Raw genomic sequence first — 44755 nt, 5'->3', positions numbered from 1 at the left:
AGTTCTCAAGGAACGGACGCTTCCTTTGTACTCACCCTCTCGGGCTTTCCTCCGGGCGCTTCCCTTCGGTGTTTCCGACTCTATCAGATCTTTTTCCGATCCGATTTCCTCGGTGCTTTCCAGGTTCCCGCTCTCGCGTTTCCCTTTCCGGCGGTTCCGACTCTACCAGATCTTTTCTCGACCTGACTCCCAGTCAGCGGGGCTTATCTTTGCGGCTGTTGGGCCGTTCCGACGTCTCAAACCTTAGCGGATCCTCTCGGCGATTCCCAATCGGGCCCTTCGGGCGCCGGATCAAGATCGACGAGCCCATTCGAAATTGAATTCGGGCGCGCCGAAAACAGTCCCGGACGGGAGATCATGCTGGTGGTTTGGTGCCGCTGGTGCGGCGGATGTGTCGTCGAGGAACCCTTACGGCTCCGCGGCAACCCGGAGAACATTACGGATCCGGCAGGTGGCTGTCAAGCGTCCCGGCCAGGGGTTCTCACAGCGTTCTCAGTCGAGGTCGCTGAGCCGTCCGCCGGCGTCCGGCTGGGCGTGTTCCACGCGGCGAAGGAGCCTGATCAGGATCTCGCCGAGGGCCGTGCGCTCGGCCGGGGACAGGTCCTGGAGGAGGTCGCCCTCGAAGACCGTGGCCAGCCGCATGACCTCGAGCCACTTCTCGCGGCCCTCGGACGTCAGCTCCACGATGACGCGGACGCGGTTGGCCTCGTCGCGCTCCCGGGTGACCAGCCCCTCGGCGACCATCCGGTCGATGCGGTGGGTCATCGCGGCGGGAGTGAGGCCGAGACGCTTGGCGAGGTCGCTCGGGCCCAGACGATAGGGAGCGCCGGACAGGACGAGGGCCTTCAGCACCTCCCAGTCGGCGTTGCTGATGCCGAGCGCCGCGGTCTGCCGGCCGTAGGCCACGTTCATCCGGCGGTTCAGCCGGGACAGCGCCGAGACGATCTGCTCGACCTGGGGGTCGAGGTCCTGGAACTCGCGCTGGTAGGCGGCGATCTGCTCTTCGAGCTCGGGCTCGGTGCCGATGCCGTCGATGCCGCCGGGGGTGTCGCCCATGTCCGCAGTATGGCACGGGACTGCTTGGCATTGAAGTCCTTTGGGATGTACTGTTTAGCTTCGAACTTTAGCTTCGAAGTCTTCAGTTCTAACTACTGACCACTTCAAGCAACCTCCCGTCCACTACTTGCTACCTGCTTCAGAGAGGGTGAACGTGACCAGGGCGATGGGCGCAGCGATGCGCCGGATCCACGTGGGCAACGCACTCAGCGCGTTCGGGCTCGGCTTCACCGTTCCCTACCTGTACGTCTATGTGGCGCAGGTGCGGGGTCTGGGAGCCATGACGGCGGGGATCGTCCTCGCCGTCTTCGCCGTGGCCGCGCTGATCGTGCTGCCGTTCGCCGGCCGGGCGATCGCGCGGCGCGGCCCGCTGCCGGTCCTGCTCGCCGCCCTGGTGACGGCCGCGCTCGGCGCGCTGAGCCTGGGGCTGGCGGGCGGAGCCGGAGCCGTACTGCTGTCGGCGGCTGCGCTCGGCGCGGGGCAGGCCGTGATGCAGCCGGCGCTGGCGACGATGATCGTGGACTGCTCGACGGCGGAGACGCGGTCGCGGGCGTTCGCGATGCAGTTCTTCCTGCAGAACCTCGGGCTGGGCGTGGGCGGTCTCATCGGGGGGCACCTCGTCGACACCACCCGGGTCTCCTCCTTCACTCTGCTCTTCGCGATCGAGGCGGCGGTGTTCCTGCTGCTGGTCGTACTGATGGCGACGGTGCGGATACCGCGCTCCCCGCGGATCGCCGACGATCCGGCAGAGGCGGGAAAGACGGCGGGGACCGGCTGGCGGCAGCTCGTCGGGAACCGGGCGATGGTGCAGCTGTGCGGGCTGGGCTTCGTGCTGTTCTTCGCGTGCTACGGGCAGTTCGAGTCGGGCCTGAGCGCGTACGGCGTGGAGGCCGCCGGCATCGACACCTCGACGCTCGGGACGGCACTGGCCGCGAACACGCTGATGATCGTGGTGGCGCAGTTCGCCGTGCTGAAGTTCGTGGAGCGCCGTCGCCGGTCGCGGGTGATCGCGGCCGTGGGGCTGATCTGGGCCGTGGCGTGGGCCGCGGCGGCGTACGCGGGGCTCGGGCAGGGCAGCCGGGCGATGGCCACGGCCGCGTTCGTCTCGACGTACGCCCTGTTCGGGCTCGGTGAGGCGATGCTGTCGCCGACGGTCGCGCCGCTGGTGGCGGACCTCGCTCCGGAGGGGATGGCAGGACAGTACAACTCGGCCTTCGCCCTGGTGAAGCAGCTCGCGCTGGCGCTCGGCCCGGCCGCGGGCGGCCCGCTGGCGGCCTCGCTGCCGGGGCCGTACGTCGTGACGTTCCTGGTGTTCTCGCTCCTGATCACCGTCCTGGCGCTGCGGCTGGGCCGTGGGCTCAGTGCGGCGCAGGACCATCCGTGGGCCGCGCGGAGCCGCGTGGTCGCCCGGGGCGGGGTGGCCGCGGAGCCGGTGGGCGCCGAGGCGTGAGCCGTCGGCCGTCCGCCGGGGTACGGATCCCCGCACCCCGGCGGGCGGTCCGGGTCAGCGCGGGTCCCGTCGGCCCGCCGGCCCCGGCAGGGTGAACTCGCACCAGACCGCCTTGCCGCCGCCCGGGGTTCTGCGCGCGCCCCAGCTGGTGGCGATGGTGGCGATGATGGCGATGCCGCGGCCCGACTCGTCGCTCGGGTCGGCGCGGCGGCGCCGGGGAAGGTGGTCGTCGCCGTCCGTGACTTCGACGATGAGCCGGCGGTCGGTGCGCCTGAGCCGCAGCCGCGTGGGCGGGGTGCCGTGCTGGAGCGAGTTGGCGACCAGTTCGCTGGCGGCGAGGACGCCGAGGTCGTGCAGCTCGGGCGGGAAGCGCCAGCTGGCGAGGACGCCCGAGGCGAACGCACGCGCGCGTGGGGCCGCTTCCACTCCGCCGAGCAGTTCCAGTGCCGCGTTGCGGAACAGTTCGCCGTCCGGGCCGGTGCGGGCGGGGTGCTGGAGGACGAGGACGGCCACGTCGTCGTCGTGGTCGGCCTGGACACCGGCCGAGCGGACCAGCCGGTCGCAGACCACCTGCGGGGAGCCGGTGGCGCCGGCCAGCGCGCGTTCCAGCGCCGCGATCCCCTCGTCGAGGTCCTGGTCGCGGCGTTCCACCAGGCCGTCGGTGTAGAGGACCGCGGTGGAGCCGGGGCCCAGCGGGACCGAACCGGAGGCGTGCACCCATCCGCCGGTGCCGAGCGGTGGGCCGGTGGGTTCGTCGGCGCGCAGCACGGTGCCGTTCTCGTCGCGGACCAGGATCGGCAGGTGCCCGGCGGAGGCGTACACCAGGCGGCCCTCGTTGGGGTCGTGGACGGCGTAGACGCAGGTGGCGATCTGGTTGGCGTCGATGTCCGCGGCGAGGCCGTCCAGGAGTTGCAGGACCTCGTGCGGGGGCAGGTCCATGCGGGCGTAGGCGCGGACGGCTGTGCGCAGTTGCCCCATGACCGCGGCCGCGCGCACCCCTCTGCCCATCACGTCGCCGATGACCAGTGCCGTGCGGCCGCCGCCGAGGGTGATGACGTCGTACCAGTCACCGCCGACCGCGGCCTCAGTGCCGCCCGGCTGGTAGGTGGCGGCGATGCGCAGGTCGTCGGGCTGCTCCAGCACCTGGGGCAGGAGCGAGCGCTGGAGGGTGACGGCGGTCTCGCGCTGCCGGCGCTCGCTGGCGCGCAGGCGTTCGGCGGCGTCGGCGTGGTCCGTGACGTCGGTGGCGAAGACCAGGACTCCGCGGCCGTCGCGGTCGTCGCCCTTCGGTTCGGCGACCGGGGTGCACGTGAACGTGTACGAGCGGCCGTCGGGTGCCTTGCGGGACTTCAGGGTGCGGGGCCTGCCGCTGCGCAGCACCTGGTCCAGGAGCGGGAGCAGGCCCAGTTCACGCAGCTCGGGCAGGGCCTCGCAGGCGGGCCCGCCGAGCGGGCGTACGCCGAAGGCCGCCGCGTAGGCGTCGTTGACGTAGGCGATGCGGTGGTCGGGGCCGTGGACGAGGGCGACGAGGGCCGGGACGCGGTCGAGGACCTCACGTGCGGGGAGTTCGTCGACGGCGGGCACCGGCGCTGTCTCGTCGGTCAGTTGTTCGGCGCGGGCCGCGGGTACGGTGCCGTCCGCCCGCCGGTCCGCGACGGTCGCGAGATCGGGCCGCGCCGCCGCGCGGCGCTGCGTTCCGGTGATGCCGGGGAGCCGGGCGCTCCAGCGCGTGAAGTTCACGAATCCTTGCCTCGTGTCGTCGTCTCAGGCCGGCTCCGGGCCCGGGCCGGGGGTCAGGGGCCGCGCGGCGGTGACCGCACATTCTTACCGTCCCCGGAGTGCGGGGCAGCGGGAATGCGTCATCCGTGCCGGGCGGGCGGCTGCCCGTCCTCGGCCGCGGGCCGGTTGGGCGGTGTGGCCGACCGCGCCGGCATCCGTGGGACGCCGGGGCGTGCGGCGGAGTTCCCCGGTCCGGTCAGGACGACCCTTTCGGGTTGATGTTCGGGTCGAGAGGATGCTTTCCACCGGCAGCGAGTTCGAACTCTGCCCGGGGATGTTCGAGTGAACCCAGGGAGACGATCTCCCGTTTGAAGAGTCCCGCCAGCATCCATTCGGCGAGCACCCGGGTCTTGCGGTTGACGGTGGGCACCCGGCTGAGGTGGTAGGCGCGGTGCATGAACCAGGCGGGGTAGCCCTTCAGCTTGCGCCCGTAGACCTGCGCGACGCCCTTGTGCAGCCCGAGCGAGGCGACCGAGCCGGCGTACTTGTGCGCGTACGTCTCCAGGGGTTCGCCGCGCAGCGCGTGGCCGATGTTGTCGCCGAGGACCCGGGCCTGGCGGACCGCGTGCTGGGCGTTGGGAGCGGTCAGGCCGCCCGGCTCGCCGGAGGTGACGTCGGGTACGGCGGCGGCGTCGCCCGCGGCCCAGGCGTGTTCGACGCCCTCGACGGTCAGCTGGGCGGTGCACTTCAGGCGCCCGCGCTCGTTCAGCGGCAGGTCGCTGGCGGCGAGGATCGGATGCGGTTTGACGCCCGCGGTCCACACGACCGTACGGGTCGGGAAGCGCTGCCCGTCACTGAGGACGGCGACGCGGTCGGCGCACGACTCGAGGCGGGTGCGCAGGAGGACCTGGATGTTGCGGCGGCGCAGTTCGGTGACCGTGTAGCGGCCCATCTCCTCGCCGACCTCGGGCAGGATGCGGTCCGAGGCCTCGACGAGGATCCACTTCATGTCCTCGGGCTTGACGTTGTGGTAGTAGCGGGCGGCGTAGCGGGCCATGTCCTCCAGTTCGCCGAGCGCCTCCACGCCCGCGTACCCGCCGCCGACGAAGACGAAGGTGAGGGCGGCGTCGCGGATCGCGGGGTCGCGGGTGGAGGAGGCGATGTCCATCTGCTCGAGGACGTGGTTGCGCAGCCCGATGGCCTCCTCGACGGTCTTGAATCCGATGCCGTAGTCGAGCAGTCCCGGGATGGGCAGGGTGCGCGAGACGGAGCCCGGGGCGAGGACGAGTTCGTCGTACGCCAGCTTCTCGGTGCCCCCGGTCTCCTCCGTGGCGAGGGTGGTGAGGGTCGTGGTGCGGTGCGCGTGGTCGACGGAGGTGGCCTCGCCGACGATGATGCGGCACCGGTCGAGGACGCGGCGCAGCGGTACGACGACGTGCCGGGGGGAGATCGCGCCGGCCGCGGCCTCGGGCAGGAACGGCTGATACGTCATATAGGGATCCGGCGTGACCACCGTGATCTCCGCCTCGCCCCGGCTGAGCTCCTGTTTCAACCGCCGCTGCAGGCGCAGGGCCGTGTACATCCCGACGTAGCCGCCGCCGACAACGAGAATGCGCGCACGTTCCTTCACCATCCCATGACGCACCCGACTCTCTCGTTTGTCCACAGCCCCGGCGAATTGTGTGACCGTCGGCCGACGGCGCGGGGTTGGCCGAAACAGCGGTGTGCGAGGGAAGCACGCAGGTCAGTAGGTGTACGCCGGGGGACGGAAGGGGGCGCAATACGGGCGTATGGGGCTCGTACTCCGATCGGGGGGCGCTCCGTGCGGAACCTGCCCCTTCTGAATTGACTCCCTCTCAACTATGTTCGTGTGTCGACGGGGTGTGGGGGATGTGATCCGGGCGAGCCCGCCGAGTGGCACCTGATCTCGGGGGCAGGCCCGATCGTGCGTGATCCCGTTCCGCGCGCTCCGGAATCAGGGACGGGGAGTCTCCGGGGGGAGACGTCATTACCGGGGGATCACTTATGCACATTCAGGGCACTCATTGGTCCACCGCGTCAGCCATGGCGCCCGGTGGCGGCGCGATGGGCACCGCGGCGGGCAACGCGCGCGGGGACGAGCCCCGGCCGGGCCGGACGGCGCCGCTGCGCGTGGACGCACAGCGCAACCTCGAACACGTGCTCCGGGCGGCCCGCGAGGTCTTCGGCGAGCTGGGGTACGGCGCGCCGATGGAGGACGTGGCGCGGCGCGCGCGGGTCGGCGTCGGCACGGTGTACCGGCGTTTCCCGAGCAAGGACGTCCTGGTGCGGCGGATAGCCGAGGAGGAGACCTCCCGGCTCGCCGACCAGGCGCGGGCCGCGCTCGGCCAGGAGGACGAGCCGTGGTCGGCGCTCTCCCGCTTCCTGCGGACGTCGGTGGCCTCCGGTGCCGGGCGGCTGCTGCCGCCGCAGGTGCTGCGGGTCTCGGTCACCGAGGACCGGGCCGACCCCCGGGTGCCGCAGCAGCGCGTCCAGCCGGGCTCCGGGGAGCTCAGGCTCGTGCCCGACGCGGCGGGGCCCGCGTCCGGCGCGGCGGAGGACGACGCGGGGGCGGCGGCGCTCCTTGAGGTCGTGGGCCGGCTGGTGGAGCGGGCGCGCGCGGCGGGCGAACTGCGGCCGGACGTCTCGGTGTCGGACGTACTGCTGGTCATCGCGACGGCGGCGCCCGCGCTGCCGGACGCGGCACAGCAGGCCGCCGCCTCCGCCCGGCTGCTGGACATCCTGCTGGACGGGCTGCGTTCGCGGCCCGTGTGAGCCGTACCCCCCGTGTGAGCCGTGCCCGGCGGGCCTTCCCGAACGGGTGAGGACGGCACCGAAACGCGACGGAGCCCCACGGACGAGTGGAGGATTCCCGCGGCCGGGGCCGGGTGGCGGTCGGTGTGGCAGTCTGGCCCGGTGTTCGGGACGGTCTGGCCGACAACGGGGGCGTTTGCGCGATGAGCGTTGACGGGCGGGGTGACGGCGACGGCGGGTCGCGGGCGGACGGGCCGGATGCTCCGCAGGTGCCGGCCCAGGGCGGTCCGCCAGGAGCTGCGCGCGGCACCGGGCGGGCCGAGGGTGGTTCCCGGGCCCAGGGAGGCGTACCGGCCCAGGGCGGTTCTCCGGCGCGGGACTCAACCGCGCAGGGCGGTGTACCGGCACAGGGCTCGACTGCGCGGGGCTCGACGGCGCGGGGCGGCGTACCGGCGCAGCGCGAACGGTCCGGGAAGAGCACGGTGCCGCCCGCGCCGGGGCCCCTGTCCTCGGCGGACCTGCCGCCGTCCGACGCCGAGCTGATCGGGCGGGTGCGCGCGGGCGAGGACAGCGCGTACGAGGAGCTGTACCGGCGCCACGCCGATGCCGTACGCCGGTACGCGCGCACGTGCTGCCGGGACGCCCACACCGCCGACGACCTGACCGCCGAGGTGTTCGCCCGGGTCCTCCAGGCGGTGCGCGGCGGATCCGGTCCCGAGCACGCCGTACGCGCCTATCTGCTCACCACCGTCCGGCGGGTCGCCGCGCAGTGGACCAGCACCGCCCGGCGCGAGCAACTGGTCGACGACTTCGCGGTGTTCGCCGCCCGGGCCGCGCGGGTCGCGGAGCTGTCGGACGACACCGCCGGCTCCTTCGGAACGGGCCTGGCTCTCGGCGCCGATGTGCGCGCGATGCACGAGGCCGAGCAGTCGTTGGCCATGCGGGCCTTCCGCTCGCTGCCCGAGCGGTGGCAGGCCGTGCTGTGGCACACGGAGGTCGAGGACGAGTCGCCGAGCGCGGTCGCCACGCTCTTCGGGCTGGACGCCAACGGCACCCGGGTGCTGGCCAGCCGGGCCCGGGAGGGGCTGCGGCAGGCCTACCTCCAGGCCCACGTCAGTGCCTCCCTCACCGCCGACGAGGCGTGCGCCCGGTACGCCGACCGGCTCGGCGGCTACGCCCGCGGCAAGCTGCGCACCCGTGCCGAGCGGGGGCTGCGCAAGCACCTGGAGGAGTGCGCCAGGTGCCGGCTGGCCGCCGCCCAGATCGCCGAGGTCGCCGGCGGCATCCCGGCCGTGGTCCCGGTGGCCGTCATCGGCTGGTTCGGCGCCGCCGGGTACGCCAAGGCGCTCGGCATCGTCGCCGGTGGCGCGGGCGCGGCGGGCGTCGCGGGTGCCGCGGCCGGGGGCTCCTCCGGTGGCGGGGGCGCGGTGGCCTCCGAGGGGCTGGGCGCGTCGGTGAAGGCGGGGATCGCGGCCGGTGTGGTCGCCGTCGCCGCCGCGGCGGTCGCGCTCGCGCTGGTCGGCCAGGAGGCCCCGGTCGGCAAGCCGGAGGCGCGGCCCGCCCCGTCCGCCCCGGTCGTGGAGGCCCCCCAGCCGTCGGCGCCGACGCCTTCTCCTCCGCCCGCGCAGGCCCCGGCGCCCGAGCCGCCGAGGCCTGCCCCGAAGCCGACGCCGCCACCGAGACCGAGGCCGACGCCCAGCGCCGTGAATCCTCCGGCGCTTCCCGCCGCGGCAGCACCGACCCCCACGGCGCCCGCCGGACCGGCGCCCAGGCCGTCACCGGCGCCCACCCCGACCAAAGAGCCCGCGCCCACCCCCACACCGGCTCCCCCTCTCGAGCCCGAGCCCGTCGTCTACCCGTGGAACGAGCTGAAGTACGACCTCACCGGAGACGGCACCCGCCCCGAGATGCGGATCGGCGCGAGCAGTTGGGTGTGGCAGCGCCACGGCCTGTCGGTCGCCGGCCGGCGGTACGCGCACGGGGTGACCGTGCACGGCAGGTCGTCCGTCACCGTCGACCTCAACCGCGAGTGCTCCGCCTACGACGCCGTGGTCGGTGTCGACGACCTGACGGCCCGGCTCGGCCGGGTCTCCTTCTCGGTGTACGCCGACGGGGTCCCCTTGTGGCACTCGGGGACGATCGCGGGTGGTGACCCGGCCCTCGCCGTCCATGTGAGCCTCGCCGGCCACCGGACCGTACGGCTGGTCGTCGAGCCGCACAGCGCCTTCGACACCGTGGCCCTCTCGGACTGGGCCGAGTCCCGGTTCACCTGCCGGTAGGACTCGGCCGGCCGCCGGAGGCCAGCGCGCCCCGCTGCGGGGCGATGCCCGCCGGCACCGCGCGGGCACGCGCGGGCGTGCCGGTCCAGCAGGTGCCGCGGCGGGACAGCAGGCGCCGCAGCCACAGCTCCAGGGACACCAGCTCCGCCAGGCCGTCCAGCGGCAGCGGTTCGCCCTGCGAGGCCGCACGCAGGGCCTTGCGGACCACCCGGGCCTCGACCAGGCCGGCCTCGGCGAGCAGGGGGGTGGCGAACAGGTCCACCAGATCGTTGACGGCCACGCGCAGGCCGGTGCGGGACGCCGCCGCGGCCGAGGCGTGCGAGGGAGCGCCCCAGCCGGGGGGCAGGTCGCCCACTCCGGCGCCCTGGAGCACCGTGCGCAGGATCGCCGCGCGGGCACCCGGCTGCACCCGCAGGGCCTCCGGCAGGGCCCGGCAGGCACGGACGACCTGGTTGTCGAGGAAGGGCGTGTGCAGCCGCTGGGAGCGGACCTCGGCCGCCTGCTCCAGCACCCGCAGGTCCGCCGCGTGCCGGGCGAGTGCGGCACGCGCGCGGTAGTCGCCCGGCCGCTGCCCGGGACCCACTCCGGAACGGTGGGTCGCGCCTTGCAGGCGAACCGATACTTCAGCCAGTGCCTCTCCGGTCAGCCACCGGGCCGCGGGCCCGGGTCTGGCCCAGGTGAGCGCGGCCAGGGAGGCCCCGACGGTGCCCGCGGGCTCGTCGAAGCGGCGGTGCAGCAGCCGTTCGGCGAGCAGGTCGAGCCCCGCGCGGTAGGGCGTGCGCGACAGCCGTCGCGCCGCGCCGTACACGCGCGCGGGGACCATGACAGAGCCGTCGGCCTTGGCGAGCGCGGCGACGGGCCGGACCAGATGGCGGCGCTTGCGGTCCATCAGCAGGTCGGCCAGGCGCGCGGGGTGGGCGTCCAGGACCTGCCGGGCGCCGTGGCCGGTGAAGTGGTCCGCGCTGCCCGCCGCGAGCCGTGCGCGGTGCCGTGCCGCCGCGACCAGGGACGGGCCGGGTTCGTCGGTGAGGGGGCCGTCCAGGTCGGCGTAGGGCAGCACGTCCTCGGCTCCGGTCACCACCACGTGGTGCAGGCGGGGGTTGGCCGCGAGGGTCCCGGCGCGTTCCAGTTCGGCCTCGCGTCCGGTGGCCGTCAGGTCGTTGAAGGTGACGGCGAGCAGACGCTCACCGGCTCCCGTGCCGTGGCCCAGGAGGGTGCCGGGCCGGCCCGGCAGCCCGGCGGCCAGCAGCGCGAGCGTGCCCGAGGCCGGTCCGCCCGACAGGTCGGCCCCGATGCCCGGAACCGGCATCCCGCGGGCCGCGCGGCGCTCGGCGGGGCCCATGCCGGGCACCGGGCCGGGATCGACGTCGGGTACGTGCCGCGGCGCGGACAGCCGGGCGCGGACGGCTTCCACCAGCGCGTCGCGCACCGCGCCGACCGCGCTGTCCGGGTCGGCCGGCGGCGCGGCCACCGCGAGCGAGGCGACCGGTTCGTAGCCCGCGACCTCACGCGCCCCCGCACGCAGGATCAGCGCGTGGCCCGGCGGAATGCGCCGTACGCCCTCGTAGGGCGTGGAGTCGTCCAGCGCGGCCGGTACGTCGGGGGCGGCCAGCAGGGCGGCCAGGTGCCCGAAGTCGAGGTTGGCCTCGACGAGGTCGGCCAGCGGCAGCGCGGCCGTCGCGTACGCCGTGCCGCCGGCCCACGGAGTGTGGAACACCGGGCGGGCGCCGGCGAGGTCACCGCAGACGGTGACGCGGCGGTCCACCTGCACGACGGCGGTGTAGCTTCCCGGCCAGGCCGTCAGATGCCTGAGCGCGCCTCCGCGCGCGGCGAACAGACCGAGCCGCAGTTGTTCGTCGGAGGCCCCGCAGATGCCGAGCACCGCGATCCTCGTCCGGTCGTCGGCCTGCACCACGCGGATCTCGTCCGGGCGCCAGTCGCCGACCGCCCACAGCGGGTCGGGGTCGCCCCACAGGAGCTGGGAGCCCACCGGGTGCAGGGTCCGGCCGTCGTGGCCGGTGGCGCCCGCGGAGCCGATCCCGATGGCGCCCGCGGCGGTGCTGCTCCATCCCACCAACCACCGCATCGAAGCCTCCACCGCCTGTGGGCAACCAGTGCACCGCAACGAACCGGTTCACCATGCTGCCACGAAGGAGGCGCGCCGGAGGGGAGGCGGAGCCGCCTTCGGTGGGGTGTACGCGCCCCCGTGCGCCTGCCCCGGTGGTGGCGAACGCCCGTACCGTGCAAGGTCGCTGCGACTCGAATGCGCCCCCTGATGCGCTCCCCGCAACACCCTTCGCGCCCTCAACTTGCATGGTGAGCGCGGTAATTCGGCAATGGCACACAGGGTCGATTTTCGGCCAATTCCGCACCATGGGGACACGTGTGCGCACGCTCCGTACTCGCACTGCGCGTCACGCGGACAACACGCAGTCCGGGAGGCGGAGTTCGCCCCCCGGACCGTTCCGCCACCCGCGGGGATGAAGGCAGCGGTGTCCCCCAGCCCACTGGATCCAGTACAGCGGGCCGACCCACGCAAGACCATGGAACCGCTCCCCCGGTGGCCGGAGTAGAGCGCACGCACGGGCGCACGGCCACACAGCAGGTGCACGCCGCAACCCTGCGTGCAGGGCCCGCACTTGAGTGCGGGCCACAATCCCGCCATCCGGAAGAATGCCCCTTAACGCTTGGGATGCGGCGAACTACGCTGGGTTTACGAATGCCGCGTGGTTATGCCAGCGCGACAGCCGTCTGTGTCGAGGGGTGGCGCATGTCCAGGGAGCAACGCGGGCCGAACGAAAAGCTCGGCGCCGTTCTCGCCCTCGCGGGAATCAGCAACGCAGGCCTCGCGCGGCGCGTCAACGACCTCGGCGCCCAGCGCGGGTTGACGCTGCGCTACGACAAGACCTCGGTGGCACGCTGGGTTTCGAAGGGGATGGTGCCGCAGGGTGCGGCGCCGCACCTCATCGCGGCCGCCATCGGGCAGAAGCTCGGCCGCCCGGTGCCGCTGCACGAGATCGGCCTGGCGGACGCGGACCCCGCACCCGAGGTGGGCCTCGCCTTCCCCAGGGACGTGGGCCAGGCGGTGAAGTCGGCGACGGAGCTGTACCGGCTCGACCTCGCCGGCCGCCGGGCCGGCTCCGGCGGCATCTGGCAGTCGCTCGCCGGATCGTTCGCGGTGAGCGCGTACGCGACGCCCGCCTCGCGCTGGCTGATAACCCCGGCCGACAGTTCGGTGGCGCGCGAGGCGGGCCCTGCGGAGGCCTCCGGCGCACCGGTCAAAGTCGGCCACAGCGATGTGCAAAAGCTGCGGGAGGCCGCCGAGGACGCCAGGCGCTGGGACTCCAAGTACGGAGGCGGCGACTGGCGTTCGTCGATGGTGCCCGAGTGCCTGCGCGTGGAGGCCGCGCCCCTGCTGCTCGCCTCGTACTCCGACGAGGTCGGCAGGGCACTGTTCGGCGCCTCGGCCGAACTGACCCGGCTCGCGGGCTGGATGGCCTTCGACACCGGCCAGCAGGAGGCCGCCCAGCGCTACTACATCCAGGCGCTGCGCCTGGCCCGCGCCGCCGCCGACGTACCCCTCGGGGGCTACGTCCTGGCCTCCATGTCCCTCCAGGCGACCTACCGCGGCTTCGGCGACGAGGGCGTCGACCTCGCCCAGGCCGCCCTGGAGCGCAACCGGGGCCTGGCCACCGCCCGCACCATGAGCTTCTTCCGGCTCGTCGAGGCACGCGCCCACGCGCGCGCGGGTGATGCCCAGGCGGCCGGCGCCGCCCTCAAGGCGGCCGAGGGCTGGCTGGAGCGGTCCCGCGACGGGGACAACGACCCGTCCTGGCTCGGCTTCTACGGCTACGACCGGTTCGCCGCCGATGCCGCCGAGTGCTACCGGGACCTGAAGGCGCCCCGCCAGGTCCGCCGCTTCACCGAGCAGGCGCTGTCGAAGCCGACTGAGGAGTTCGTCCGCTCCCACGGCCTCAGACTGGTCGTCTCGGCCGTCGCCGAACTGGAGTCCGGCAACCTGGACGCGGCCTGCGAGCAGGGCGTGCGGGCCGTTGAGGTCGCCGGGCGGATCTCCTCCGCGCGCACCACGGAGTACGTCAAGGACCTCCTGCACCGGCTGGAGCCCTACAGCGACGAGCCGCGCGTGGTCGAGCTGCGCGAGCGGGCCCGCCCGCTGCTGATGACCACCGCCTGAACCTGCCCGCTCCCCGCGCGGCAGGACACCCCGGCCGTGCGGTACCACCGCCTCGAGGGCATTGTCAGTGGCGCAGTGCACTATCGAGGCGGGAGGTGGAGCAGGTGCGGCCGGACATCGCTTACGACTGCGACGTGCTGGTGATCGGAGGTGGCATCGTCGGCCTGTCGACGGCGTACGCGATCACGCGCGCCGCGCCGGGCACCCGCGTGACCGTGCTGGAGAAGGAGCAGGGCCCGGCCCGGCACCAGACGGGACGCAACAGCGGGGTGATCCACAGCGGGATCTACTACCGGCCGGGCTCGCTGAAGGCACGGTACGCGGCGGGGGGCGCCGCCGAGATGGTCAAGTTCTGCGCGGAGTACGGCATCGCGCACGAGGTGACCGGGAAGCTGATCGTGGCGACGGGACGGGACGAGCTGCCCCGGCTGCACGCGCTGGTGCAGCGCGGCCGCAAGAACGGCATTCCGGTGCGCGAGCTGGGCCCCGCGCAGATCGAGGAGTACGAGCCGGAGGTCCGCGGACTGGCCGCGATCCACGTGGGGACGACGGGGATCTGCGACTTCACGGCGGTGGCCCGGCAGCTTGCGCGGGCCTCCGGCGCGCGGATCCGGTACGGGGCCCGGGTGGTGCGGGTGGACCGCCGGCCGGAACTCGGGGTCGCCGTCCTGACCGGGCGCGGTGACATCGTCCGCGCGCGCGTGCTGGTCAACTGCGCGGGGCTGTACTGCGACGAGGTGGCGCGGATGACCGGGGACGACCCGGAGGTGCGGATCGTGCCGTTCCGCGGGGAGTACTACGAGCTGGCGCGGCCGGAGCTGGTGCGGGGGCTGGTGTATCCGGTGCCCGATCCGGCGTTCCCGTTCCTCGGGGTGCATCTCACCCGCGGGGTCGACGGCGGTGTGCACGTCGGGCCCAACGCGGTGCCGGCGCTGGCCCGCGAGGGCTACGGATGGGGGACCGTACGGCCGCGGGAGCTGGCGGGGACGCTGAGCTGGCCCGGGTCGTGGCGGATCGCCCGCCGCCACTGGCGGTACGGGGCCGGGGAGCTGCGGCGGTCGGTGTCGAGGGCCGCCTTCACCCGGGCGGTGCGCCGGCTGGTGCCCGCGGTGCGGGAGGACGACCTGGTGACGGCCCCGGCCGGGGTGCGGGCGCAGGCCGTCCTGCGCGACGGCACGCTGGTGGACGACTTCCTGATCAGGGAGGGCGCCCGGGCGGTGCACGTGCTCAACGCGCCCAGTCCCGCGGCGACCGCCTCGCTGCCGATCGGGCGCGAGGTGGCGAGGCGGGCCCTGGCCGTGCTGACGGCGGCATGAAGGGCGCGCCGGGCCCCGTCGGCCTTGAGGACCGCTTCGTGCCGGGCCCCCGTAAAATCGTTCCCACTGTGACTGACTCGCTGAACACCCCCCAGGCTCCCGCCCCCGGCGAGCTGCCCCGGCACGAGCCCGGCGTGTCCCTGCGGCACACCCGGGAAAAGGGGGAGCCGCGTTTCCCCGACGGGCCCAGGGCCGACCCGGCCGGCTCGCACTTCGAGCGGCGGATCCGCAGCTTCCAGCCGCGCCGGAGCCGGGTGACCGCGGGCCAGGCGGACGCGTTGCAGCGCCTGTGGTCCACCTGGGGGCTGGACATCGACGGGCAGCGGGTGATCGACCTCGCCGAGCTGTTCGGGAACACCCGCCCGGTGGTGCTGGAGATCGGCTTCGGAATGGGCGAGGCCACCGCCCGGATGGCGGCCGCGGACCCGGACACCAACATCCTCGCCGTCGACGTGCACACCCCGGGCCAGGGCAACCTGCTGAGCCTCGCCGACCGGCACGGACTCGGCAACGTCCGCGTCGGCAACGGCGACGCGATCATCCTGCTGCGCGAGATGCTCACTCCCGACAGCCTCGACGGGCTGCGCGTCTACTTCCCCGACCCCTGGCCGAAGAAGCGGCACCACAAGCGGCGGCTGATCCAGCCGGAGTTCCTGACGCTGGCCGCCACCCGGCTCAGGCCCGGGGCGCTCGTGCACTGCGCGACGGACTGGGAGCCGTACGCCCAGCAGATGCTCGACGTGCTGACCGCGCACCCGGACTTCGAGAACACCCGGCCCGACGGCGGTTTCGCGCCACGTCCGGGCTTCCGTCCGCTGACCCGTTTCGAGGGCCAGGGACTGGAGAAGGGTCACGTGGTGAACGATCTGCTGTTCCGCCGCGTACCCCGGCCGGAAGACCAGCAGCCGCAGTGACCTCGTGAGGGCCGATGCCGTGGACACCTGCCCCCCGTACCCGACACCTCCCGGCGCCCCGGGCGGCACCTCCCGCCACGCGCACTGGTGGCAGCGGCGATGGGTCAGGTACGGCGCCCTCGTCACCCTGCTCGCCCTCTCCGGGCTCGTCATCCTCGCCCTGGTGCGCCGGCAGACCGGCACCGAGGGGTTCCTCGTCGGGCTCGGGCTCGCGGTACTGCCCGTACCGCTGCTGACGGCCGCCTTCCGCTGGCTGGACCGGGTCGAGCCGGGCCCCTGGCGGAACCTGGTGTTCGCGTTCGCCTGGGGCGCCTGCGCGGCGGCCCTGATCGCGATCGTCGCGAACAGCTTCGCCACGCACTGGATAGCCACGGCGACCGCCGACCCCGACGGCGCCGACACCCTGGGCGCGACGGTGATAGCGCCGGTCGTGGAGGAGTCCGCGAAGGCCGCCGCCGTCCTGCTGGTCTTCCTCTTCCGCAGACGCGACTTCAACGGCATCGTCGACGGGGTCGTCGTCGCCGGCGTGACCGCGACCGGCTTCGCGTTCACCGAGAACATCCTCTACCTCGGCAACGCCTTCGGCACCGACCAGCTCACCGGCGACCGTGGCATCGCCTCCGTCACGGCGGCGACCTTCTTCGTCCGCGTCATCATGTCGCCGTTCGCGCACCCGATGTTCACCGTGCTCACCGGCATCGGCTTCGGCATCGCCGCCATGTCCGGGGACCGCCGCCTGCGGCGCCTGCTGCCGCCGCCGGCCGGGCTGCTGCTCGCGATGGGCATGCACGCCCTGTGGAACGGCTCGACGACCTTCGGCGAGTACGGCTTCTTCGCGGTCTACGCCGCCATCATGGTGCCCGTCTTCGGGCTGCTGACCTGGCTGGTCGTGTGGACCCGGCAGCGCGAGCTGAGGACCGTGCGCGAGGAACTGCCCGCGTACACGGCCGCGGGATGGCTCAACCCGGCCGAACCGTTCGCCCTGGCCTCCATGCGGGCGCGCCGACTGGCCCGCGACCACGCGCGGCGCCACCTCGGCAGGCAGGCGGCGCGGACGGTTGCCCAGTACGAGGCGTACGCGACCTCGCTGGCGTTCCTCCGGCACCGCGGGCACCTGGGGTGGGCCGGGGCCGACTTCGCCGTACGGGAGCGGGAACTGCTGCACGAGCTGTGGCGCAGACGGGAGGTGGCGCAGCCCGCCCTGGACCACGCGGCCAGGATGACGACGCCCATCGCCGCGCCACCCTGGCCGGGGTACGCGGTGCACGGGGTCCACGGGATGCAGGGGGCCTGCGGGGCGCACCCGCGGCCACCGGGGTACGGGTCGTACGGGCCGGCGACGCCGTATCCGCACGGTCCGGCGTACGGGCCGGTGACCCCGTATCCCCACGGTCCGGCGGTGCCGTATCCCTCGTACAACCCGTACCGGACCCCGTCGTAGCGGCCCCCGGGGACGGGAGTCACGCCGACCCCTGCGTCAGCTTCCCGAGCTCCTCCTCCGTCAGCCGCAGCTCCGCGACCCCGAGCAGCGCCGGGAGCTGTTCCACCGTCCGCGCCGAGGCGATCGGGGCGGCCACCGTCGGCTGTGCGACGAGCCAGGTCAGGTTGCAAACGTGCCGGAGCGGCCCTTCCGGACAGGCCGCGTCCGGCCGCGAAGGTCGCGAACAAGCCCCACGGCTTCGCCGGCGGTGGGACCGGTCCGTGTCGGTCAGGGGGTGAGGCCCCTGTCGCGCAGCCACGCCGTCGGGTCGATCCCGGTGGACTGGCCGCCCGGGTGGACCTCCAGGTGGAGGTGGGGCCCGGTGACGTTGCCGGTGGCACCCACGCGGCCGATCACGTCGCCCGTACTGACCTGCTGGCCGACGCTGACGTTGATCGACGACTGGTGGCAGTACCAGAGCTCGGTGCCGTCGTCGAGGGTGAGGATCGTGCGGTAGCCGTAGGCACCGGCCCAGCCGGCCTCGGTGACGGTGCCGGTGTGGATCGCCTTGAGCAGGGTGCCCGTGGGCGCGGCGAAGTCGAGGCCGGTGTGGTAGCCGGAGGACCACATGGAGCCGGCCTGGCCGAAGGAAGAGGTGAGCGTGTACGAGGAGGTGGGCAGCGTGTACTGCTTGGCCAGCTCGGCCAGCCGCGCCTCCTCGGCCTTCCGCGCGGCCTCCTCCTCCGCCTTCTTCTTGGCGGCGGCGGCCTCGGCCTCGGCCGTCTCCCGCGCCTTCGCGGCATCGTCGGCGGCCTTCTTGGCGGCAGCGGCCTGGGCGTCCGCCTGGGCCTTGGCCTCGATCTGCTCCTGCTGCTGCTCGGCCTGCGCCATGATCCGGTTGCGCAGCACCTCGCCGGCGTCCGAGGTGCCCTGCCCGGTCTCGGCGGCGGTCACGCCGATGCCGCTGAGCGCGGTCGCCGAGCCCTCGGGGGCGGCGTCGGAGCCGTCCTCGAACAGGGAGCCCACGGACGGCAGGTCGGGCAGCGAGATGGACACCGGCGGCTTGGCGCTGTTGGCACTGGCCATGCCGCCCGCGCCGACGGCGGCGATGACACCGACGCCGAGAACGGTGGAGCTGCGGGCGAGCCCGCCGCCGCGCTGCTTGGCGACGCGGTGCCGGCCACGGACGGGACGGATGGACTCCGCGCTCGGGTTCCACTCCTCCCAGGGGCCCTCATCGGCGCGTCGGCTGTCGTAGCCGAAGGTCTCGCCGTGCTGGCGGCTCGGCGCGAACGGGGCTTCCGGAGCAGGCGGGTTGGACGCCACGAAGGCGCACTCCTTTCCTTCCGCATCGCCTACCGGGTTAGCTGACGGGTTCGGAGCGGGAAGGTCTCCTACGCGCGTAAACAAGCCGTGTTCATACGGCGGTTACGCTCGATTCACCCCAAGTAGGTGGTTCCCCGGTTCCCTTGCGGGATTCGGCGTGCGCGCACGGAGCCGCCTCTTGTGACGGCTGGGACGACCGTGCTGCGTTATCGAACGTTAATAGACGCGGGCCCCTGATTCCAAGCCGTTCGGCTTGATCACTCAACCTTCCGGCCCGACCTTACGGTCCATGAGCACCGAAAACCGGGCGAGTTGACCGCACTTTCCGGAGCTCTTGAGACGAGCACCCGTGGAGGAGCGAAAACACTCAGGGCCGGAATCCATGAATCGGATTCCGGCCCTGAGCCTTCAGTAGCGGGGACAGGATTTGAACCTGCGACCTCTGGGTTATGAGCCCAGCGAGCTACCGAGCTGCTCCACCCCGCGTCGTTGTGACACCAGTATATGCCATCCGGAAGGCCGCTCGCACCAACCTCTCAGCCGAGCAGATGCCGGTTGGGTTCCGTGGCCCTCTCCTCGAACTCCGGCACCACGACGACGACCGCGCCACCGGCCGCCAGCACCCCGGTTCCGTCGGCGCCCTCGACGAACGTGTCCGGCTCCCGCCACGCCGTCACCACGCGCCGCACCCCGGCGTCCAGAATCAGCCGGGCGCACGGACGCGGCCGGGAGGCGCGGCGGGCGCACGGCTCCAGGCTGCTGTACACCGTGGCGTCCGGCAGCCGTGGATCCGCCGGGTCGACCTTGGCCAGCGCCGCCTCCTCCGCGTGCACGACCGGGTCGTCCCCCTCCCGCGAGTACCCGCGGGCGAGTTCGGTCCCGTCGGCGGCGACCACCACGGCGCCCACGCTGAACGCGGTCCGGGACGGCGGGCACTGGGCCGCCAGTTCGCAGGCGATCCGGAGCCAGTGCCGGTCCGCGGGAACGGCGCGGCCGGCGGTGCCGGGAGCGGTGGGCTCGTAGCGCACGAGGACGACGTCCTCGATGGTCCGCGTCTCCACCAGCCGCAGCCGCCCGCCCTGGTAGGCCCCCGGCCCGAACAGCCGGGGCGCGTCCGGGTCCCCCACGAACAGGGGGGCGAGCACGAGCTGCACCTCGTCCGCGAGCTGCTGCCGCAGCAGCTGGGTGTGGACGGACCCGCCGCCCTCGACCATGAGCCGGCGCACCCCGCGCACGTCGTGCAGGTGCTCGAGCAGCCGGGGCCAGCCGAGTTCGGCGCCCAGCGGCACGACGTCGGCGGCCAGGCCCGTACGCCGCAGCCGCAGCGCGCCCTCGTCGGTCGTGTAGAGGACCTTCTCGCCGCCGGTGTGCCAGAAGGGCGCTTCGGGGTCCAGCTCGCCGGAGGCGCTGACCGCGACCTTCAGCGGGTACTCCGGCTTCCCGGCGGCGCGGCGGGCGGCCCGCCGCTCGGGCGAGTTCACCAGCAGCCGCGGATTGTCGGCCCGCAGGGTGCCGGCGCCGATCAGGATCGCGTCGGACGACGCCCGCACCTCGTCGACCCGGTCGAAGTCGGCGGGGCTGGAGAGCAGCAGGCGCTCGGGGCCGGTGTCGTCCAGGTAGCCGTCGAGCGAGACGGCGGCGGACAGCAGGACGTACGGGTGGGGCATCGACGCCCTCTCTCTCGGCGACGGGCTCGCCCCCAGTGTGACCGACGGACCAGGTGGGCACCGCCCTTCGGGCCACCTGGAGAATCCCGGGCCCACGGCTGACCCACCAACGACGGAACCCCCGTCCGACCAGGTCGGCGGGGGTTCCGAGGGCGCGGGCGCCGGTAGGCCCTGTGGGACTCGAACCCACAACCAATGGATTAAAAGTCCACTGCTCTGCCAATTGAGCTAAGGGCCCGGGCGATGTTGCTTACCCGAGCATAGCGGGAGGAGGGCCCGTCGCCGATCGGGTATCGGGGGTGCCAGGCCGGAAGTTCGGCGTGATCGGTGGTGACCGGGTGACGGCCGGGGTCAGAAGATCCCTTTTTGGCCGGCGCGAAAACCGCAGGGCCCGTACGACCGGAGTCGTACGGGCCCTGCGGGTGAATCACTTGGCGTCAGCCGTTGCGCTTCCAGCGCGGCTTGTCGTCGCGGCGGCCGAAGGAGCCGCCGCCGCTGCGGTGGTCGTCACGGCGGCCGTAGGGACGCTCGTGACCGCCGGAGCGGAAGCCGGGGCGGTCGCCCTGGCGGTCGCGGTTGAACGGACGGTCGCTGCCGCGGTGCCCGCCGCGCTCGTCGCGCCGGGCCGGACGGTCGTCCCGGCGGAAGCCGCCACGGTCGTCACGGCGGTCGTCACGGCGGTCGAACGAGCCGCGGTCGTCACGGCGGTCGAAGGAACGGGGCGCACGGTCCCGGTCGCGGTTGAAGCCGCCCCGGTCGTCACGCCGCTCGAAGGAACGGCCACCACGGTCACCCCGGTCACCGCGGTCGTCACGGCGGAAGCCACGGTCGTCACGGCGCTCGAAGCCGCGGTCACGGTCACGGTCGAAGGAACGGCCACCGCGGTCGCCCCGGTCGTCGCGGCGGAAGCCACCCCGGTCGCCGCGGTCACGGTCACGGTCGCGGTTGAAGCCGCCGCGGTCGTCACGGCGGTCGAGCGAGCCGCGGTCGTCACGACGGTCGAAGGAACGCGGCGCACGGTCCCGGTCACGCTGGAAGCCGCCCCGGTCCTCACGCCGCTCACGCCGGTCGTACGACGACGGGGCCGCCGCACGCTCCTCGCGCTCCTCGCGCTCGGCGCCCTCTTCCCGGTCGATGCGCTCGATGTCCCGGGCCGCCGGCTGCTCCGGCACCGACACCTCGGCCACCGCCTGCTCACCGGCCACCGCGTCCGAACCCTCGGGCGTCACGGTCTCGCCGCGCTCCCGGGCGAGACGCGCGACCAGCCGGTCGGCCTCGTCACGCAGCTCGGCCGCACGCCGCTGCGCGCGCTCCAGCTGCTTGGCGAGGTGGGTGACCTCGCGCTCGGCCAGCTGGGCCGCGGTGCCCGCGGACTCGGCCTGCACCTCGGTCATCGACCGGGCGCCGGTGATCTCGGCGACCTCCGGGTCGAAGGCCGCGCCGCCCTGGATGATGTGGCGCGAGGCGTCCACGCCCGCGTCCTCCATCAGGCGGAAGATCTGACGCCGCTGGTGCGGCAGGGACAGCGAGACCACCGTGCCCGTGCGGCCCGCGCGGGCCGTACGGCCGGCCCGGTGCAGGTAGTCCTTGTGGTCGCCGGCCGGGTCGACGTTCAGCACCAGGTCGATGCCGTCGACGTGGATGCCGCGGGCGGCGACGTCGGTGGCGACCAGGACGTTGACGTACCCGTCCTTGAAGTCCGCCAGGGTGCGGGTGCGGGCGCCCTGCGTCATGCCGCCGTGCAGCGCTTCGGCCTTCGCGCCGGCCTCGCGCAGCTGCTCGGCCACGCGGTCGGCGCCGAGCTGGGTGCGCACGAAGATGATGGTGCGGCCCTTGCGGGAGGCGATGGCCGCGGTGACCGGCGCCTTGTCCTTGGGCTTCACGATCAGGATGTGGTGCGACATGGTCGTCACCGCGCCCTGCGCCGCGTCGACCTCGTGGCTGACCGGGTCGGTCAGGTAACGGTCGACGAGGGTCTTGATCTCGTTCTCCATCGTCGCGGAGAACAGCATCCGCTGACCGCCCGCCGGAACCTGGTCGAGCAGCTCGGTGACCTCGGGCAGGAAGCCCAGGTCGGACATCTGGTCGGCCTCGTCCAGGACCGCGATCCGCACGTCCTCCAGGGAGCAGGCGCCGCGGTTGATGAGGTCGCGCAGCCGGCCCGGCGTGGCGACCAGGATGTCGACGCCCTTCTCCAGGGCGTAGATCTGGTTGCCCATGGAGGTACCGCCGCACACGACCTTCATGCGCAGGCCGACGACGTCGCCGTAGGGCTGGAGGGCGTCGGCCACCTGCATGGCCAGCTCACGGGTGGGGGTGAGGATGACCGCACGCGGCCGCTTCCGCTCGGTGCGGCCGCCGGCCAGCGTGGCCAGGGTCGGCAGACCGAAGGAGAGGGTCTTGCCGGAGCCGGTGCGGCCCCGGCCCAGGATGTCCTTCCCGGCCAGGGCGTCCGGGATGGTCGCGGCCTGGATCGGGAAAGGCGTGGTCACGCCGTTCTGCGCGAGCTTGCGGACGACGCCCTCGGGCAGGCCGAGGTCCGCGAAGGTGATCTCCGGGGCCTCGTTGTTCTCGGGGGCGTCGTCGGCGTTCTCGGGCACGACGACGTGATCAGTGGAAATGGACATGCGAATGCGAAACCTTCCGGAGTCTCTTCGGCACGCGCCCGTCAACTCCGTGATTCGCGCCACGACCGCCTCGATGCGGTCCGCCACGGCAAAGGAGAGTACGCGCCACACGGCGCGCTCTGCATGGGCGCCGGGCAAATGGGATCAAACGATCTACCACCATACGCACCCTGCACCCCTGAACGCAAACCGGCGGCGCGGCGAAGGCGAACCCGCGGCGTCACCGCAGGTCGGCTCAGCCCCTCGTCCGGTGCGGCCGCCAGCCCGGCCTGTACGGACGCTCCCGCTGCTCCAGCTGCGAACCCGTGCCGTCGTGCGTCGAGGGCGAGGGCTCGGACACCGGCGGATCCGACGGTGCCGGCGGAGCGGGCGGCGAGGCCGGCGGCTGCTCGGGCTCGGCGGACGTCTGCGGGGGCACCGGCACCGCCTCGGTCGGCGTCGGCTCGCCCGCCTTCGGCGGCACCCCGCCGTCGCCCGGCGCCGCCGACGCGCCCGCCGCGGCGGACGGCGGGTCGGAAGCGGCCGGCGTCTCACCCGGCTTCCCCCTGCCCCCGTGGCCATGCCTGCCCTCCCCGCCGCCACCGGCGTGGCCCGTGCCGCCGCCGGACAGCACGTCCTCGCCACCCGGGGCCCGGCCACCCTTCGCTCCGGCGGAGTGCGACGGCCTGACCGCGCCGCCGGCGTCCTCCCCCACGCTCATGCAGCCCGCGGCGGCGGTGACGGCGGCGACCGCCGCGGCGAGACGGACGGATACGTACAAGGGGCGCACGGGCAGCCACCTCCGGGAGGAAGAAGTCGCCGTGCCCAACTCCCTTCACCCGTGCAAGGACACGCACCCCGCCCCGCGAGGGTCAGCCGTACCCCAGCGCGTGCAGACGTTCGTCGTCGATCCCGAAGTGGTGGGCGATCTCGTGAACCACCGTCACCTCCGTCTCCGCGACCACGTCCTCCCGTGTCTCGCACATGCGCAGCGTCGGCCCGCGGTAGATGGTGATGCGGTCGGGCAGCACCCCCGCGTACCACTCGCCGCGCTCCGTCAACGGGGTCCCCTCGTACAGCCCCAGCAGCTCGGGATCGTCGGCGGGCGGCTCGTCCTCGACGAACACCGCGACGTTGTCCAGCAGCCGCATCAGCTCCGGCGGAATCTGGTCAAGGGCCTCGGCGACCAGTTCCTCGAACTCCTCGCGCGTCATCTCCAGCACACGGTCATTGTCCGGTACGGCCACGCGAGCATGCCCTGCGCGGGCATATCGGGTGTCGGGCCCGGGCATACGCGCCCAATGCCCCGCGTTCCCGTCGCAGACCCGAACCGCCCGCACCCCCTCCGAGGCATACGAAGGGCCATGCACGCCGCCACGCTGAAGGCGGCGCACACAGTCGCCCCCCGCCGCCGATCGCCGCGCCCAGGTCCGGCGCTGTCACTGGCGCACGAACCGCGCCCCTGGGCGCGCGCCGCCGGACTGGTGGCCGTCGTCCTGGCCGGCGCCTGGCTGGGGCTGCTCGTCGTCGGCAACGTACGGGCCCCCGTCGGCCCCATGAACACCACGATGACCCTGCGCCCCTCCCTGAGCGGCGGCACGAAGATCAACGTCTCGCCCCTCGGCTCCCTGGAACTGGACAGCCACATCGCCCCGGTCCGCCTCGACGTGAACGTCGACCAGCTCGACCCGGCCCGCTCCCAGGCCCTGGTCGACCACCCGGAACGCTTCTCCGGCCTCCAGGACGACGTGGCGCACGACGTCGAGCACGGCACCGTCGACCTGGCCGTACGGTCCTGCGTGGCGGTCGTCGCCGGTGCCACCGCGCTCGGCCTGGCGGTCTACCGCCGCCCGCGCCGCGCCCTGGCGGCCGGCGGCCTCGCCCTGACCCTGCTCGCCGCGTCCGGGGCGACGGCGTACGCCACCTGGAACCCCAAGTCGGTGCTGGAACCGAAGTTCTCCGGACTGCTGTCCTCGGCGCCCTCCGTGGTCGGCAACGCGCGCAGCATCGTCACCGAGTTCGACGTCTACCAGCAGGAGCTGGCGCGCCTGGTGACGAACGTGACGAAGCTCTACGACGTCACCTCCACCCTCCCCGCCTACCAGCCGGACCCGATGACCATCCGGGTCCTGCACGTCTCCGACATCCACCTCAACCCGGCGAGCTGGAAGATCATCGCTTCGCTGGTGGAGCAGTACAAGGTGGACGTGATCGTCGACTCCGGCGACACGATGGACCACGGCACCGCGGCGGAGAACGGCTTCCTGGACCCGATCAAGAACCTGGGCGTCCCCTACGTGTGGGTGCGCGGCAACCACGACTCGAAGGTCACCCAGCGGTATCTGGAGCGGATGAGGAACGTGCACGTCCTGGACGACGGCCGCGCCGAGACCGTCGCCGGACTGCGCTTCGCCGGGACCGGCGACCCCCAGTTCACGCCCGACCGCTCCGGCGCGCCGGGCGCCGACGCGTCCGAGGAACTGGCCGGCGCCCGTCTCGGCTCGGCCCTGCGCGACCAGCGGACCAAGGGCACCCCGGTCGACATCGCCGTCGCCCATGAACCGTCCGCGGCCCGCGAGACGGACGGCACCGTGCCGCTGGTGCTCTGCGGCCACCTCCATCACGAGGGGACGGAGGTCCTCAGGTACGGCACGCGGCTGCGCATGGAGGGATCCACGGGCGGCAGCGGGCTGCGCGCGGTCGAGGGGAAGTACCCGGCCCCTATCGAGGCGTCGATCCTCTACCTCGACCGGGACAGCCGCCGCCTCCAGGCCTGGGACGCGATCAAGCTGGGCGGCCTGGGCCGGACGACGGCAGAGGTCAGCCGCCACCTGCCCGAGGAGAACAAGCCGGGCGCCACTCCCACCCCGTCCGGCCCCACCCCGTCGCCCCCCTCCCCCTCCGGCTCGTAAACGGTTTTGGCGATACCCCCGGCCATCCCCTATGCTTTTCACGTCCCCGACGCGCTGAGAAGCGCCCAGGCGGGCCGATAGCCCTCATCGTCTAGCGGCCTAGGACGCCGCCCTTTCAAGGCGGTAGCACGGGTTCGAATCCCGTTGGGGGCACGCAGTACGGTGTGCGACACTTACGTTCGTTGGTTCGCACACAACCATGGTCCTGTGGAGCAGTTTGGAGTGCTCGCCACCCTGTCAAGGTGGAGGCCGCGGGTTCAAATCCCGTCAGGACCGCTGAGGTTTCACGTGAAACCTCAATGGCTGGGTAGCTCAGTTGGTACGAGCGATCGCCTGAAAAGCGATAGGTCGCCGGTTCGACCCCGGCCCCAGCCACCAGAGAAGGATCCCGCCCGGTGGGCGGGATCCTTTTTGTTCGCGTGGACTTTGTCCGCGGGGGCGGTGACGCCGGCCGAGTGCGCACGCGCGAACCGGCGGCCAACGCACGGACCGGGGGGCCGCCCTCGGCGGCCCGCGGCCCGCGAGCTAAAGCGTTCGCCAGGAAAATCCCGGGGATGAGATCCTGGGTCCCGTATGTCTACGCATCCCGCCCCCGCCCTCGGCGCCCTCGCCTCCCGGCTGAACGAGTTGTCGCTGCGCGACGCGCACCGGCTCGGCCGCAGGCTCGAAGGTGCGCGCAAGATTCGCAAGCCGGAGGCGCGTGCCGCCGTCCTCGCCGAGATCGAGGGCGAAGTCGGGAACGCCGAGGAGCGCATGTCCGCCCGGCGTTCCCGGGTGCCGGCGATCAGCTATCCCGAGCAGTTGCCGGTCAGCCAGAAGAAGGACGCGATCGCCGACGCGATCCGTGCTCACCAGGTCGTCATCGTCGCCGGTGAGACGGGGTCCGGGAAGACCACGCAGATCCCGAAGATCTGCATGGAGCTCGGCCGGGGCGTGCGCGGCATGATCGGGCACACCCAGCCCCGCCGGATCGCCGCCCGTACCGTCGCCGAGCGTGTGGCTCAGGAACTGGACACCCCGCTCGGTGAGGCCGTCGGGTGGAAGGTGCGGTTCACCGACCAGGTGGATCCCGGTGCCACGTTCGTCAAGCTGATGACGGACGGCATCCTGCTCGCGGAGATCCAGACCGACCGCGAGCTGCGGGCCTACGACACGATCATCATCGACGAGGCCCACGAGCGGTCCCTCAACATCGACTTCCTGCTGGGCTACCTCGCTCAGCTGCTGCCGCGGCGGCCGGACCTCAAGGTCGTCATCACCTCGGCGACCATCGATCCCGAGCGCTTCTCACGGCACTTCGGGGACGCCCCGATCATCGAGGTCAGCGGGCGGACGTATCCGGTGGAGGTGCGCTACCGGCCACTGCTGGAGGACGACTCCGACGACGCCGACCGGGATCAGATCACCGCGATCACGGACGCGGTCGAGGAGCTGATGACCGAGGGGCAGGGGGACATCCTCGTCTTCCTCTCCGGGGAGCGGGAGATCCGCGACACGGCCGACGCGCTCAACAAGAAGAACTACCGGTTCACGGAGGTGCTGCCGCTGTACGCGCGGCTGTCGCACGCCGAGCAGCACCGGGTCTTCCAGCCGCACTCCGGCCGCAGGATCGTCCTGGCGACCAACGTCGCCGAGACCTCGCTGACCGTTCCCGGCATCAAGTACGTGATCGACCCCGGCTTCGCCCGGATCTCCCGGTACAGCCACCGCACCAAGGTGCAGCGGCTGCCGATCGAGCCGGTCTCGCAGGCCAGCGCCAACCAGCGCAAGGGCCGCTGCGGGCGTACGTCCGACGGCATCTGCATCCGGCTCTACAGCGAGGACGACTTCCTCACCCGCCCGGAGTTCACGGACGCGGAGATCCTGCGGACCAACCTCGCCTCGGTCATCCTCCAGATGACCGCGGCCGGTCTCGGCGACATCGAGAAGTTCCCGTTCATCGACCCGCCGGACCACCGCAACATCCGTGACGGCGTGCAGCTGCTCCAGGAGCTGGGCGCGCTGGACCCGGCGCAGAAGGACCCCCGCAAGCGGCTCACGGAGACCGGCCGCAAGCTCGCCCAGCTGCCGGTCGACCCGCGCCTGGCCCGGATGGTGCTGGAGGCGGACCGCAACGGCTGCGTCCGCGAGGTCATGGTGATCGCGGCCGCGCTGTCCATCCAGGACCCGCGTGAGCGTCCCGCCGAGAAGCAGACCCAGGCCGATCAGCAGCACGCCCGCTTCCGGGACGAGACCAGCGACTTCATCGCCTACCTCAACCTGTGGCGCTACCTCCGCGAGCAGCAGCGGGAGCGGGGCTCCTCGTCGTTCCGGCGCATGTGCAAGCAGGAGTTCCTGAACTTCCTGCGTATTCGCGAATGGCAGGACATCTACAGCCAGTTGCGCACGGTCGCCAAGCAGATGGGGATCGAGCTCAACGACCAGGACGCGCCCGCCGACCGGATCCACGTCTCGCTGCTGGCCGGCCTGCTGTCGCACATCGGCATGAAGGACGTGAAGGAGTCCAAGGACTCCGGGCCGGGCGCGCGCAAGGACGGCGGCCGGAACGAGTACCTGGGCGCCCGCAGCGCCAAGTTCGCGATCTTCCCCGGCTCGGCGCTGTTCAAGAAGCCGCCGCGCTTCGTGATGTCCGCCGAACTCGTGGAGACGTCCCGGCTGTGGGCCCGCGTCAACGCGAGGATCGAGCCGGAGTGGGTCGAGCCGCTCGCCGGGCATCTGCTGAAGCGGACGTACAGCGAACCGCACTGGGAGAAGGACCAGGCGGCGGTGGTGGCGTACGAGAAGGTGACGCTGTACGGCGTTCCGATCGTCGCCCAGCGCAAGGTGAACTACGGGCGGATCGACGCGGAGCTCAGCCGGGAGCTGTTCATCCGCAACGCGCTGGTCGAGGGCGACTGGCGTACGCACCACAAGTTCTTCGCCGACAACCGCAAGCTCCTCAGCGAGGTGGAGGAGCTGGAGCACCGGGCCCGGCGCCGGGACATCGTCGTGGACGACGAGACGCTGTTCGACTTCTACGACCAGCGGGTCCCCGAACACGTGGTGTCCGGTGCGCACTTCGACTCCTGGTGGAAGCGCAAGCGGCACGAGCAGCCGGACTTCCTGGACTTCGAGCGGGAGATGCTCATCCGGGAGTCGGCGGAGGCGGTCACCAAGGCCGACTATCCGGACTCCTGGCGGCAGGGGAACCTCAAGTTCCGGGTGACGTACCAGTTCGAGCCGGGCGCGGACGCGGACGGCGTGACCGTCCACATCCCGTTGCAGGTGCTGAACCAGGTGACCGACGAGGGCTTCGACTGGCAGATCCCGGGGCTGCGCGAGGAGGTCGTCACCGAGCTGATCCGCTCGCTGCCCAAGCCGATCCGCCGCAACTACGTGCCGGCGCCGAACTACGCGAAGGCGTTCCTGGAGTCGGCGGTGCCGTTGCAGGAGCCGCTGACGACCACGATGGCGCGTGAGCTGAAGCGCATGGTCGGTGTGCCCTTCGAGGCCGAGGACTTCGACTGGTCCCGGGTCCCCGACCATCTGAAGGTCACGTTCCGGATCGTCGACGAGCGGCGCCGCAAGCTGGCCGAGGACAAGGACCTCCAGGCGCTGCAACTGAAGCTGAAGCCCAGGGCACGCAAGGCCCTGTCCCAGGCCGCGGCGGCGACCGCGGAGCGGCAGGGCGGGGAGTCCCTGGAGCGCAAGGGCCTGACCGACTGGACCATCGGCACGCTGACCCCGGTCTTCGAGACGCGCCGGGCCGGCCAGCCGGTGAAGGCCTACCCGGCGCTCGTCGACGACGGCGACACGGTGTCCGTGCGGCTCTTCGACACCGAGGCCGAGCAGGCCGAGGCGATGTGGCGGGGCACGCGGCGGCTGATCCTGCGCAACATCCCGGTCAACCCGGCGAAGTTCGCGTCCGAAAAGCTGAGCAACCAGCAGAAGCTCGCTCTCTCGGCGAACCCGCACGGCTCGATCCAGGCGCTGTTCGACGACTGTGCGACGGCGGCGGCGGACCGGCTGATCGCGGACTTCGGCGGACCGGTCTGGGACGAGGAGTCGTATCGGAAGCTGTACGACAAGGTGCGTGCCGAGATCGTGGACACGACCGTGCGCACGGTGGGTCAGGTGCAGCAGGTGCTGGCCGCCTGGCAGGCCTGTGAGCGCCGTCTGAAGGCCGTACGCAGCCCCACGCTGCTGCCGAACCTGGCGGACCTGCGGGCTCAGCTGGACGGCCTGGTGAAGCCCGGTTTCGTGACGGCGTCCGGGGTACGGCGTCTGCCGGACCTGATGCGCTACCTGGTGGCCGCCGACCGCCGCCTCCAGCAGATGCCGACGAACGTCCAGCGGGACACCACGCGCATGGAGAAGGTCCATGAGATGCGGGACGAGTACGCGTGGCTGCTGGAGCAGATGCCGCAGGGCCGGCCGGTGCCGTCCTCGGTCCTGGACATCCGCTGGATGATCGAGGAGCTCCGGGTGAGCTACTTCGCACACGCGCTGGGCACGGCGTACCCGGTCTCCGACAAGCGGATCGTGAAGGCGATCGACGCGGCCGCCCCGTGACGACCCATGCGCACTAAGTGAGTTCGACCCCGGGCTCCCGCTCCTGTACAGTCTCTTTTCGCAGCGCAACGCACGAATGGCGCCGCGAAATCTGGTCCTGTGGAGCAGTTTGGAGTGCTCGCCACCCTGTCAAGGTGGAGGCCGCGGGTTCAAATCCCGTCAGGACCGCTTCTGTCAAGAGGGCCCGTACCCCCCGAGGGGGTGCGGGCCCTCTTGCCGTGTGCTCACGCGTCCGGTCCGCGCGGCCGCTTCCGGAACATCGCAGGGGCGCCGGGGCGCCCTGTGGCCCGCCGCCGTCTCTTGACGGCGTCACATTCCCTCGGTACCCAGGGAACAGGCCCCGCTCCCCGCGGTCCACTGGAGGTGGCGTATGGCGGCATCGGCCAGGCACGAGACGCGGGCGCTGCTCCGCGCACATCTCGCGGCGGCCTCGTCGTACCGCCATCTCACCCGCCGCTGCGCCGTCTGTCATCAACTGCTGCGCCTGGAGATGGCCGGCGCCCCACGGACGGCCTCCGGCGCGCCTGGCGAGGCCGTGGAGGACGACAGCACCCCGACGGCGTGAGCCGGTCCGTGACGCGCGTCGGATCCCGAACTCCCTTGTGGGCATGGGGCGATGGAACCGGATCTTCCATTAGCGCAGAGACCCGGTCGGCAACAAGCGCCTCGGCGTGTGACGGGTGTCACCGAATGAGTTTCTGAAAGTGCGGTATTTACTCCCGCCCTACACAGGGTCAATTTAATATGTGCAATTGCACTGCCCTGCGCGTTGCTCCACAGATGATCCGCCGAGCCTCCCCAGACTCCGACAAGCCCGCTCACAGAGCCACCCCGCGGGCCCGGAAGGCACACAAAAAAGATCGCGCTGGACCCGGCGGAGTCCAGCGCGATCGACGACGCACCCTTGTTCACTTGCCTGCGGAGCTCTGACGGCTTGGGCGTGGGGCCTGTTGGGGCAGGACCCGTGTCGCTTGGAGCTGCGGTTCCGGACGCCTCGACCAGTGGGGGGACCAGCCGGTTCGTCCGGTTATTCGGTTGTTCAGGCCTCGCTGCGCTGCTGCGGAATGCCCGCGAGCAGTGCGCGGACCTCGGCCTCGCGGTAGCGGCGGTGCCCGCCGAGCGTGCGGATCGACGTGAGCTTGCCGGCCTTCGCCCAGCGCGTGACCGTCTTCGGGTCGACGCGGAACATGGTGGCGACCTCAGCCGGGGTCAGCAGCGGCTCGGCATCAGGGGTGCGAGCGGTCATGAGCGGCCTCCTCGGGAGAACCGAACCTTCTCGGTTCTTTCCTCTAAATTCTGCACCTTGACCCGCGTTGCCCGAAATGGCGGACGCGAGTCGAGTCGGTTATAGGACGAACGGCTTGTCCTCGGCACTACAACTACACCATCTGTCCAGCCGCGTCGGCCAAACCGATGGAATTGCCCTCCCAGGTGTTCATCAGCGACGGAAGCCGATGGACCATGCCATAGCGGACAGTCACGCCACTGTGACGATCAGTCACAGCGCGATCAGGAGGCACCAGACCCCCCAAAGAGTGCAATGCGGAGATTCCGCCCGAAGTGGAGCAGAGTTGGGCGGAAGGAGTCCTCCCCGGACTCCTTGTCCTATTTTGGCACGAGGAGTGGCAAGCGGCGCAAGGGTCGGGTAAGTGCCGTCCGTCACCCTTGACGTAAACGCCCGGATCAGAACCTACGTCCCGTCAGCTCCCGGAAACGCCCTCGACGGTACGCCGTTCGCGACCCCGTTCCGCCGTGATCTGCGTCACCTCGGACGTCGCTCCTGGCGGGCCGTCAGTTCGCGGACCGCCGGTCGCGCACCGCCCGCCAGCGCTCCACCAGCCGCCCGTACGCCTCCCCCGCGGCCGCCCCGTCGCCCTGACGCAGCGCCTCGATCCCCTCGGCCACGTCGGCCGCCGAGTGGTCGCCCTCCAGCTCACCGGCCGGCAGCGCGTGCACCAGGCCGCCGTAGTCGAGCTCCACCAGCGAGCGCGGGTGGAACTCCTCCAGCCAGCGTCCGACGTCCACCAGGCCGTCGATCATCGGCCCCTCGTCGACGGCGTCCTTGAGGGCCCGCAGCCCGCGCGCCACCCGCCGCCTCGCCTGCACCATCGGCGTCCGGTAGCGCAGCACCGGCACGTCGCCCCCGAAGCCGGCGGGACCCCCGGAGCCCTTGACGTACTCGCGTTCCTCGTCGGAGACCAGCACGAACCAGTTCAGCGGCACCTGCCAGGTCGCGGTGCGGATCCAGGGGCGGGCATCGGGGTTGTCGGCCAGCCAGCGCTCGTAGTCCTGGGTGGCCTGGTGGCGCACCAGCGGCGGCAGCACCGCGTCCAGCACGGCGGCCGGGAACTCCTCGGCGAGGCCGCCCAGGGCCTGCCAGCCGCGCAGCCGGGTGCGCCAGGGGCAGACGCAGACCACCCCTTCGACGTCGAGCACGAACGCGTCCGGACTCTCGTGCACCGGGACCGGCACCGGCGGGGTGGGCAGCAGGTCGGCCAGCGAGCGGCGCAGTTCGTCCTGGTAGGAGGGGCGGTCGGGGCGCCGGGCATAGCGCGCCCAGTGGCTGCGCTCCGGCTCCGGGAAGGCGGCCAGCGGCTCGTACACGCGCAAGTAGGTCGCGTACGGAACGACCACGGAGGACACCTTGGGCACGCCTGCTCCCTCCCCACCGGACCGGACCCGAAACCCGCCCGGCCCGCACCCGGGTGGACGGAAAACCACTGCAAATCGTCCCACGCCCGAGTGGCGGCGTACTCCGGGGGAGGGTGATCGGGACCACCAGGGTCATGGATGGCGGGGGCAGGGTCTAATCTCCTGCTGAGCGGCCCACCGGCCGCCGCCCACCACCCCTCCCGCCACCCCCGCCACCACAACGTGCGGAGGTCCTCGGAGGGTCCGTCCCCGCTCGCCGCTACTTACCCGGGAGTCACCACCGTGACCGACGTGACCAACGGCGTCCTGCACACCCTGTTCCACTCGGAGCAGGGGGGCCATGAGCAGGTCGTGCTCTGTCAGGACCGCGCCAGCGGCCTCAAGGCCGTCATCGCCATCCACTCCACCGCCCTGGGCCCCGCGCTCGGCGGCACGCGCTTCTACCCGTACGCGAACGAGGAGCAGGCCGTCGCCGACGCGCTGAACCTCGCGCGCGGCATGTCGTACAAGAACGCCATGGCCGGCCTCCGCCACGGCGGCGGCAAGGCCGTGATCATCGGTGACCCGGAGCAGATCAAGACCGAGGAACTGCTGCTCGCCTACGGGCGGTTCGTCGCCTCGCTCGGCGGGCGCTACGTCACCGCCTGCGACGTCGGCACGTACGTGGCCGACATGGACGTCGTGGCACGCGAGTGCCGGTGGACCACCGGCCGCTCGCCCGAGAACGGCGGCGCCGGCGACTCCTCGGTGCTGACCTCCTTCGGTGTCTACCAGGGCATGCGCGCCTCCGCCCAGCACCTGTGGGGCGACCCGACGCTGCGCGACCGCAAGGTCGGCATCGCGGGCGTCGGCAAGGTCGGGCACCACCTCGTCGAGCACCTGCTCAAGGAGGGCGCCCAGGTCGTCATCACGGATGTCCGGCAGGACGCCGTGCAGCGGATCGTCGACAAGCACCCCGCCGTTCAGGTGGCGGCCGACACCGACGCGCTGATCCGCACCGAGGGGCTGGACATCTACGCCCCCTGCGCGCTCGGCGGCGCTCTGAACGACGACACCGTGCCGGCGCTGACCGCCAAGGTCGTGTGCGGCGCGGCCAACAACCAGCTCGCCCACCCAGGTGTCGAGAAGGATCTGGCCGACCGCTCGATCCTCTACGCGCCGGACTACGTGGTGAACGCCGGCGGTGTGATCCAGGTCGCCGACGAGCTGAACGGCTTCGACTTCGACCGGTGCAAGGCGAAGGCGTCGGAGATCTTCGACACCACGCTCGCCATATTCGCACGTGCGAAGGAGGACGGGATTCCGCCGGCCGCCGCGGCCGACCGGATCGCCGAGCAGCGGATGTCGGAAGCCCGGAACGACCGGAACGCCCGGACCGCCGGCTGACGGCACGGCGGACGTCGCACGTCCGTGCGGTACCTGCCGGTGGACGGTTGGAGAGAACTCTCACTTCCACCGGCGGGTCGTCCGCGGATAAGTGGTTAAAATCGCCACTGACCAGCAAGGACAGGCTTCCTCGACGGTCCTGTGCACACGCGCGTCCGGTGGGCGACGTACCGTATGGGCGCGGGCTCAGGTACCGTGGAAGCCCTACGGACCGGTCTCTCCACGGAGAGCCCGTTCCGGATCATGAACGCGTGTCAGACTCTGGGGCCGTTGAGCCCCGTCGTTGAGGGGGTCGAGCCATGGGGCGCGGCCGGGCCAAGGCCAAGCAGACGAAGGTCGCCCGCCAGCTGAAGTACAACAGCGGTGGGACGGATCTCTCACGCCTGGCCGAGGAGCTGGGCGCATCGACGTCGAATCAGTCGCCGAACGGCGACCGCTTCGAGGACGATGAGCAGGACGACGACCTGTACTCACGGTACGCCGAGTTGTACGAGGACGACGGCGAGGACGAGGACGACAACTCCTCGCGGCAGCACCGCCGCGGCGCATAGCGCCCGCGGCGGCTCAGCCGTATCCGGCGTGCCGTAGGCATCGCACCTCACCCGGTCCGGGGCTCACGCACCGGACCGGGTTTCGTGCGCCCGCTGACGGCCACCGACGCCCACCGGGCATCGGCGGCCGGAGCGTGCCGGTCGCGGGAACTCACTCGTGGTCCCCCACCAGGGCCGCGCCCGTGGTGTGCGCGCCGCGGTCGGTGATCTCGCCGGCCACCCAGGCGTCGAGACCTCGGTCGGCCAGGGTGGCGAGGGCCACGTCGACCGACTCCTCGGGCACGATCGCGATCATGCCCACGCCCATGTTGAGGGTCTTCTCCAGCTCCAGCCGCTCGACGTCGCCGGTCCTGGCGACCAGGTCGAAGACGGGGGCCGGGGTCCAGGTGGCGCGGTCGACCACGGCGTGCAGCCCGTCCGGGATCACCCGGGCCAGGTTGGCGGCGAGCCCGCCACCGGTGACGTGGCTGAAGGCGTGCACCTCGGTGGTGCGGATCAGGGCCAGGCAGTCCAGCGAGTAGATCCTGGTCGGCTCCAGCAGCTCCTCGCCGAGGGTGCGGCCGAGGTCTTCGACATGCGCCTCCAGCGGCAGCCCGGCCCGGTCCAGCAGGACATGCCTGACCAGGGAGTACCCGTTGGAGTGAAGCCCGGAGGACGCCATGGCGATCACCGCGTCACCCTTGCGGATGCGATCCGGGCCGAGCAGCCGGTCCGCCTCCACGACGCCCGTGCCCGCGCCGGCGACGTCGAAGTCGTCCTCACCGAGCAGTCCCGGGTGTTCGGCGGTCTCGCCGCCGATCAGCGCGCAGCCGGCCAGGACGCAGCCCTCGGCGATGCCCTTGACGATGGCGGCGACCCGCTCGGGGTGGACCTTGCCGACGCAGATGTAGTCGGTCATGAACAGCGGCTCGGCACCGCACACCACGATGTCGTCCATGACCATGGCGACCAGGTCGTGGCCGATGGTGTCGTACACGCCGAGCCGGCGGGCGATGTCGACCTTGGTGCCGACGCCGTCCGTGGCGGAGGCGAGCAGCGGGCGCTCGTAGTGCTTGAGGGCGGAGGCGTCGAAGAGGCCGGCGAAGCCGCCGAGGCCACCGAGCACCTCGGGACGGCGGGTCTTCTTCACCCACTCCTTCATGAGCTCTACGGCGCGGTCGCCCGCCTCGATGTCGACGCCGGCGCTCGCGTAGCTGGCGCCAGTGGTCTCGGAAGACATGACCTTGGGAACCTCTATGTCGTCTTGCGTGCTTATGGGCGGCGGATCGCGTCGGTCGCGGCCGTGGCGGCCGGACCTGCGGCCAGCTCGGACTCCAGCAGCTGCTTGCCGAGCAGCTCGGGGTCGGGCAGTTCCATCGGGTACTCGCCGTCGAAGCAGGCGCGGCACAGGTTCGGCTTGGCGATGGTGGTCGCCTCGATCATGCCGTCGATGGAGATGTACGCCAGCGAGTCGGCGCCCAGCGAGGTGCCGATCTCGTCGACGCTCATGCCGTTGGCGATGAGTTCGGCCCGGGTGGCGAAGTCGATGCCGAAGAAGCAGGGCCACTTCACCGGCGGCGAGGAGATCCGGATGTGCACCTCGGCGGCGCCGGCCTCGCGGAGCATCCGTACCAGGGCCCGCTGGGTGTTGCCGCGCACGATCGAGTCGTCGACGACGACCAGGCGCTTGCCCTTGATCACTTCCTTCAGCGGGTTCAGCTTCAGGCGGATACCGAGCTGGCGGATGGTCTGCGAGGGCTGGATGAAGGTCCGGCCGACGTAGGCGTTCTTCACCAGGCCGCTGCCGAAGGGGATGCCGGAGGCCTCCGCGTAGCCGACGGCGGCGGGGGTGCCGGACTCCGGGGTCGCTATGACGAGGTCGGCCTCGACGGGGGCCTCCTTCGCCAGGCGGCGGCCCATCTCGACCCGGGAGAGGTAGACGTTCCGGCCTGCGATGTCGGTGTCCGGGCGGGCCAGGTACACGTACTCGAAGACACAGCCCTTGGGCTTCGCTTCCGCGAATCGGGAGGAGCGCAGACCGTTCTCGTCGATGGCGACGAACTCGCCGGGCTCGATCTCGCGGACGAAGCTGGCGCCGGTGATGTCCAGCGCGGCGGTCTCCGAGGCGACGACCCAGCCGCGCTCCAGCCGGCCCAGGACCAGCGGGCGGATGCCCTGCGGGTCACGGGCGGCGTAGAGGGTGTGCTCGTCCATGAAGACGAGGCTGAAGGCGCCCTTGACCTGCGGGAGGACGGCGTGGGCCGCCTCCTCGATGGTCAGCGGCTTGCCGTCGGCGTCGACCTGGGCGGCCAGCAGGGCCGTGAGCAGGTCGGTGTCGTTGGTGGCCGCGACGCGGGCGGAGCGCCCGTTGTTGTCCTTCGGCAGGTCGGCGACCAGCTCGGCGAGCCGGGCGGTGTTGACCAGGTTGCCGTTGTGCCCGAGGGCGATCGACCCGTGCGCGGTGGCCCGGAACGTCGGCTGGGCGTTCTCCCACACGGAGGCGCCGGTGGTCGAGTAGCGGGCGTGTCCGACCGCGATGTGACCCTGGAGAGAACCGAGCGAGGTCTCGTCGAAGACCTGGGAGACCAGTCCCATGTCCTTGAAGACGAGGATCTGGGAGCCGTTGCTGACCGCGATGCCCGCGGATTCCTGGCCCCGATGCTGGAGGGCGTACAGCCCGAAGTACGTGAGTTTCGCGACCTCTTCACCCGGGGCCCAGACTCCGAAGACGCCGCACGCGTCCTGGGGGCCCTTCTCGCCGGGGAGCAGGTCGTGGTTGAGTCGTCCGTCACCACGTGGCACGGTTCCGAGTGTAGGCGAGGTCGACCACTGGTCCGAATTGGGGGATGCGCGCAGGTCCGGGGCCGCTTTCCCCGCCGTCTCGCGCGCGCCGTCAGCGTTTGGGCAGGTCAGGGCGCTGTGTCGATCATCCGTCCGTCGGGTGGGGTACCGCCGGGAAGGCGCCGCGGACTTTTCCTGGCGGAGATGAGTGAGGTGTCGCACACCATCGGGGCCGTGGATGCCGCGGAAAGCGGGTTCAGGCCAGGAGCGGCAGCAGCCCGCCGAGATCGGCGCGCTCCCCGCTCGCGCTGACCTGGGCGGCCGCCACGGCGTCCCGCCACGCCAGCCGGCCGGCGGCCAGCCTGACCCAGGTCAGCGGGTCGGTCTCGACGACGTTGGGCGGGGTGCCGCGGGTGTGCCGGGGGCCTTCCACGCACTGCACGACGGCGTACGGCGGGATGCGCACCTCGGTCGATCCGCCGGGCGCACGGGCGGCGAGCGCGTCGGCGAGCAGCCGGGTGGCGGCGGCCAGCGCCTGACGCTCGTAAGGGATGTCCAGGCCCGGCACGGCGGCGTTCAGGTCGTCGGTGTGGACGACGAGCTCGACGGTGCGGGTGACGACGTAGTCGGCCAGCGGCAGGGCGCCCGCACTGGTGCCGAGCAGCCTGGTGCCGGGGTGCGCGGCGAGAGCGGCCGTGAAGTCCCGCTCGGCGGCGTCGAGACAGGCGCCGAGGTCCGGGTTCCGCTCGGCGAGTTCGCGGGCGTGGGCGGCGATGGCGGGGGCGTCGGCGCCGATGGCCGACGGCCAGTCGAGCAGGGCGCCGTCCTGCCGGGCCGGCTCGGGTTCCCCGAGCAGCCGGCCGACGGCCGACAGCGCCATGCCGACGTGGGCGGCCAGATCCCGCACGGTCCAGTCCCCGAGCCGCGTGGGCAGCGCGAGTTGCTCGGCGGTCAGCACCCGCACGGCATCGCGCACATGCCCGAACTGCGCCAGCACGGCACCACGGGTCCTGTCGGGGTCGTAGGTCCGGGACCGGGCGCGCTTCTTGACCGGGCTCATGCCGGCGAGCCTATGCCTTCACGGCGGCGCGGCCGTCCCGGCCGTGACCGGCGGCCGAGACCGTGGGGGAACGCGCGGGCAGGCCCCGCCCTGAACCGGGCGGGGCCTGCCCGCGTACGTCGACGGGGCTTACGCCAGCAGCGCCGGGATCGTTCCCTCGTGGGACTCGCGCAGGGTGGCGAGGGGGAGTTCGAACTCGCCCTGGAGCTCGATCGTGTCGCCGTCGATGACGCCGATGCGGGTGGCGGGCAGGGCCCGGGCACCGCACATGTCGTTGAAGCGGACCTCCTCGGAGCGCGGCACCGCCACGATGGCGCGGCCGGCCGACTCCGAGAAGAGGAAGGTGAACGCGTCCAGGCCGTCGGGTACGACCAGACGCGCGCCCTTGCCGCCCAGCAGGGCGGACTCCACGACCGCCTGGACGAGGCCGCCGTCGGACAGGTCGTGCGCTGAGTCGATCATGCCGTCGCGGGAGGCGGAGATCAGGATCTCGGCCAGCAGGCGCTCACGCTCCAGGTCGACCTTCGGGGGCAGGCCGCCGAGGTGGTCGTGGACCACCTGCGACCAGGCCGAGCCGCCGAACTCCTCGCGGGTGTCGCCGAGGAGGTACAGGAGCTGGCCCTCCTCCTGGAAGGCGACCGGGGTGCGGCGGGCGACGTCGTCGATCACGCCGAGGACGGCGACCACCGGGGTCGGGTGGATGGCGGCCTCGCCCGTCTGGTTGTAGAGCGAGACGTTGCCGCCGGTCACCGGGGTGCCCAGCTGCTTGCAGCCGTCCGCCAGACCGCGCACGGCCTCCGCGAACTGCCACATGACCGCCGGGTCCTCGGGCGAGCCGAAGTTCAGGCAGTCGGAGACCGCCAGCGGCTTCGCACCCGTGGTGGCGACGTTGCGGTACGCCTCCGCGAGTGCGAGCTGCGCGCCCGTGTACGGGTCGAGCTTGGCGTAGCGGCCGTTGCCGTCGGTGGCGAGGGCGACGCCGAGGCCGGTCTCCTCGTCGATCCGGATCATGCCGGAGTCCTCGGGCATGGCCAGCACGGTGTTGCCCTGCACGAAGTGGTCGTACTGCTGGGTGATCCACTTCTTGGACGCCTGGTTCGGGGACGCCACCAGCTTCAGGACCTGGTCCTTCAGCTCGTCGGACGTCCGCGGACGCGGCAGCTTGTTCGCGTCGTCGGCCTGGAGGGCGTCCTGCCACTGGGGGCGCGCGTACGGGCGCTCGTAGACCGGGCCCTCGTGGGCGACCGTGCGCGGGTCGACGTCGACGATCTTGCCGCCGTGCCAGTAGATCTCCAGCCGGTCGCCGTCGGTCACCTCACCGATGACGGTGGCGATGACGTCCCACTTCTCGCAGATCTCCAGGAAGCGGTCGACCTTCTCCGGTTCGACGACCGCGCACATGCGCTCCTGCGACTCGCTCATGAGGATCTCCTCGGGCGAGAGCGTGGAGTCGCGCAGCGGGACGTCGTCCAGGATGACGCGCATGCCGCCGGAGCCGTTGGAGGCCAGTTCGCTCGTCGCGCAGGACAGGCCGGCCGCGCCGAGGTCCTGGATGCCGACGACCAGCTTCTCGGCGAAGGCCTCCAGGGTGCACTCGATGAGCAGCTTCTCCTGGAAGGGGTCGCCGACCTGGACCGCCGGGCGCTTGGAGGGCTTCGCGTCGTCGAAGGTCTCCGAGGCGAGGATCGACGCGCCGCCGATGCCGTCGCCGCCCGTGCGGGCCCCGTACAGGATGACCTTGTTGCCCGTGCCCGAGGCCTTGGCCAGGTGGATGTCCTCGTGCCGCATCACGCCGATGCAGCCCGCGTTGACCAGCGGGTTGCCCTGATAGCAGGCGTCGAAGACGACCTCGCCGCCGATGTTGGGCAGGCCCAGGCAGTTGCCGTAGCCGCCGATGCCCGCCACCACGCCGGGGAGCACCCGCTTGGTGTCGGGGTGGTCGGCGGCGCCGAAGCGCAGCGGGTCGACGACGGCGACCGGACGCGCGCCCATCGCGATGATGTCGCGCACGATGCCACCGACGCCCGTGGCCGCGCCCTGGTAGGGCTCGACGTAGGAGGGGTGGTTGTGCGACTCGACCTTGAAGGTGACCGCGTAGCCCTGGCCGACGTCCACCACACCGGCGTTCTCGCCGATGCCGACGAGCAGGGCGTCGCTCTCGGGGGCCTTCTCGCCGAACTGGCGCAGGTGCACCTTGGAGGACTTGTACGAGCAGTGCTCGGACCACATCACGGAGTACATGGCGAGCTCGGCGCCGGTCGGGCGGCGGCCGAGGATCTCCACGACGCGCTCGTACTCGTCCTTCTTCAGGCCGAGTTCGGCCCAGGGCAGCTCGACGTCGGGGGTCGCGGCCGCGTGCTCGACCGTGTCCAGAGGCGTCCTGCTCATGCGGTGACCAGCTTCTTGAGGATCGAGGTGAAGAACGGGAGGCCGTCGGTGCGGCCGGTGCCGATCAGCGGCTCGGTGGCGTGCTCGGGATGCGGCATGAGGCCCACGACGTTGCCGGCCTCGTTGGTGATGCCGGCGATGTCCCGCAGCGAGCCGTTCGGGTTGACGTCGAGGTAGCGGAAGGCGACGCGGCCCTCGGCCTCCAGCTTGTCCAGCGTGTACGCGTCGGCGACGTACCGCCCGTCCATGTTCTTCAGCGGGATGTCGATCTCCTGGCCGGCGGTGTAGTCGCTGGTCCAGGCCGTCGACGCGTTCTCCACCCGCAGCTTCTGGTCGCGGCAGATGAAGTGCAGGTGGTCGTTGCCGAGCATCGCGCCCGGGAGGAGATGGGCCTCGGTGAGCACCTGGAAGCCGTTGCAGATGCCGAGCACCGGCAGTCCGGCCCGTGCCTGCTCGATGACGGTCCCCATCACCGGCGAGAAGCGCGAGATGGCGCCGGCCCGCAGGTAGTCGCCGTAGGAGAAACCGCCGGGCAGGACGACCGCGTCGACCTGTTTGAGGTCCTTGTCCTTGTGCCAGAGGGCGACCGGTTCGGCGCCGGCGAGGCTGATCGCCCGCTGGGTGTCACGGTCGTCCAGGCTGCCCGGGAAAGTGACGACGCCAATACGAGCGGTCACTTCGCGGCCCCCGCGACTACGTCATCGGACTCGACCTTGACGGTGAAGTCCTCGATCACGGTGTTGGCGAGGAAGGATTCGGCAAGATCGTGAATGCGGGCGAGCGCGGCCTCGTCGACGGGCCCGTCCACTTCCAGTTCGAATCGCTTTCCCTGACGGACGTCGGAGATGCCTTCGAAACCCAGCCGCGGCAGTGCGCGCTGCACCGCCTGGCCCTGGGGGTCGAGGATCTCCGGCTTGAGCATGACGTCGACTACGACGCGTGCCACTGGCACTCCCGGTGTGTGGTGCTGAGCAGGTTCCTTCAGACTACCCGCACAAAATTTCTACGCGAGTAGACTCGTAGGAATCTACGTGACGCCCGTCACGCCCCCACACCGATGGGCGGTCGCCGTGAAAAGTTCTGGGAAAGTTCGGGTTCGGACCCTGATCCGGTATTGCGCCGGGACACGCGGACAGATTTAGTCGGGCTTCCCCTTGCAATGCCCGGCACTGTACAAATGAATTGGCAACAGCCGATACTTTTCCCGATAACAGGCGGACAGTCGGCATCTTTGAACATCTCCGCACGTCATGCACGGCATGGCGGACCAGATGGACCGCAGAGGTGCCGCACGAAGGGACCGATATTCGTGGCGCAGCGTGTCGTGGTCACTCTCTTTGACGACATCGACGGCTCGGAAGCGGCGGAAACGATCGCCTTCGGACTGGACGGCAGGTTCTACGAGATCGACCTGAACCAAGCCAATGCCAAGAAACTGCGTAAGGCGCTCGCACCGTACGTGGAAGCCGGCCGCAAGCGGTCGAAGTCGGGCAAGACGTACCGGCAGACGGAGGTCGCTCCCGATCCCGCCGCCGTCCGTGCCTGGGCGCAGGCCCACAAAATGGACGTGCCGGCGCGCGGCCGCATCCCCAAGAAGGTCTACGAGGCGTTCAGCGCGGCTCAGTGACGGGTCGCTGCCGGGGGCGCCCTGCCGTGAACCAGGGCCCGTCAGCGGGCCCTGGGGGCAACCGACTTGCGCAACCCCCCTGTTGATCAGCTAATGTCTGGAGCACGCCGAGGGGCGAGGCCGGAAGGCCGAGGCCCACGGAGTCCATGCGGGTGTAGTTCAGTAGTAGAACATCCCCCTTCCAGGGGGAAGGCGCAGTGTGCAATTCCTGTCACCCGCTCTGCACCGCCGGTCCGGACCACTGATGTGGATCAGGTAGGCTGGTGCTCGCGCCGATCGGTGGGAGCCGGTCGGAGGCAATGCGGACGTAGCTCAGTTGGTAGAGCGCAACCTTGCCAAGGTTGAGGTCGCGAGTTCGAGCCTCGTCGTCCGCTCGGGAAAAAGGCCCCGGTCCATCGGACCGGGGCCTTTTCGTTGTTCTCTCTCCTGCGTCCGCTCTGACATTTGTCATGCGAGGTGATGACACCGCGCACTGCTGCGGCACCCCGGCCGCCGGGACGCTGGATCCATGGACGCGGACGAGCATGTGATTGAGGTGACCGGCCTCCACCGGGTGTACGCGGGCGGATTCGAGGCGGTGCGCGGAATCTCCTTCCACGTGGACCGGGGGGAGATCTTCGCGCTCCTGGGCACCAACGGCGCCGGAAAGACCTCGACGGTCGAACTCCTGGAGGGGCTGGCGTCACCGGCCTCGGGACACGTGAGGGTGCTCGGGCACGACCCGTACGCGGAGCGGGCGCTGGTACGGCCGCGCACCGGTGTGATGCTCCAGGAGGGCGGCTTCCCCTCCGAGCTGACCGTCGCCGAGACCGCGCGGATGTGGGCGGGCTGCGTCAGCGGGGCCCGCCCGCCCGGTGAGGCGCTCGAACAGGTCGGTCTCGGGCGGCGCACGGACGTACGGGTCAAGCAGCTCTCCGGCGGTGAACGGCGCCGCCTGGACCTGGCGCTCGCGCTGCTCGGCGGGCCGGAGGTGCTGTTCCTGGACGAGCCGACGACCGGGCTGGACGCCGAAGGGCGCCGGGACACCTGGGAGTTGGTGCGGGCGCTGCGCGACCGCGGCACCACCGTGCTGCTCACCACGCACTACCTGGAGGAGGCCGAAGGGCTCGCCGACCGGATCGCGATCCTCCACGAGGGACGCATCGCGACCGCCGGTACCCCGGCCGAGGTGACCGCCGCGCAGCCGTCCCGGATCTCCTTCGACCTGCCCGCGGGGTACTTCCCCGGCGACCTGCCCCCGCTCGCCGGACTGGGCGTGTGCGACCACGAGGTGGACGGCCGCACCGTACGGCTGCGCACCCGCGAACTCCAGCGGACCGCCACGGAACTTCTGCTGTGGGCACACCGGGCCGGGATCGAACTGACCGGGCTGGATGTCCGGTCGGCCTCGCTGGAGGAGGCGTTCCTCGGCATCGCGCGGGACGCCGCCGCGCCGCGGACGAAGGAGTACGCCGCATGAGCACCGCCGTCACCACCCCCGCCGGCCGGATGGCCGCGCTCGCGCGCGTCGAGCTGCTTCTGCTGGCCCGCAACCGGAGTGCTCTGGTGGCGGGCGTGCTCCTGCCGCTGGTGCTGCCCTTCATCATCCGGTCGGCGACCGCGCAGATGAACCTGGAGGACGCCGGGCTGACCGTCGGGCTGGTCATCCTGCCGACCGCGATCGGCTTCTCCCTGCTGTTCGCCGTGTACTCCACCCTGGTCGGCGTGTTCGTCGCCCGGCGTGAAGAACTGGTCCTCAAGCGGCTGCGCACGGGCGAGCTGCGGGACACCGAGATCCTCGCCGGGGCCGCGCTGCCGGCCGTCGCCACCGGCCTCGTCCAGTGCCTGCTGCTGACCGGCGCCTGCACCGCGCTGCTTCACGTCCCCGCCCCGCGCTCGCCCCATCTGGCAGTCGTCGGGCTGCTGTTGGGCCTCCTGCTCGGCGTGCTGCTGGCGGCCGTCACCGCGGGCTTCACCCGGACCACCGAGAGCTCCCAGGTCACCTCGCTCCCGCTGCTGCTGGTCTCGATGATCGGCTCCGGGCTGACCGTGCCCCTGGAACTGCTTCCCGAGCGGCTCGCCCGGTGGTGCGAGCTGCTGCCGCTGACCCCGGTGACCATGCTGGTCCGCGGCGGCTGGACCGGAGACCTGAGCGGCTACGACGCCCTG

At 71.9% G+C, this 44755-nt stretch carries 32 protein-coding genes, 8 tRNA genes, 1 pseudogene and 1 riboswitch (1 of these 42 cut by a window edge); of the genes and pseudogenes, 21 read left to right on the top strand and 20 right to left on the bottom strand.

Annotation, left to right across the window (positions count from 1 at the left end; translation table 11 throughout):
- Nucleotides 1–492: 492 nt before the first annotated feature.
- Nucleotides 493–1056, bottom strand: a complete 564-nt coding sequence (locus ACIOWN_RS11475) for a MarR family winged helix-turn-helix transcriptional regulator (protein ID WP_401981707.1) — start codon at nt 1054–1056, stop codon at nt 493–495.
- A 178-nt stretch (nt 1057–1234) separates the two neighbouring features.
- Between ACIOWN_RS11475 and ACIOWN_RS11470 the strand changes: the two genes are divergently transcribed.
- A complete protein-coding gene (locus ACIOWN_RS11470) occupies nt 1235–2506 on the top strand; it encodes an MFS transporter (RefSeq protein ID WP_401981729.1) in 1272 nt (423 codons plus the stop codon).
- Between the two features lie 54 nt (nt 2507–2560).
- On the opposite strand, the gene ACIOWN_RS11465 is transcribed toward ACIOWN_RS11470, so the two are convergent.
- On the bottom strand, nt 2561–4246 hold the full coding sequence (locus tag ACIOWN_RS11465; protein ID WP_362357441.1) for a SpoIIE family protein phosphatase: 1686 nt from the start codon (nt 4244–4246) through the stop codon (nt 2561–2563).
- Nucleotides 4247–4481: 235 nt separating this feature from the next.
- Complete coding sequence (locus tag ACIOWN_RS11460; RefSeq protein ID WP_401981705.1) at nt 4482–5858, bottom strand: NAD(P)/FAD-dependent oxidoreductase; 1377 nt, start codon at nt 5856–5858, stop codon at nt 4482–4484.
- A 392-nt stretch (nt 5859–6250) separates the two neighbouring features.
- Here ACIOWN_RS11460 and ACIOWN_RS11455 point away from each other — a divergent pair, with 392 nt between their 5' ends.
- Together ACIOWN_RS11455 and ACIOWN_RS11450 are read left to right on the top strand one after the other, a co-directional pair.
- Nucleotides 6251–7018 carry a helix-turn-helix domain-containing protein gene (locus ACIOWN_RS11455; RefSeq protein WP_362357445.1) on the top strand — a complete coding sequence of 256 codons (768 nt, stop codon included), beginning with the start codon at nt 6251–6253 and terminating at the stop codon, nt 7016–7018.
- A 182-nt stretch (nt 7019–7200) separates the two neighbouring features.
- Nucleotides 7201–9276, top strand: coding sequence for a sigma-70 family RNA polymerase sigma factor (locus ACIOWN_RS11450; RefSeq protein ID WP_401981701.1), 2076 nt, complete (start codon nt 7201–7203; stop codon nt 9274–9276).
- On the opposite strand, the gene ACIOWN_RS11445 is transcribed toward ACIOWN_RS11450, so the two are convergent.
- The gene (locus ACIOWN_RS11445; RefSeq protein ID WP_362357449.1) at nt 9263–11362 is read right to left on the bottom strand and encodes an asparagine synthase-related protein; all 2100 of its coding nucleotides are present in this window, start codon (nt 11360–11362) and stop codon (nt 9263–9265) included. The two genes, ACIOWN_RS11450 and ACIOWN_RS11445, sit on opposite strands and share 14 nt — an antisense overlap.
- A 684-nt stretch (nt 11363–12046) precedes the next feature.
- Here ACIOWN_RS11445 and ACIOWN_RS11440 point away from each other — a divergent pair.
- The 4 genes from ACIOWN_RS11440 (at nt 12047) to ACIOWN_RS11425 (ending at nt 17142) form a co-directional block, all read left to right on the top strand.
- The gene (locus tag ACIOWN_RS11440; RefSeq protein ID WP_100570365.1) at nt 12047–13471 is read left to right on the top strand and encodes an MFS transporter; all 1425 of its coding nucleotides are present in this window, start codon (nt 12047–12049) and stop codon (nt 13469–13471) included.
- Between the two features lie 95 nt (nt 13472–13566).
- Nucleotides 13567–14787 carry an L-2-hydroxyglutarate oxidase gene (gene lhgO, locus ACIOWN_RS11435; protein ID WP_362357451.1) on the top strand — a complete coding sequence of 407 codons (1221 nt, stop codon included), beginning with the start codon at nt 13567–13569 and terminating at the stop codon, nt 14785–14787.
- Nucleotides 14788–14855: 68 nt separating this feature from the next.
- Nucleotides 14856–15701, top strand: coding sequence for a tRNA (guanosine(46)-N7)-methyltransferase TrmB (gene trmB / locus ACIOWN_RS11430; RefSeq protein WP_362357453.1), 846 nt, complete (start codon nt 14856–14858; stop codon nt 15699–15701).
- 19 nt (nt 15702–15720) lie between these two features.
- Complete coding sequence (locus tag ACIOWN_RS11425; protein ID WP_401981697.1) at nt 15721–17142, top strand: PrsW family intramembrane metalloprotease; 1422 nt, start codon at nt 15721–15723, stop codon at nt 17140–17142.
- 19 nt (nt 17143–17161) lie between these two features.
- Here the strand turns inward: ACIOWN_RS11425 and ACIOWN_RS11420 are convergent.
- The 8 genes and pseudogenes from ACIOWN_RS11420 to ACIOWN_RS11385 form a co-directional block, all read right to left on the bottom strand.
- Nucleotides 17162–17305: pseudogene (locus ACIOWN_RS11420) on the bottom strand (aldo/keto reductase); the annotation flags it as partial.
- Nucleotides 17306–17409: 104 nt separating this feature from the next.
- Nucleotides 17410–18447: a M23 family metallopeptidase gene (locus ACIOWN_RS11415; RefSeq protein WP_362357455.1), complete on the bottom strand. Its 1038-nt coding sequence runs from the start codon at nt 18445–18447 to the stop codon at nt 17410–17412.
- An 11-nt stretch (nt 18448–18458) separates the two neighbouring features.
- Nucleotides 18459–18615, bottom strand: a riboswitch (cyclic di-AMP (ydaO/yuaA leader).
- A 244-nt stretch (nt 18616–18859) separates the two neighbouring features.
- Nucleotides 18860–18933, bottom strand: a tRNA-Met gene (locus tag ACIOWN_RS11410).
- Nucleotides 18934–18983: 50 nt separating this feature from the next.
- Nucleotides 18984–20114, bottom strand: a complete 1131-nt coding sequence (locus tag ACIOWN_RS11405) for a dihydrofolate reductase family protein (protein WP_401981694.1) — start codon at nt 20112–20114, stop codon at nt 18984–18986.
- 165 nt (nt 20115–20279) lie between these two features.
- Nucleotides 20280–20352 (bottom strand) — tRNA-Lys (locus ACIOWN_RS11400).
- A 199-nt stretch (nt 20353–20551) separates the two neighbouring features.
- Nucleotides 20552–22741: a DEAD/DEAH box helicase gene (locus tag ACIOWN_RS11395; protein ID WP_362356134.1), complete on the bottom strand. Its 2190-nt coding sequence runs from the start codon at nt 22739–22741 to the stop codon at nt 20552–20554.
- A 235-nt stretch (nt 22742–22976) separates the two neighbouring features.
- Entirely contained in the window at nt 22977–23510 is a 534-nt protein-coding gene (locus tag ACIOWN_RS11390; protein WP_362356132.1) for a hypothetical protein, read from the bottom strand.
- Nucleotides 23511–23592: 82 nt separating this feature from the next.
- A complete protein-coding gene (locus ACIOWN_RS11385; protein WP_362356130.1) occupies nt 23593–23943 on the bottom strand; it encodes a metallopeptidase family protein in 351 nt (116 codons plus the stop codon).
- Nucleotides 23944–24021: 78 nt separating this feature from the next.
- On the opposite strand from ACIOWN_RS11385, the gene ACIOWN_RS11380 reads away from it, so the two are divergent.
- The 7 genes from ACIOWN_RS11380 (at nt 24022) to ACIOWN_RS11350 (ending at nt 30748) form a co-directional block, all read left to right on the top strand.
- Nucleotides 24022–25632, top strand: coding sequence for a metallophosphoesterase (locus ACIOWN_RS11380; RefSeq protein WP_401981690.1), 1611 nt, complete (start codon nt 24022–24024; stop codon nt 25630–25632).
- Nucleotides 25633–25712: 80 nt separating this feature from the next.
- Nucleotides 25713–25785, top strand: a tRNA-Glu gene (locus ACIOWN_RS11375).
- A 48-nt stretch (nt 25786–25833) separates the two neighbouring features.
- A tRNA-Asp gene (locus ACIOWN_RS11370) sits at nt 25834–25908 on the top strand.
- Between the two features lie 25 nt (nt 25909–25933).
- Nucleotides 25934–26010, top strand: a tRNA-Phe gene (locus ACIOWN_RS11365).
- A 195-nt stretch (nt 26011–26205) separates the two neighbouring features.
- Nucleotides 26206–30183: an ATP-dependent RNA helicase HrpA gene (gene hrpA, locus ACIOWN_RS11360; RefSeq protein ID WP_362356126.1), complete on the top strand. Its 3978-nt coding sequence runs from the start codon at nt 26206–26208 to the stop codon at nt 30181–30183.
- Nucleotides 30184–30276: 93 nt separating this feature from the next.
- Nucleotides 30277–30351: transfer RNA gene (locus ACIOWN_RS11355), tRNA-Asp, on the top strand.
- Between the two features lie 202 nt (nt 30352–30553).
- Complete coding sequence (locus ACIOWN_RS11350) at nt 30554–30748, top strand: DUF6274 family protein (protein ID WP_362356124.1); 195 nt, start codon at nt 30554–30556, stop codon at nt 30746–30748.
- A gap of 474 nt (nt 30749–31222) precedes the next feature.
- Here the strand turns inward: ACIOWN_RS11350 and bldC are convergent, their stop codons facing one another.
- Both bldC and ACIOWN_RS11340 read right to left on the bottom strand, forming a co-directional pair.
- Nucleotides 31223–31429, bottom strand: coding sequence for a developmental transcriptional regulator BldC (gene bldC / locus ACIOWN_RS11345; protein ID WP_003949541.1), 207 nt, complete (start codon nt 31427–31429; stop codon nt 31223–31225).
- 545 nt (nt 31430–31974) lie between these two features.
- Complete coding sequence (locus ACIOWN_RS11340) at nt 31975–32835, bottom strand: hypothetical protein (RefSeq protein ID WP_401981685.1); 861 nt, start codon at nt 32833–32835, stop codon at nt 31975–31977.
- Between the two features lie 282 nt (nt 32836–33117).
- On the opposite strand from ACIOWN_RS11340, the gene ACIOWN_RS11335 reads away from it, so the two are divergent.
- Together ACIOWN_RS11335 and ACIOWN_RS11330 are read left to right on the top strand one after the other, a co-directional pair.
- A complete protein-coding gene (locus ACIOWN_RS11335) occupies nt 33118–34221 on the top strand; it encodes an amino acid dehydrogenase (protein WP_362356120.1) in 1104 nt (367 codons plus the stop codon).
- 299 nt (nt 34222–34520) lie between these two features.
- Nucleotides 34521–34772, top strand: a complete 252-nt coding sequence (locus ACIOWN_RS11330; RefSeq protein ID WP_362356118.1) for a DUF3073 domain-containing protein — start codon at nt 34521–34523, stop codon at nt 34770–34772.
- 151 nt (nt 34773–34923) lie between these two features.
- Here the strand turns inward: ACIOWN_RS11330 and purM are convergent, their stop codons facing one another.
- The 6 genes from purM to purS form a co-directional block, all read right to left on the bottom strand.
- Entirely contained in the window at nt 34924–35991 is a 1068-nt protein-coding gene (gene purM / locus ACIOWN_RS11325) for a phosphoribosylformylglycinamidine cyclo-ligase (protein ID WP_362356116.1), read from the bottom strand.
- A gap of 32 nt (nt 35992–36023) precedes the next feature.
- Entirely contained in the window at nt 36024–37553 is a 1530-nt protein-coding gene (gene purF, locus ACIOWN_RS11320) for an amidophosphoribosyltransferase (protein WP_362356114.1), read from the bottom strand.
- 235 nt (nt 37554–37788) lie between these two features.
- On the bottom strand, nt 37789–38592 hold the full coding sequence (locus ACIOWN_RS11315) for a sterol carrier family protein (RefSeq protein ID WP_362356112.1): 804 nt from the start codon (nt 38590–38592) through the stop codon (nt 37789–37791).
- A 129-nt stretch (nt 38593–38721) separates the two neighbouring features.
- Nucleotides 38722–40980 (bottom strand): phosphoribosylformylglycinamidine synthase subunit PurL, encoded by a 2259-nt coding sequence (purL, locus tag ACIOWN_RS11310; RefSeq protein ID WP_362356110.1) that lies wholly within the window; start codon nt 40978–40980, stop codon nt 38722–38724.
- Nucleotides 40977–41657, bottom strand: a complete 681-nt coding sequence (purQ, locus tag ACIOWN_RS11305) for a phosphoribosylformylglycinamidine synthase subunit PurQ (RefSeq protein WP_401981677.1) — start codon at nt 41655–41657, stop codon at nt 40977–40979. Before purQ ends, purL begins: the two co-directional genes overlap by 4 nt.
- Nucleotides 41654–41926, bottom strand: coding sequence for a phosphoribosylformylglycinamidine synthase subunit PurS (gene purS / locus ACIOWN_RS11300; RefSeq protein ID WP_190176121.1), 273 nt, complete (start codon nt 41924–41926; stop codon nt 41654–41656). Before purS ends, purQ begins: the two co-directional genes overlap by 4 nt.
- Nucleotides 41927–42289: 363 nt before the next feature.
- Here purS and ACIOWN_RS11295 point away from each other — a divergent pair, with 363 nt between their 5' ends.
- The 5 genes from ACIOWN_RS11295 to ACIOWN_RS11275 all read left to right on the top strand — a co-directional run.
- Complete coding sequence (locus ACIOWN_RS11295; protein ID WP_100570386.1) at nt 42290–42607, top strand: Lsr2 family protein; 318 nt, start codon at nt 42290–42292, stop codon at nt 42605–42607.
- A gap of 148 nt (nt 42608–42755) precedes the next feature.
- Nucleotides 42756–42827, top strand: a tRNA-Gly gene (locus ACIOWN_RS11290).
- 81 nt (nt 42828–42908) lie between these two features.
- Nucleotides 42909–42981, top strand: a tRNA-Gly gene (locus ACIOWN_RS11285).
- A 134-nt stretch (nt 42982–43115) separates the two neighbouring features.
- Entirely contained in the window at nt 43116–44066 is a 951-nt protein-coding gene (locus ACIOWN_RS11280; RefSeq protein ID WP_362356105.1) for an ABC transporter ATP-binding protein, read from the top strand.
- Nucleotides 44063–44755, top strand: the 5' portion of a protein-coding gene (locus ACIOWN_RS11275; protein WP_362356103.1) for an ABC transporter permease. Its footprint extends 84 nt past the window's final position; only the first 693 of its 777 coding nucleotides appear in the window; it begins with the start codon at nt 44063–44065; its stop codon lies off the right edge, out of view. Before ACIOWN_RS11280 ends, ACIOWN_RS11275 begins: the two co-directional genes overlap by 4 nt.

The sequence above is a fragment of the Streptomyces sp. NPDC087787 genome, assembly GCF_044743035.1.
In the GTDB taxonomy this organism is placed as follows: Bacteria; Actinomycetota; Actinomycetes; order Streptomycetales; family Streptomycetaceae; genus Streptomyces.
This window is presented reverse-complemented; position numbering and strand designations above follow the sequence as displayed.

Bases quoted from the DNA above. Each gene is read 5' to 3' on its own strand.
- ACIOWN_RS11475 (WP_401981707.1), bottom strand. From the start codon at position 1,056: ATGGGCGACACCCCCGGCGGCATCGACGGCATCGGCACCGAGCCCGAG.
- ACIOWN_RS11470 (WP_401981729.1), top strand. From the start codon at position 1,235: ATGCGCCGGATCCACGTGGGCAACGCACTCAGCGCGTTCGGGCTCGGC.
- ACIOWN_RS11460 (WP_401981705.1), bottom strand. From the start codon at position 5,858: ATGGTGAAGGAACGTGCGCGCATTCTCGTTGTCGGCGGCGGCTACGTC.
- ACIOWN_RS11455 (WP_362357445.1), top strand. From the start codon at position 6,251: ATGCACATTCAGGGCACTCATTGGTCCACCGCGTCAGCCATGGCGCCC.
- ACIOWN_RS11450 (WP_401981701.1), top strand. From the start codon at position 7,201: ATGAGCGTTGACGGGCGGGGTGACGGCGACGGCGGGTCGCGGGCGGAC.
- ACIOWN_RS11445 (WP_362357449.1), bottom strand. From the start codon at position 11,362: ATGCGGTGGTTGGTGGGATGGAGCAGCACCGCCGCGGGCGCCATCGGG.
- ACIOWN_RS11440 (WP_100570365.1), top strand. From the start codon at position 12,047: ATGTCCAGGGAGCAACGCGGGCCGAACGAAAAGCTCGGCGCCGTTCTC.
- ACIOWN_RS11405 (WP_401981694.1), bottom strand. From the start codon at position 20,114: ATGCCCCACCCGTACGTCCTGCTGTCCGCCGCCGTCTCGCTCGACGGC.
- ACIOWN_RS11395 (WP_362356134.1), bottom strand. From the start codon at position 22,741: ATGTCCATTTCCACTGATCACGTCGTCGTGCCCGAGAACGCCGACGAC.
- ACIOWN_RS11380 (WP_401981690.1), top strand. From the start codon at position 24,022: ATGCCCCGCGTTCCCGTCGCAGACCCGAACCGCCCGCACCCCCTCCGA.
- hrpA (WP_362356126.1), top strand. From the start codon at position 26,206: ATGTCTACGCATCCCGCCCCCGCCCTCGGCGCCCTCGCCTCCCGGCTG.
- ACIOWN_RS11350 (WP_362356124.1), top strand. From the start codon at position 30,554: ATGGCGGCATCGGCCAGGCACGAGACGCGGGCGCTGCTCCGCGCACAT.
- bldC (WP_003949541.1), bottom strand. From the start codon at position 31,429: ATGACCGCTCGCACCCCTGATGCCGAGCCGCTGCTGACCCCGGCTGAG.
- ACIOWN_RS11330 (WP_362356118.1), top strand. From the start codon at position 34,521: ATGGGGCGCGGCCGGGCCAAGGCCAAGCAGACGAAGGTCGCCCGCCAG.
- purM (WP_362356116.1), bottom strand. From the start codon at position 35,991: ATGTCTTCCGAGACCACTGGCGCCAGCTACGCGAGCGCCGGCGTCGAC.
- ACIOWN_RS11315 (WP_362356112.1), bottom strand. From the start codon at position 38,592: ATGAGCCCGGTCAAGAAGCGCGCCCGGTCCCGGACCTACGACCCCGAC.
- purL (WP_362356110.1), bottom strand. From the start codon at position 40,980: ATGAGCAGGACGCCTCTGGACACGGTCGAGCACGCGGCCGCGACCCCC.
- ACIOWN_RS11280 (WP_362356105.1), top strand. From the start codon at position 43,116: ATGGACGCGGACGAGCATGTGATTGAGGTGACCGGCCTCCACCGGGTG.